The 56,791-nt window shown below is 64.2% G+C and carries 48 protein-coding genes and 2 pseudogenes (1 of these 50 running past the window's edge); 23 read left to right on the forward strand and 27 right to left on the reverse strand.

Annotated features, from left to right (window positions below; all coding sequences use genetic code 11):
* Nucleotides 1-1,419: the 5' portion of a glutamine-hydrolyzing GMP synthase gene (gene guaA, locus AC0L27_RS05780; protein WP_473318228.1), read on the reverse strand. The gene continues 180 nt to the left of window position 1, outside the view; 1,419 of the gene's 1,599 nt are visible here — the first part of the coding sequence; the start codon lies at nt 1,417-1,419; its stop codon lies beyond the left edge, outside the window.
* 147 nt (nt 1,420-1,566) lie between these two features.
* Between guaA and AC0L27_RS05785 the strand changes: the two genes are divergently transcribed.
* The 3 genes from AC0L27_RS05785 (at nt 1,567) to AC0L27_RS05795 (ending at nt 3,051) form a co-directional block, all read left to right on the forward strand.
* Nucleotides 1,567-1,938, forward strand: coding sequence for a nuclear transport factor 2 family protein (locus AC0L27_RS05785; protein WP_354204080.1), 372 nt, complete (start codon nt 1,567-1,569; stop codon nt 1,936-1,938).
* Between the two features lie 312 nt (nt 1,939-2,250).
* Nucleotides 2,251-2,583 (forward strand): DHCW motif cupin fold protein, encoded by a 333-nt coding sequence (locus tag AC0L27_RS05790; RefSeq protein WP_219683300.1) that lies wholly within the window; start codon nt 2,251-2,253, stop codon nt 2,581-2,583.
* A 258-nt stretch (nt 2,584-2,841) separates the two neighbouring features.
* A complete protein-coding gene (locus tag AC0L27_RS05795; protein ID WP_007592195.1) occupies nt 2,842-3,051 on the forward strand; it encodes a cold-shock protein in 210 nt (69 codons plus the stop codon).
* 124 nt (nt 3,052-3,175) lie between these two features.
* Here AC0L27_RS05795 and AC0L27_RS05800 read toward each other — a convergent pair whose 3' ends face one another.
* Together AC0L27_RS05800 and AC0L27_RS05805 are read right to left on the reverse strand one after the other, a co-directional pair.
* On the reverse strand, nt 3,176-4,474 hold the full coding sequence (locus tag AC0L27_RS05800) for an RsmB/NOP family class I SAM-dependent RNA methyltransferase (protein WP_354204082.1): 1,299 nt from the start codon (nt 4,472-4,474) through the stop codon (nt 3,176-3,178).
* 34 nt (nt 4,475-4,508) lie between these two features.
* Entirely contained in the window at nt 4,509-4,931 is a 423-nt protein-coding gene (locus tag AC0L27_RS05805; RefSeq protein WP_275167293.1) for an MAPEG family protein, read from the reverse strand.
* A gap of 168 nt (nt 4,932-5,099) precedes the next feature.
* On the opposite strand from AC0L27_RS05805, the gene AC0L27_RS05810 reads away from it, so the two are divergent.
* Nucleotides 5,100-5,759 (forward strand): acriflavin resistance protein, encoded by a 660-nt coding sequence (locus tag AC0L27_RS05810; protein ID WP_473318099.1) that lies wholly within the window; start codon nt 5,100-5,102, stop codon nt 5,757-5,759.
* A 70-nt stretch (nt 5,760-5,829) separates the two neighbouring features.
* The gene (locus tag AC0L27_RS05815; protein ID WP_354204087.1) at nt 5,830-6,672 is read left to right on the forward strand and encodes a metallophosphoesterase family protein; all 843 of its coding nucleotides are present in this window, start codon (nt 5,830-5,832) and stop codon (nt 6,670-6,672) included.
* A gap of 16 nt (nt 6,673-6,688) precedes the next feature.
* On the opposite strand, the gene AC0L27_RS05820 is transcribed toward AC0L27_RS05815, so the two are convergent.
* From AC0L27_RS05820 to guaB, 3 genes are all read right to left on the reverse strand, one after another.
* On the reverse strand, nt 6,689-6,979 hold the full coding sequence (locus AC0L27_RS05820; protein ID WP_354055370.1) for a hypothetical protein: 291 nt from the start codon (nt 6,977-6,979) through the stop codon (nt 6,689-6,691).
* A gap of 150 nt (nt 6,980-7,129) precedes the next feature.
* Nucleotides 7,130-8,152 carry an NADP-dependent oxidoreductase gene (locus AC0L27_RS05825; protein ID WP_354204089.1) on the reverse strand — a complete coding sequence of 341 codons (1,023 nt, stop codon included), beginning with the start codon at nt 8,150-8,152 and terminating at the stop codon, nt 7,130-7,132.
* 255 nt (nt 8,153-8,407) lie between these two features.
* Entirely contained in the window at nt 8,408-9,898 is a 1,491-nt protein-coding gene (gene guaB / locus AC0L27_RS05830) for an IMP dehydrogenase (protein ID WP_354204091.1), read from the reverse strand.
* A gap of 388 nt (nt 9,899-10,286) precedes the next feature.
* Here guaB and AC0L27_RS05835 point away from each other — a divergent pair, with 388 nt between their 5' ends.
* Nucleotides 10,287-11,777: an MFS transporter gene (locus AC0L27_RS05835; RefSeq protein ID WP_354204093.1), complete on the forward strand. Its 1,491-nt coding sequence runs from the start codon at nt 10,287-10,289 to the stop codon at nt 11,775-11,777.
* Between the two features lie 104 nt (nt 11,778-11,881).
* Here AC0L27_RS05835 and AC0L27_RS05840 read toward each other — a convergent pair whose 3' ends face one another.
* Together AC0L27_RS05840 and AC0L27_RS05845 are read right to left on the reverse strand one after the other, a co-directional pair.
* Nucleotides 11,882-12,568, reverse strand: a complete 687-nt coding sequence (locus AC0L27_RS05840) for an RlmE family RNA methyltransferase (protein ID WP_007592230.1) — start codon at nt 12,566-12,568, stop codon at nt 11,882-11,884.
* A 1-nt stretch (nt 12,569) separates the two neighbouring features.
* Nucleotides 12,570-13,637 carry a Ppx/GppA phosphatase family protein gene (locus tag AC0L27_RS05845; protein WP_354055378.1) on the reverse strand — a complete coding sequence of 356 codons (1,068 nt, stop codon included), beginning with the start codon at nt 13,635-13,637 and terminating at the stop codon, nt 12,570-12,572.
* Between the two features lie 211 nt (nt 13,638-13,848).
* Here AC0L27_RS05845 and AC0L27_RS05850 point away from each other — a divergent pair, with 211 nt between their 5' ends.
* Entirely contained in the window at nt 13,849-16,221 is a 2,373-nt protein-coding gene (locus AC0L27_RS05850) for a xanthine dehydrogenase family protein molybdopterin-binding subunit (protein ID WP_354204096.1), read from the forward strand.
* 124 nt (nt 16,222-16,345) lie between these two features.
* Here the strand turns inward: AC0L27_RS05850 and AC0L27_RS05855 are convergent, their stop codons facing one another.
* Nucleotides 16,346-17,146: a hypothetical protein gene (locus AC0L27_RS05855; RefSeq protein WP_473318103.1), complete on the reverse strand. Its 801-nt coding sequence runs from the start codon at nt 17,144-17,146 to the stop codon at nt 16,346-16,348.
* 141 nt (nt 17,147-17,287) lie between these two features.
* On the opposite strand from AC0L27_RS05855, the gene AC0L27_RS05860 reads away from it, so the two are divergent.
* The 3 genes from AC0L27_RS05860 (at nt 17,288) to AC0L27_RS05870 (ending at nt 20,742) form a co-directional block, all read left to right on the forward strand.
* Complete coding sequence (locus tag AC0L27_RS05860; protein WP_354204100.1) at nt 17,288-17,785, forward strand: YaiI/YqxD family protein; 498 nt, start codon at nt 17,288-17,290, stop codon at nt 17,783-17,785.
* Between the two features lie 8 nt (nt 17,786-17,793).
* Nucleotides 17,794-19,599, forward strand: a complete 1,806-nt coding sequence (locus tag AC0L27_RS05865; RefSeq protein WP_354204102.1) for an ABC-F family ATP-binding cassette domain-containing protein — start codon at nt 17,794-17,796, stop codon at nt 19,597-19,599.
* Nucleotides 19,600-19,662: 63 nt separating this feature from the next.
* On the forward strand, nt 19,663-20,742 hold the full coding sequence (locus AC0L27_RS05870; protein ID WP_354204104.1) for a D-TA family PLP-dependent enzyme: 1,080 nt from the start codon (nt 19,663-19,665) through the stop codon (nt 20,740-20,742).
* A 69-nt stretch (nt 20,743-20,811) separates the two neighbouring features.
* Here AC0L27_RS05870 and AC0L27_RS05875 read toward each other — a convergent pair whose 3' ends face one another.
* The 8 genes and pseudogenes from AC0L27_RS05875 to AC0L27_RS05910 form a co-directional block, all read right to left on the reverse strand.
* Complete coding sequence (locus AC0L27_RS05875) at nt 20,812-22,038, reverse strand: BaiN/RdsA family NAD(P)/FAD-dependent oxidoreductase (RefSeq protein WP_354204564.1); 1,227 nt, start codon at nt 22,036-22,038, stop codon at nt 20,812-20,814.
* The gene (locus AC0L27_RS05880) at nt 22,035-22,952 is read right to left on the reverse strand and encodes an SDR family NAD(P)-dependent oxidoreductase (protein ID WP_354204106.1); all 918 of its coding nucleotides are present in this window, start codon (nt 22,950-22,952) and stop codon (nt 22,035-22,037) included. The genes AC0L27_RS05875 and AC0L27_RS05880 overlap by 4 nt, the downstream gene beginning before the upstream one ends.
* A 291-nt stretch (nt 22,953-23,243) precedes the next feature.
* Nucleotides 23,244-23,723: a MaoC family dehydratase gene (locus AC0L27_RS05885; protein ID WP_354204108.1), complete on the reverse strand. Its 480-nt coding sequence runs from the start codon at nt 23,721-23,723 to the stop codon at nt 23,244-23,246.
* Nucleotides 23,724-25,442 (reverse strand): AMP-binding protein, encoded by a 1,719-nt coding sequence (locus AC0L27_RS05890; RefSeq protein ID WP_354204110.1) that lies wholly within the window; start codon nt 25,440-25,442, stop codon nt 23,724-23,726.
* A pseudogene (gene mmsB, locus AC0L27_RS05895) lies at nt 25,442-26,341 on the reverse strand (3-hydroxyisobutyrate dehydrogenase); the annotation flags it as partial. The pseudogene mmsB and the gene AC0L27_RS05890, both read right to left, overlap by 1 nt.
* 21 nt (nt 26,342-26,362) lie before the next feature.
* Nucleotides 26,363-27,430 (reverse strand): enoyl-CoA hydratase/isomerase family protein, encoded by a 1,068-nt coding sequence (locus AC0L27_RS05900; protein WP_354204112.1) that lies wholly within the window; start codon nt 27,428-27,430, stop codon nt 26,363-26,365.
* Complete coding sequence (locus AC0L27_RS05905; RefSeq protein WP_354204114.1) at nt 27,427-28,572, reverse strand: isobutyryl-CoA dehydrogenase; 1,146 nt, start codon at nt 28,570-28,572, stop codon at nt 27,427-27,429. Before AC0L27_RS05905 ends, AC0L27_RS05900 begins: the two co-directional genes overlap by 4 nt.
* Before the next feature lie 120 nt (nt 28,573-28,692).
* Entirely contained in the window at nt 28,693-30,189 is a 1,497-nt protein-coding gene (locus AC0L27_RS05910) for a CoA-acylating methylmalonate-semialdehyde dehydrogenase (protein WP_354204116.1), read from the reverse strand.
* A 101-nt stretch (nt 30,190-30,290) separates the two neighbouring features.
* On the opposite strand from AC0L27_RS05910, the gene AC0L27_RS05915 reads away from it, so the two are divergent.
* Nucleotides 30,291-31,205 carry a LysR family transcriptional regulator gene (locus AC0L27_RS05915; RefSeq protein ID WP_354204118.1) on the forward strand — a complete coding sequence of 305 codons (915 nt, stop codon included), beginning with the start codon at nt 30,291-30,293 and terminating at the stop codon, nt 31,203-31,205.
* Between the two features lie 130 nt (nt 31,206-31,335).
* Here AC0L27_RS05915 and AC0L27_RS05920 read toward each other — a convergent pair whose 3' ends face one another.
* Nucleotides 31,336-31,956: a TetR/AcrR family transcriptional regulator gene (locus AC0L27_RS05920; protein ID WP_354055401.1), complete on the reverse strand. Its 621-nt coding sequence runs from the start codon at nt 31,954-31,956 to the stop codon at nt 31,336-31,338.
* Nucleotides 31,957-32,015: 59 nt separating this feature from the next.
* Complete coding sequence (locus AC0L27_RS05925; RefSeq protein WP_354204120.1) at nt 32,016-32,555, reverse strand: PaaI family thioesterase; 540 nt, start codon at nt 32,553-32,555, stop codon at nt 32,016-32,018.
* A 149-nt stretch (nt 32,556-32,704) separates the two neighbouring features.
* Between AC0L27_RS05925 and AC0L27_RS05930 the strand changes: the two genes are divergently transcribed.
* The 3 genes from AC0L27_RS05930 to AC0L27_RS05940 all read left to right on the forward strand — a co-directional run bounded on the left by AC0L27_RS05930 (nt 32,705) and on the right by AC0L27_RS05940 (nt 36,216).
* Nucleotides 32,705-33,475 (forward strand): enoyl-CoA hydratase, encoded by a 771-nt coding sequence (locus AC0L27_RS05930; protein WP_354204122.1) that lies wholly within the window; start codon nt 32,705-32,707, stop codon nt 33,473-33,475.
* Nucleotides 33,476-33,616: 141 nt separating this feature from the next.
* Nucleotides 33,617-34,813, forward strand: a complete 1,197-nt coding sequence (locus AC0L27_RS05935; RefSeq protein WP_354204124.1) for an acetyl-CoA C-acyltransferase — start codon at nt 33,617-33,619, stop codon at nt 34,811-34,813.
* Between the two features lie 107 nt (nt 34,814-34,920).
* Nucleotides 34,921-36,216: an MFS transporter gene (locus AC0L27_RS05940; protein WP_354055409.1), complete on the forward strand. Its 1,296-nt coding sequence runs from the start codon at nt 34,921-34,923 to the stop codon at nt 36,214-36,216.
* 233 nt (nt 36,217-36,449) lie between these two features.
* On the opposite strand, the gene AC0L27_RS05945 is transcribed toward AC0L27_RS05940, so the two are convergent.
* The gene (locus AC0L27_RS05945; protein WP_354204126.1) at nt 36,450-37,247 is read right to left on the reverse strand and encodes an IclR family transcriptional regulator; all 798 of its coding nucleotides are present in this window, start codon (nt 37,245-37,247) and stop codon (nt 36,450-36,452) included.
* 234 nt (nt 37,248-37,481) lie between these two features.
* Between AC0L27_RS05945 and AC0L27_RS05950 the strand changes: the two genes are divergently transcribed.
* The 5 genes and pseudogenes from AC0L27_RS05950 to AC0L27_RS05970 all read left to right on the forward strand — a co-directional run bounded on the left by AC0L27_RS05950 (nt 37,482) and on the right by AC0L27_RS05970 (nt 41,924).
* Nucleotides 37,482-38,642 carry an aminotransferase class V-fold PLP-dependent enzyme gene (locus AC0L27_RS05950; RefSeq protein WP_354204128.1) on the forward strand — a complete coding sequence of 387 codons (1,161 nt, stop codon included), beginning with the start codon at nt 37,482-37,484 and terminating at the stop codon, nt 38,640-38,642.
* Nucleotides 38,643-38,671: 29 nt separating this feature from the next.
* Nucleotides 38,672-39,569 (forward strand): annotated as a pseudogene (locus tag AC0L27_RS05955) (amino acid ABC transporter substrate-binding protein).
* Nucleotides 39,570-39,632: 63 nt separating this feature from the next.
* A complete protein-coding gene (locus tag AC0L27_RS05960) occupies nt 39,633-40,427 on the forward strand; it encodes an amino acid ABC transporter permease (protein ID WP_354204132.1) in 795 nt (264 codons plus the stop codon).
* Entirely contained in the window at nt 40,424-41,116 is a 693-nt protein-coding gene (locus tag AC0L27_RS05965; protein WP_275167318.1) for an amino acid ABC transporter permease, read from the forward strand. Before AC0L27_RS05960 ends, AC0L27_RS05965 begins: the two co-directional genes overlap by 4 nt.
* 40 nt (nt 41,117-41,156) lie before the next feature.
* The gene (locus AC0L27_RS05970; RefSeq protein ID WP_354204566.1) at nt 41,157-41,924 is read left to right on the forward strand and encodes an amino acid ABC transporter ATP-binding protein; all 768 of its coding nucleotides are present in this window, start codon (nt 41,157-41,159) and stop codon (nt 41,922-41,924) included.
* A 56-nt stretch (nt 41,925-41,980) separates the two neighbouring features.
* Here the strand turns inward: AC0L27_RS05970 and AC0L27_RS05975 are convergent, their stop codons facing one another.
* The 5 genes from AC0L27_RS05975 to AC0L27_RS05995 all read right to left on the reverse strand — a co-directional run bounded on the left by AC0L27_RS05975 (nt 41,981) and on the right by AC0L27_RS05995 (nt 49,987).
* Nucleotides 41,981-43,687 (reverse strand): response regulator, encoded by a 1,707-nt coding sequence (locus tag AC0L27_RS05975; protein WP_473318107.1) that lies wholly within the window; start codon nt 43,685-43,687, stop codon nt 41,981-41,983.
* Nucleotides 43,684-45,198 (reverse strand): ATPase domain-containing protein, encoded by a 1,515-nt coding sequence (locus AC0L27_RS05980; RefSeq protein WP_354204137.1) that lies wholly within the window; start codon nt 45,196-45,198, stop codon nt 43,684-43,686. The genes AC0L27_RS05975 and AC0L27_RS05980 overlap by 4 nt, the downstream gene beginning before the upstream one ends.
* A gap of 263 nt (nt 45,199-45,461) precedes the next feature.
* Complete coding sequence (locus AC0L27_RS05985; RefSeq protein WP_354254910.1) at nt 45,462-47,159, reverse strand: GMC family oxidoreductase; 1,698 nt, start codon at nt 47,157-47,159, stop codon at nt 45,462-45,464.
* A gap of 364 nt (nt 47,160-47,523) precedes the next feature.
* Nucleotides 47,524-49,083 carry an acyl-CoA carboxylase subunit beta gene (locus AC0L27_RS05990; protein WP_473318108.1) on the reverse strand — a complete coding sequence of 520 codons (1,560 nt, stop codon included), beginning with the start codon at nt 49,081-49,083 and terminating at the stop codon, nt 47,524-47,526.
* The gene (locus AC0L27_RS05995; protein ID WP_354204141.1) at nt 49,013-49,987 is read right to left on the reverse strand and encodes an IclR family transcriptional regulator; all 975 of its coding nucleotides are present in this window, start codon (nt 49,985-49,987) and stop codon (nt 49,013-49,015) included. Before AC0L27_RS05995 ends, AC0L27_RS05990 begins: the two co-directional genes overlap by 71 nt.
* A gap of 94 nt (nt 49,988-50,081) precedes the next feature.
* Between AC0L27_RS05995 and AC0L27_RS06000 the strand changes: the two genes are divergently transcribed.
* From AC0L27_RS06000 to glsA, 4 genes are all read left to right on the forward strand, one after another.
* Nucleotides 50,082-50,303, forward strand: coding sequence for an acyl-CoA carboxylase biotin carboxyl carrier protein subunit (locus tag AC0L27_RS06000; protein ID WP_063992790.1), 222 nt, complete (start codon nt 50,082-50,084; stop codon nt 50,301-50,303).
* A 167-nt stretch (nt 50,304-50,470) separates the two neighbouring features.
* Nucleotides 50,471-51,637: a TAXI family TRAP transporter solute-binding subunit gene (locus tag AC0L27_RS06005; RefSeq protein ID WP_354204143.1), complete on the forward strand. Its 1,167-nt coding sequence runs from the start codon at nt 50,471-50,473 to the stop codon at nt 51,635-51,637.
* A 35-nt stretch (nt 51,638-51,672) separates the two neighbouring features.
* On the forward strand, nt 51,673-53,748 hold the full coding sequence (locus tag AC0L27_RS06010) for a TRAP transporter permease (protein ID WP_473318110.1): 2,076 nt from the start codon (nt 51,673-51,675) through the stop codon (nt 53,746-53,748).
* A 22-nt stretch (nt 53,749-53,770) separates the two neighbouring features.
* Nucleotides 53,771-55,618, forward strand: a complete 1,848-nt coding sequence (gene glsA, locus AC0L27_RS06015; protein ID WP_473318112.1) for a glutaminase A — start codon at nt 53,771-53,773, stop codon at nt 55,616-55,618.
* Between the two features lie 5 nt (nt 55,619-55,623).
* On the opposite strand, the gene AC0L27_RS06020 is transcribed toward glsA, so the two are convergent.
* Both AC0L27_RS06020 and AC0L27_RS06025 read right to left on the reverse strand, forming a co-directional pair.
* Nucleotides 55,624-55,926 (reverse strand): nucleoside triphosphate pyrophosphohydrolase family protein, encoded by a 303-nt coding sequence (locus tag AC0L27_RS06020; protein WP_007609049.1) that lies wholly within the window; start codon nt 55,924-55,926, stop codon nt 55,624-55,626.
* A 26-nt stretch (nt 55,927-55,952) separates the two neighbouring features.
* Complete coding sequence (locus tag AC0L27_RS06025) at nt 55,953-56,480, reverse strand: carboxymuconolactone decarboxylase family protein (RefSeq protein ID WP_354204147.1); 528 nt, start codon at nt 56,478-56,480, stop codon at nt 55,953-55,955.
* Nucleotides 56,481-56,791 lie beyond the last annotated feature (311 nt).

Consider the following 56,791-nt stretch of genomic DNA (forward strand, 5'->3'; position numbering starts at 1 on the left):
GTACGTACGGCCGTCGCCCATGACTCCGACCGTCTTGACCGGGAGCAGTACCGCAAAGGCCTGCCAGATGTCATCGTAGAGCCCGTGCTTGCGGATCTGGTCGATGTAGACGGCATCGGCCTTGCGCAGGATGTCGAGCTTCTCGCGTGTGATGTCGCCGGGACAGCGGATGGCGAGGCCGGGGCCCGGGAACGGGTGGCGGCCGACGAAGATTTCGGGCAGGCCGAGTTCGCGGCCGAGCTTGCGCACCTCGTCCTTGAACAGCTCGCGCAGGGGCTCGACCAGCTTCATGTTCATGCGCTCGGGGAGACCGCCGACATTGTGGTGTGACTTGATCGTCACCGAGGGACCGCCGGTGAAGGAGACGCTCTCGATCACATCGGGATAGAGCGTGCCTTGAGCCAGGAAGTCGGCCCCGCCGATCTTCTTGGCCTCCGCCTCGAACACCTCGATGAAGAGGCGGCCGATGGTCTTGCGCTTGGTTTCGGGGTCGGTGACGCCTTCAAGCTCGCCGAGAAACTGCTTCGAGGCATCCACGTGCACGAGCGGGATGTTGTAGTGGTGGCGGAACAGGTCGACCACGGTCTTGGCTTCGTCGAGACGCAGCATGCCGTGATCGACGAACACGCAAGTGAGCTGCTCGCCGATGGCTTCGTGAATCAAGACGGCCGCGACTGCGGAATCGACTCCGCCGGACAGGCCGCAGAGCACCCTGCCCTTGCCGACCTGGGCGCGGATCTTCGCGATCTCCTCCTCGCGGAAGGCGCGCATGGTCCAGTCGCCGGACAGGCCTGCGATTTTGCGAACGAAGTTGCGGATCAGTTTGGCACCGTCGGGGGTGTGCACCACTTCCGGGTGGAACATCAGGCCGTAATATTTGCGCGTCTCGTCCTGGATGATCGCGAACGGCGCGTTCGGCGAGGTGCCGGCGACGGAAAAACCCGGCGGCATTTTGGTGATGCGGTCGCCATGGCTCATCCAGACCTGGTTCTTGCCGCCCGGCGACCAGATGTCCTCGAACAGCTTGCTTGGCGCCTTCACCTCGACATCGGCGCGGCCGAATTCGCGGTAATGGCCGCCCTCGACAGTGCCCCCGAGCTGCTCCGCCATCGCCATCTGGCCGTAGCAGATGCCCATCACGGGCACGCCGGAATCGAAGATCGCTTGCGGCGCCCGGGGCGAGCCCGCCTCATGCACCGACTCAGGACCGCCGGAGAGAATCACCGCTTTCGGCTTCATCTCGTTGAAGGCTTGTTCGGCCTTGTTGAACGGGACGATCTCGCAATAGACGCCGTCCTCGCGCACGCGACGCGCAATGAGCTGCGTCACCTGGCTGCCGAAGTCGACGATGAGAATCTTGTCGTGCGCCGAGGCCACCGAGGGCGTCGACGCGGAGCGGTCGGTCTGTGCTGCTGTCATGGCAAGCAGATACGCGACGGGGGCTTTTCCCGCAACCGCGCGGGCCGCGCGCCCACATTCTTCTTTGGGCATGGACAAATCAATATAGGTAAGTATTATTGACCTAATTGCGCCATCCTCAAACAGCGCCAATCAGGGAGAACGCTCGTGTCACAACACAATCAGCCATCACAGCTCGCCGCGCTCGGCCGGACCTGGGTCGAGGCCTGGAACGCGCGCGATCTCGAGCGCGTGCTCACGCTCTATGACGAGGATACCGTGATGACGTCGGACCGCATCCCCATGTTGGGATTCGATGAAAGCGGCACCGTGCGCGGCAAGGATGCATTGCGCGCCTATTGGGGCAAGGCGCTCGCCTTGGTGCCGAACCTGCATTTCTCGCTGATCGAATTGTTTGTCAGCCCTGACAGCGTGGTGGTGTTCTACGAGAACGAGCGGGGAAAGCGGATCTGCGAATATCTGCGGGTGAATGCGGCCGGAAAGATCGTGCAGGGCTCGGCGAATCACCCGGTGCATTGACGCTCGCTGGGTTGGACGACGCGCCCTCACCCACCGCTGTCATTCCCCGCGAAGGCGGGAATCCAGTACGCCGCGGCTTTTCCGTATCACGGCACGGCCTCTGGAATACTGGATCGCCCGGTCGAGCCGGGCGATGACACCGAGAGTGAGGCGCGAGCGTGCCTCAAGCTCGTCATTGCGAGCGCAGCGAAGCAATCCAGGCTGCCGCTGCAGATGCATCACTGGATTGCTTCGCTGCGCTCGCAATGACGGAGACTGCTGGACGAGCGTGCGCTAACAACAGCGCTGCCGGCTCTGACACAGGATCCCCCCATGAAGCTCCCCACCTCCCCCTTCACCGTCACGGATTGGAGCAAGGTCGAGCCGACCATCCATCCCGGCGAGACCGGGCAGGCGCAGTGGCGCACGCTCAACATCGGCGATCTCCGGGTTCGGATGGTCGAGTATACGCCGGGCTATCTCGCCGACCATTGGTGCGACCGCGGCCACGTGCTCTACGTGTTGCAAGGCGAGCTCGACAGCGAGCTGCGCGACGGGCGTAAGTTCAAGCTCACGGCGGGGATGAGCTACCAGGTCTCGGATTTCGGCGACGCCGCGCACCGGTCCTCGACGGCGACCGGGGCGACGCTGTTTATCGTCGATTGAGCGCCCTGGACGGGTTAATTTGCACCGCAAAATAGCAAAATACGGGGACATCCCGAGCGGCGGGTGGTGCCTTGAAGTGGCCCCAAAATCTCGCTATATTGTGATCATCGATACTTGGCCGAACGACTGGGCCGCTTCGCTTCGTTGCTGACGGGCGCGCACGCTTCAGATGATTTCTCCAACATCGACTGATCAGGACTATGGGCGCAATAATGCGTACCGGTCCGCGTGTTAACTTCTTAAGCAAAGGAAATTCCCATGGCTATGGGCACCGTGAAGTGGTTCAACAATCAAAAGGGTTTTGGTTTCATTCAGCCAGATGACGGCGACAAGGACGTGTTCGTGCACATCAGCGCCGTCGAGCGCGCTGGCCTCTCGACCCTCAACGAAGGTCAGAAGGTCTCGTTCGACATCGTCGCCGATCGTCGCAGCGGCAAGTCCTCGGCGGACAATCTCCGCGTCGGCTAAAGCCCGCGCACCGTTCTGACCACGGACGTACCGGCAGAACGTCAACTTAGAAAACCCCGCGACCGGGTTCCGGTTCGCGGGGTTTTTGTTTGGGGTCGCCGCACCCCCAAGAGCGACTATGACGCTACGATTTCTTCAGCACCGAGACGAAGAACCCGTCCGTCCCCGTCCGCCGCGGCGTCATCATCCACCCTTCGGCGGATCGTAGCGCGGCTTGCTCAAACTCCTCCGCCTTGTCCCAGAGCACGCTCGCGGTCTGCTCGGGCGGCACCACCGCGAACTCGGGATGGCGGGCGGTGAACGCCCTCACCTGCTCGCCGTTCTCCTCTGAAAGCACCGAGCAGGTGATGTAGGCGATGCGGCCGCCGGCCTTGACCAGCGGAACCGCGCGGTCGAGCACCTCGGTCTGGTCCCGCAAGCGAATCTCCAGCGCGCCCGGGCGCATGCGCCATTTGGCATCTGGGTTGCGGCGCCAGGTTCCGGTTCCCGTGCAGGGCGCGTCGATCACGACGAGGTCGGCGGTGGCGCTGATCTCGGCCAGCGGATCGGCGTCGCCCTTGGGCGTGCGCACATCGGCATTGTGGACGCCGGCGCGCGACAGGCGTTCGTGGATGGGCGCGAGTTGCCGCTTGTCGCTGTCGGTCGCGATCAGCCGGCCCTTGCCCTGCATCATCGCGGCGAGCGCCAGCGTCTTGCCGCCGGCTCCCGCACAGAGATCGATCACCTGCTCGCCGGGTTTTGCCGCGGTCAAGGCAGCTGCAAGCTGCGACCCCTCATCCTGGACTTCAATGGCGCCCTTGATGAAATCCTCCTCGGCCTGGATGCCGGGGTTGCGCGCATCGGCCGAAAGCTCGATGCGCAGCCCGGTTGCGGACCACTGCGTCGGTTTCGCATGAAGATGAGCAAGCGCCCCCAGCACCTTGTCGCGATTGGATTTTAGCGTGTTGACGCGCAGGTCGAGCGGCGCCCGGCTCGCCATCGCGGCCGCCTCCGCGACACGCTCGTCGCCGAACGCCTTTGCCAAATACGGATCCAGCCATTCTGGATAGTCGCCGGCGATCGCGGCCGGGGCCCCTTCAAGCGACCGCGAGGCGAGCGCGGTCTGCTCGGCCTCGGTCAACGGCGCGGGAGCAAAGCGGCTGCCGTCGAACAGCGCGGCCATCGTCGCCGCATCCATGTTGCGCTCGAGGCGAAGCATGCCGATCAGCCGCGACCGCGCGGTGTCCGAATCCATCAGGTAGGCGCTCGAGGCATAGCGGCGCAGCACGTCCCAGACGAGGCCGGCAATGGCGGCGCGGTCGCCGGATCCGGCGAAGCGGTGCGCGGTGCCCCACTCCTTCAACGCCTTGGCCGCGGGCACGCGGTCCTTCTCGATGGTGTCGATCAGTTCGATGGCTGCGGACAGCCGGGCAGCGGGAGTCATTTGAATCTTTCAGATCAGGATCGGCGAGTAGCGCCTAGATCAGCAACAGCATTTTCAAAGCGAAGTAGATCCACATCGCGAGCAGGACGAGCACGCCCGCGAGCCAGATCGTGGAGCGGCGGCCGAGATTGTTGGAGGAGACGAAAATTCCGGCATGGACGAAGCGCGTCACCACGAACACCCAGGACATCAGCACGATGAACAGATCGGCATGGCGCAACGGGAGCGCCAGCGCGATCAGGGCGTAGAACAGCACCGGCAGTTCGAACTGGTTGCGGTAGCAATTGGCGAATTGTGTGGCCCCCTTCGGCCAGTTGGGCTCGCCCAGCGCAATGTCACGGCTCTTGGTCTCGCCGGACACGAGCGCGCGCCGGCGTCCCATCGCCATGGCGATCAGGAGCGCGAAGGTGAGACCGACCTGCACGAAAACCGGCAGCAAAACCATTTGAACGGACATCGGAATTTCCCGGGATTTCCCAACCGGCGGAAGCCGCAGCTAGCGTCCATTAGCGGTCACCGCTGGTCCTGACAATCAACGAGTTGAACCGGCGTTCCCGATGAGGCGACCAACTGTCGACAGTTAAAGCGATTTTGCCCCTTGGGGCGCGCAAGGCGAGAGACCGCCATGAACACCCTCTTCAGCCAGATCGGCAGCCTGACCGGTGCTTTGACCGAGTCCGCCGACGGCCAGTTCGGCATCCTGATGTCGGCACTGGCCGGCATCGCGACGGCGCTTGCGGTGGCGCTGGCGATGACGGTCTACTTCCGAATGAGCTATCGGACCTGGCGTGATGTCCTCAGGCACGGCCTCGCTGCGCTCGCCGCCCTCGCTCTGTTCGCGTTTGCCGCCTACGACATGCGCCATGCCGCGCTCGCCTATCTCGGCGTCAATCCCTCGAAACCCGCGATCGAGTTCGAGATCCGCATGCCGAGAGAGACCTTGGCGGCCGTGTCCGACACCCAGATCGAGCTGCATACCGACCGCAACCAGACGCTGGCGCTGGTCGACGGCGTGCGGGAGCTCGGTGATGGCCGCTCCGTGCTGCGTGGCGTGGTGGCGCTCAACCATCGCACCGCAGACCGCGTGCTGATCGTGAATCTGCCCGGCAAGGGCACCTTCGAATTCCGCCTCCGCCTGCCGGCCGAGCCGCATCGCTCCGAGCAGTTTGGCACCCAGTTCGGCCCTCAGTTCGGTCCCTGGCACCTCGCCGACCGCATCGCCTCGCCGCTGGCAAGCCCGGTCGCGCCGCAGGACGCCTACACGATCCGCTACCGCGTGCTTTAAACATTGTTCGATCGCGGACCGCGGACGCGCCGTCATCGTTCCGACGTCGGGCGGGGCCTATGATCGATCCATGTCCGAATTTCGCCTGACGCAGATCTCCGACACCCATCTTGGCCGGCGCTTCCCTGGCCTGATCGCCAACTTCCAGGCGCTCAGCGAGCATATCGACACCGATAGGCCCGATCTCGTCGTCAACACCGGCGACGTCTCGTTCGACGGGCCGACCAGCCGCGACGACGTCGAATTCGCCAAGGCCCTGCATGATGCCCTGCCCGTCGCCTGCCGCTACATCCCCGGCAATCACGACATCGGCGACAATCCGACCGCGGTCGGCCCTGCGCCGAAGCCGCCGGTCGCGGAAGCGCATCGCCAGCAATTCCGCAAGATCATCGGCGAGGACCATTGGTCGTTCGAGGCCGCGGGCTGGTGCTTCATCGGCCTCAACTCGCTGGTGATGAACTCAGGGCTCGCCTTCGAGGCCGAGCAGTTCGATTGGCTCGCCTCGGAAGTGTCGCGCACGAACGGCAAGCCGGTCGCGCTGTTCGTACATAAGCCGATATTTCTCAACCTGCCCGACGACCCTGAAACACCGGAGACGTCGATCCGCTACGTGCCGCAGCCGGCCCGCGCGCGGCTGATTGAGATGTTTGCACATGTCGACCTGCGCCTCATCGCCAGCGGTCACGTGCACCAGCGGCGCGACTTCACCTGGCGCCACACCCGCCACGTCTGGGCGCCGTCAGCCGGCTTCAAGATCAACGATGCGCGCCAGGAGCGGATCGCGATAAAGGAGGTCGGGCTCGTGGAGTACCGCTTCCAGCCCGACGGCTTCGAGGTTCGCCACGTCAGGGCCGCGGGCCAGGTCGATATCGATATCGAGGAGCTGCTCGCCCAGATGGGCGGTGCGCACTAGCGCTGCCCATCGCTGCTCAAGCGACGCTCTTGAGATCCTGCTGGATCGCGGCAAGCAAGGACTGCAGAGCGTCGCTGTTCACCGGCTTGGCTCCGGTATTGGCGGGCTGAACATTGGCAGGCCGCGCGGCTTTGACCGGGCGCTTGGGGAATGGCGGCGTGGGTGTGGGCATCGCGGATTGCGCGAACACGTCCTCGGTGTGAACGAACTTGCCATGAATGACGTCGTCGCGACGGCCCATGACAAACATCGTCGCCCAATAACCGGCAGCCAGCAGGATTACGCAGAAAACAACAAGCTCTAACATCATCGCACCTGAAATATGCGCAATGATTCAATGCCTTCGCCTGCCCGTCAATGAATCGACGGTCACACCTGCGGCTTTTACGGGCAGGTGTGGCCGATCGGTCACTCTTTGTTAACGATACCCGGCCCCGAGGGGGCCGAGAGCAGCGGATCAAGCCTTATCCGGCCCGACCCGCACCAGCTGCTTGCCGAAATTGGCCCCCTTCAGAAGCCCCATGAAGGCCTCGGGCGCGCTCTCCAGGCCCTCGGTGACGAACTCCTTGTACTTGACCTTGCCCTCGCGGACCCAGCCGGACATGTCGCGCAGGAAGTCGCCATGGCGTGAGGCGAAGTCGGAGACGATGAAGCCGCGGAAGGTCAGCCGCTTGGTCAGGGTCGCGCGCATCATGCTGGCGGCCCATTTCGGCGGCTTCGCTTCGGTATCGTTGTAGTGGGCGATGAGGCCGCAGACGGGTACGCGCGCAAACGCATTGAGCAGCGGGAACACCGCCTCGAACACCGCGCCACCGACATTCTCGAAATAGACGTCGATGCCTTTCGGGCAGGCGTCCTTCAGCTTCGCCGCCAGATCGGGATCGCGGTGATCGATGCAGGCATCAAAGCCGAGCTCCTTCACGACGTACTCGCATTTGTCCTTGCCGCCGGCGATGCCGACCGCGCGTGCGCCCTTGATCTTCGCGATCTGTCCCACGGCCGAACCGACCGCACCGGAGGCACCGGCGACGACGACGGTCTCGCCCGCTTGCGGCTTGCCGATATCGAGCAGCCCCGTGTAGGCGGTCATGCCGGGCATGCCGAGCACGCCGACGGCCGTCGAGATCGGCGCGAGCTTCGGGTCGATCTTGTTCAGCCCCTTGCCGTCGGAGATCGCGTGCGTCTGCCAGCCCGCGCGAGAGAGCACGATGTCGCCCTTGGCGAAGTTCGGATTGTTGGAGGCTGCGATCTCGCAGACGGTACCGGCTTCCATCACGCCGCCGACGGGTACCGGCGTCGCGTAGGACGGACCGTCGCTCATGCGCCCGCGCATATAGGGATCGAGCGAGAGCCAGATGGTGCGCAGCAGGACTTCACCTGCCGCAGGCGTCGGCACGGCGAATTCCTCGATGCGGAAATCGGACGGCTTTGGCTCGCCGACGGGACGCGCGGCGAGAACGATGCGTTTGCCTTGGGACATGATGGCTTCCTCCTGAGTTTTCTTCGTCGCGAACGGAAGCGGAGCGAGCGGAGCACGTCAATACAAAAGCGACGGAGCGTAGTTGCAGGACAGCGCGGCAAATGGAGTTTAGTACACGCCAACCACGCCCTCGCTGTCATCGCCCGACTTGATCGGGCGATCCAGTATTCCAGAGGCGGTCGTGGTCGAGCCGAGAAGCCGCGGCGTACTGGATGCCCCGGTCAAGCCGGGGCATGACAGCGGAATGTGGAGCGCCTAACCCCCGCCCGGATAGTTCGGCGCCTCGCGCGTGATGGTGACGTCGTGGACGTGGCTTTCGCGCAGGCCCGCTCCGGTGATGCGCACGAACTGCGCCTTGTTGTGCAAGTCCTTCATGTCCTTTGCACCGACATAGCCCATCGCGGCGCGCAGGCCGCCCGCGAGCTGGTGCATGACGTTGCCGACCGGGCCCTTGTAAGGCACCTGGCCTTCGATGCCTTCGGGCACGAGCTTGAGCGTGTCCTTGATGTCCTGCTGGAAGTAGCGGTCGGCCGAGCCGCGCGCCATCGCGCCGACCGAGCCCATGCCGCGATAGGCCTTATAGGAGCGGCCCTGCCACAAGAACACTTCACCGGGCGTCTCGTCGGTGCCGGCGAGCAGCGAGCCGACCATCGCGATGTCGGCACCGGCAGCGAGCGCCTTGGCAAGATCGCCGGAGAACTTGATGCCGCCGTCGGCGATGACGGGGATGTCGGACTTCTTCGCCGCCTCGACCGCATCCATGATCGCGGTGAGCTGCGGCACGCCGACGCCGGCGACGATGCGCGTGGTGCAGATCGAGCCCGGGCCGATGCCGACCTTGATGCAGTCCGCGCCTGCATCGATCAGCGCCTGCGCACCCTCCGAGGTCGCGACGTTGCCGGCAACGACCTGCACGGAATTGGACAGGCGCTTGATGCGGTTGACCGCATGGAGCACGTGACGGGAATGGCCGTGCGCGGTGTCGACCACGACGAGATCGACGCCGGCATCGATCAGCCGCTCGGTGCGCTCGAAGCCGCTATCACCGACCGTGGTGGCGGCGGCGACGCGCAGGCGGCCCTGCGCGTCCTTGCAGGCCAGCGGATGGGCGACCGCCTTCTCCATGTCCTTCACGGTGATCAGGCCGACGCAGCGATATTGCTCGTCGACCACGAGCAGCTTCTCGATGCGGTGCTGATGCAGCATCCGCCGTGCCTCGTCCTGGCTGACATTCTCGCGCACCGTGACGAGACCTTCGTGCGTCATCAGCTCGGAGATTTTTTGCTGGCGGTCGGTGGCGAAGCGGACGTCGCGGTTGGTGAGAATGCCGACCAGCTTGCCCGGCGTGGACTTGCCCGCACCGGTGACGACGGGAATGCCCGAGATGCCGTGATCGCTCATCAGCTTGAGCGCGTCGTCCAGCGTGGCGTCGGGGCTGATGGTGAGCGGGTTCACCACCATGCCCGACTCGTAGCGCTTGACCTGCCGCACCTGGGCGGCCTGCCCTTCCGGATCGAAATTGCGATGGATGACGCCGATGCCGCCGGCCTGCGCCATGGCGATTGCCATGCGGGCTTCAGTGACCGTGTCCATGGCGGAAGCCATGATCGGGATGTTGAGCGGAATGGCGCGGGTGACGCGGGAGCGGATGTCGACCTCGCCCGGCATGACGTCCGACAGGCCCGGCTTCAGCAGCACGTCGTCGAACGTGAGGGCTTCGCGAATGCCTTGTTGCACCGTGGCCATGTGCCAACTCCTTCCGCGGCCCTGCCGCAAATAACTATGGATGAGCGCCGCCCTCGGCGTACCTTGCGGCAACGCCGGAGAATCGGAGCCCATCGGTGGGGTTGACGCGGGTCGATAGCACGGGCGGGCGACGAATCAAAGCAAATCGGACCGCCGGCCAGCCATGCACAGGCTATTTTTGGGCAGGTTCGGCGGCGGCTCGTGCTGGCGGATGGCGTCCACGACCTCCGGTGCCGATAGATCATCGCCATCTCCGGCACGGGACGGGCACCCACCTGGGCTCACGCAGGATTTAGGTGCCATGCGTCGATCCGCAATGGTCGCGGCCCAGCGGCGGTGATAAGCCGCAATTCGCGCCCTTCCTTCCGATTTCCCTTACCAATCCGTCATGGTTGACAAGCAACGCATCATTCCGCTGATCGTGGCCACTGCTCTCTTCATGGAGAACATGGACTCGACGGTGATCGCCACGTCGCTGCCCGCGATCGCGGCCGACATCGGCACCAGCCCACTGACGCTCAAGCTCGCGATCACCTCCTATCTGCTGTCGCTTGCGGTGTTCATCCCGGCGAGCGGCTGGACCGCCGACCGGTTCGGCGCGCGCATGGTGTTTGCGATTGCCGTCGGCGTGTTCATGGTCGGCTCGGTCGGCTGCGCGCTCTCGACATCGGTCACCGACTTCGTGTTCGCGCGCATCCTGCAAGGCATGGGCGGGGCGATGATGACGCCGGTCGGGCGCCTCGTGCTGTTGCGGTCGGTCGACAAGAGCGCGCTGGTCAATGCCATGGCGTGGGTGACGGTCCCTGCCCTGATCGGCCCCGTGATCGGGCCGCCGCTCGGCGGCTTCATCACGACCTATGCGTCATGGCACTGGATCTTCCTGATCAACATCCCGATCGGGTTGCTCGGCATCTTCATGGCCTTGCGCTTCATCGATCCCATCAAGAGCGAGGAACGAGAGCCGTTCGACCTCTACGGCATGGTGCTCGCCGGTCTCGGGCTCGCCGGCATCGCCTTCGGGCTGTCGGTTGCCGGCCTCAATCTGCTGCCATGGAGCACGGTCGCCGCCCTGGTCGTCGGCGGATCGATCTCGATGACGCTGTATGTCCTTCACGCGCGGCGAACGGGGTCGCCGGTGCTGGACTTTACGCTGCTGAGGCTGCCGACCCTGCGCGCGGCCATTCTCGGCGGATTCATGTTCCGGCTCGGCATCGGCGCGCTGCCGTTCCTGTTGCCGCTCCTGATGCAGATCGGCTTCGGCCTCTCGCCCTTCAAGTCCGGCCTCGTCACGTTTGGCTCCTCGCTGGGCGCCATGGGCATGAAGGCGCTGGCCGCACGCATCATCCGCGCTTTCGGCTTCCGCAACCTGATGACGGTGAACGCGATCATCAGTGCGGTCTTCCTCGCCGCATGTGCGCTCTTCACCGTGACGACGCCACTGCTGATCATCATGATCATCCTGGTGGTCGGCGGCTTCTTCCGTTCGCTCGAGTTCACCGCGATCAACACGGTCGCCTATGCCGAGGTCGAGCACGCGCAGATGAGCCGCGCAACCACGCTCGTCAGCGTCAACCAGCAGCTCGCGGTATCAGCCGGCGTCGCGGTCGGCGCCGCGTCCGTGGAGACGACGATGTGGCTCAGCCACGCCAGCGAGCTCAACGCCAGTGTGTTCGCGCCGGCCTTCCTCGTGGTCGCCCTGACCTCGGCGGCATCGAGCTGGTTCTTCTGGCAGATGCCCGCCGATGCCGGCCACGAAGTCTCCGGCCGCAAGGCGGTGGAGATCGCGAGCCGCAAAGGTGCCGGCAAGGGCGCGGAGAAGGCGGCCGTGAAGGCCGCAACCGAGGATACGCAGGACGTGCGGGATCAGCGGCTGGGGTAGCCCAACTCGTCATTGCGAGCGAAGCGAAGCAATCCAGAATCCCTCCGCAGAGACAGTCTGGATTGCTTCGTCGCAAGAGCTCCTCGCAATGACGGAGTTTGTTGCTATTCCGTCGCCCCGCCCCGAAACCCCGTCGCCAGCACGTAGCGCTCCGAGGAATCCGCACGGCTTGCGGCCGGCTTGACGTGACGCACCGTGGCGAAATCGCGCTTGAGCTGGGCGAGCAGCTCGGCGTCGGCCCCGCTCTGGAACGCCTTGGCGAGGAAGGTCCCGCCCGGCTTCAGCACATCGCAGGCGAATGCGGCGGCAGTCTCGATCAGGCCGACGATGCGAAGCTGGTCGGTCTTGCGATGACCGGTGGTATTGGCAGCCATGTCGGACATCACGATGTCGGCGCCGCCGTCGAGCATCGCCTTGAGCTTGTCCGGCGCGTCATTGTCCATGAAGTCGAGCTGTGCGAACTCGACGCCGGCAATCTCGGGGATTTCGAGCAGATCGATCGCGATGACCTTGCCCTTGCCGTCGACCGAGCCGACGCGCTTGGCGGCGATCTGGCTCCAGCCGCCCGGCGCCGCGCCCAGATCGACCACTGCCATGCCGTGCTTGAGCAGCCGGTATTTGTCGTCAATCTCGAGCAGCTTGAAAGCGGCGCGCGAGCGATAGCCCAGCGCCTTCGCCTTCACCACATAGGGATCGTTGAGCTGCCGCTCCAGCCACAGCTTGGACGACAATTTGCGCTTGCCGTGGGTCTTGACCTGGACGTGCAAGCGGCCGGTGGTGTCCTTGGCCATCTCACCAGCTCCTGAGCGCGCCGTCTTCGCGCATCATCTCGACCAGCATGCCTTCACGCAGGCCCCGGTCGGCGACGCGCAGGCGTGGCAGCGGAAAGGCGCGGCGGATCGCGTCGAGGATGGCGCAGCCGGCCAGGACGAGATCGGCGCGCTCGATGCTGATGCAGCTGTTGCCGGCGCGCTCCTCGTAGCTCATGCCGAGCAGCTTGTTGATGGTCGCGGTGACATCGGTATCGTTCATCCAGACGCTGTCGATGCGTCGACGGTCGTAGCGCGCAAGGTTGAGATGGATGCCGGCGAGCGTCGTCACAGTGCCTGACGTGCCGAGCAGATGCATGTCTGCGAGATCGCCGCCATGCTGTTCGGCGAACGGCTTGATGTGGTGGGCGACCTCGCGCTCCATCGCGGCGTAGATCTCCGGTGTCACGTCGCGCCCGCCGAACTGCTCGGCAAGGGTGACCACACCGAACGGAATCGACATCCAGGCTTTGATGCGCGGCTCCGGATTTGCGGCGTCGCGCTCGATCCGCACCAGCTCGGTCGAGCCGCCGCCGATGTCGAACAGGATCGCACCGCGCCCCCTGGGATCGACCAGCGGAGAGCAGCCGAGCACGGCGAGCGCCGCCTCGGTCTCGCGGTCGATCACCTCGAGCTCGATCCCGGTCTCGGCAGCGACGCGGCTGCGAAAGCCTTCGGCGTTCGAGGCGGCGCGGCAGGCTTCGGTGGCGATCAGCCGCAGCCGCCGCGCTTTGCGCAGGTTGATCTTGTCGCGGCAGATGCCGAGCGCCACGATGGCGCGCTCGATCGCGGCCTCGCTGATGCACCCCGTTGCCGAGACGCCCTCGCCGAGCCGGATGATGCGCGAGAAGGAATCGACCACGCGAAACCCGTCGTGGGTCGGACAGGCGATCAGGAGCCTGCAATTGTTGGTGCCGAGGTCGAGCGCCGCGTAGACGCCGGTTCCCGGCGCTTGCGCGCCGACGGCCGGTTCAGTGGCGAACGCCGCCGCCATCGACCCCAGCTCACCGTGCGGCGCAAGGCCGTCGCGGAGCCGCGTGTGGTCATTCATATAAACTGTCTTTCCGCGGCCGGTTGGGCCGATCTGGAATTGCTTTTTCGCCTGAAACATTAGCAGCGCGCCAATCCTGCGCAACAACGCATCACATGGGACCATGCCCATTCGTGCGTTGTCGTGAACGGGCCGGTAGGTTATTTTTGAAGGGTCCGGTCCCCCAGTCGCCTCCCAAACCGCGCAATTGCCGGCTTTTCAGGTCAATTCCATGCAAGAACACACCAAATCCTCCACGCTCGAAAACGCTATTGCACTGCAAAAATATGGCGTCGGGCAGCCGGTCCGCCGCAAGGAGGACGATACCCTGGTGCGCGGCAAGGGCCGCTACACCGACGATTTCAACCTGCCCGGCCAGGCCCATGCCGTGATCGTCCGCTCGACCCATGCCCACGGCGTCATTCGCGGCATCAACATCGACGCCGCCAGGGCGATGCCGGGCGTGCTGGGGGTGTGGACCGGCAAAGACCTCGATGCGGCCGGCTACGGCCCCTTCACCTGCGGCCTGCCGCTGAAGAGCCGCGACGGCTCTCCCCTGCTCCAGACCAACCGCCAGCCGCTCGCAACCGACAAGGTCCGCTTCGTCGGCGATCCCGTCGCCTTCGTGGTGGCGGAGACGCTGGCCCAGGCGCGCGACGCGGCCGAGGCGGTCGAGCTCGATATCGAGCCGCTGCCGGCGGTGACCGACCCCGAGCAAGCCGCAACACCCGGCGCGCCGCAACTCTACGACCACATCCCGAACAATGTCGCGCTCGACTACCACTATGGCGACATCGAGAAGGTCAACGCCGCGTTCGCCAGCGCCGCGCACGTCACCAAGATCGACATCGAGAACACCCGCGTCGCAGTTGTCTCGATGGAGCCGCGCGTGGGGCTCGCCTCCTTCGACAAGAAGACCGAGCGTTACACACTTCAGGTGCCAACGCAGGGAGTGGCGGGTAACCGCGCCAATCTCGCCAAAAACCTGAAAGTGCCGAACGAGAACGTGCGTATTCTCACCGCGAATGTCGGCGGTTCGTTCGGCATGAAGAACATCAACTACCCCGAATACATGTGCATCCTGTACGCGGCCAAGGAATTGGCACGGCCGGTGAAATGGCTGGACGAACGCTCGACCAGCTTTCTCTCCGACAGCCACGGCCGCGCGCAGAGGATCCATGCCGAACTGGCGCTCGACCCCGAGGGCCATTTCCTCGCGGCAAAGCTCGAAGGCTACGGCAATCTCGGCGCCTACATCACCGGCGTTGCGCCCGGCCCGCTTTCGCTCAACACTGGCAAGAATTTTTCCAGCGTCTACCGTACTCCGCTGATGGCGGTGGACATCAAGGTGGTGCTGACCAACACCACGTTGATGGGCGCCTATCGCGGCGCCGGCCGGCCCGAGGCCAACTACTACATGGAACGGCTGATCGACCGCGCCGCCGACGAGATGGGCATCAACCGCCTGACCTTGCGCAAGCGCAACTTCATCAAGCAGAACCAGATGCCGTTCGCCGCGTCCTCCGGCGTCACCTATGACAGCGGCGACTTCCAGGCTGTCTTCAACAAGGCGCTCGAAATCTCCGACCACGAGAATTTTGCCAAGCGCAAGAAGGAGAGCAAGAAGGCCAGCAAGCTGCGTGGCATCGCCGTCGGCTCCTATCTGGAGGTGACCGCACCTCCCGGCGTCGAACTCGGCAAGATCGTGTTCGATCCCGATGGCTCGGTGCAGCTCATCACCGGTACGCTCGATTACGGCCAGGGCCACGCATCCGCATTCGCGCAGGTGCTCTGCCAGCAGCTCGGGGTGCCCTTCGACAGCGTCAAGCTGGTGCAGGGCGATAGCGATATCGTCCACACCGGCAATGGCACCGGCGGCTCGCGCTCGATCACTGCGACCGGCATGGCGATCGTGGGCGCCGCCAAGCTCGTGATCGAAAAGGGCAAGCGCGCCGCAGCGCACATGCTGGAGGCATCCGAAGCCGACATCGAATTCGAAGGCGGCAGTTTCACGATCGCCGGCACCGACCGCAGCATCGACATCATGGAGCTCGCCAAGCGCCTGCACGACGGCAAGGCGCCGGAGGGCGTGCCCGACAGCCTCGACGTCGATCACACCAGCGAACCGGTGCCGTCGGCCTTCCCGAACGGCTGCCATGTCGCCGAGGTCGAGATCGACCCTGAGACCGGCGTCGTGCAGATCGTGCGCTACAGCGCGGTCAATGATTTCGGCACGGTGATCAATCCGCTGCTGGTCGCGGGCCAACTCCATGGCGGCGTCGTCCAGGGCATCGGCCAGGCTCTCATGGAGCACGTTCGCTACGACGAGAGCGGCCAGCCGATCACGGGCTCGCTGATGGACTACGCTCTGCCGCGCGCCGAGGACGTTCCGAACATGACGGTCGGCGACCACCCGGTACCGGCCACGACCAATCCGCTCGGCAGCAAGGGCTGCGGCGAAGCCGGCTGCGCCGGCAGCCTGTCGACGGTCGTGAACGCGGTGATCGACGCGCTCTCCGACTATGGCATCAAGCACATCGACATGCCGCTGACGCCGGAACGTGTGTGGCGCGCGATCCAGGATGCGAAGGGGAAAGCGGCGTAAGTCACGCTCTCTCCTTCGTCATGGCCGGGCTTGACCCGGCCATCCACGCCGTGAGGCATCAAGAACGTGGCTGCCCGGGACAAGCCCGGGCATGACGGTGTTGTGGCGATGTGCCTTTTCGCGCCTACGCCGCCGCCTGCTCGCGCGGCTGGTAGATCGCGGTGTGCTGGCAGTGCGCCAGCGGTGTCGTGCCGTTGGCGACCACCAGCGCATCGAGCTCGACGAAGCGGTGGCCCTTCTTCTCGTAGTTCGCAGTGACTTTTGCCCGCGCGGCGATCTCGTCACCGGCGCGTGCGGCTGACAGCAATTGCATGCGGGTGCCGACATGGATCCACGGACCGAGGATCGTGTTGTCCACCAGCACGCGGTTCATGACGCGCTGGATCAGGCCGGGGTGGCCGAGCCCCTCGCGCGCGAAGATCGGATCGGTCTCCCTGACATCAGCGAGATAATCGGCTGTATCCTGGCCGGCCCAGCGGCGCGGCGTCGTGCCGAACCACTTGCCAGTCTCGAATGTTGCCGGGCTGACTGGTTTGCGCTCTGCAATCGCGGGGACCTCGACATAGTCGCTCAACGACACCGCAGCCGCAGTCGCCGGCAGCGACGCCGTCCCCGTCGCACAGAGCTCGGTGCGGCTGAACACCTCGATCGTGAGCAGGCCGTTGTGCTCGGTCGCATCGATATCCGCGGTCTCGCCGTCATAGACCGGCTTGATGAAACGCGCCTCGATCAGCCCGCGCGACAGGAAATCGCGGCCCCAGCGCGCCACCGGCACATGCATCATGTAGGCGAATACGTCGACGCCGGGGACCAGCCCGCCGGAGAACCCGAAGCGGCGCGCCACATTGTCGTCATGCATCTTGTTTTCGGATTGCTTGGCCGTGTTGTAGGCCTCGACGCGATAGGTTTCGAGTCGGTTCGGCATGGCTTGGCTTTCCCCAATTTCTTGTTGTTTCGGGCCGATCGTAGGCCCTGCGGAACCGGGGTCAATCCCCTCGCCTTTGCGGCCCGAATGGGGTACCACGCGGCTGCTGCGGAACCGCTTCGTAAGCCCCATCTACGGACCATGACGAACCCTCAAAACACCATCCGCATTTATGTCGACGCCGACGCCTGTCCGGTGAAGGACGAGATCTATCGCGTCGCCGGCAGGCACGGCCTGCCCGTGAGCGTGGTCGCGGGCAACTTCATCCGCGTGCCCCAGGATCCGCTGATCGAGCGGGTCGCCGCGGGTGCCGGCATGGACGCAGCCGATGACTGGATCGCGGAACGCGCCGGGCCCGGCGATATCGTCATTACCTCGGATATTCCGCTCGCGAGCCGCTGCGTGAAGGCCGGCGCCGATGTGATCGCGTCCAACGGCAAGGCGTTCACCGAGGAATCGATCGGGATGACGCTTGCGGTCCGCAACCTGATGACCGATTTGCGCTCGGCCGGCGAAGTCACCGGCGGTCCGAAATCGTATTCACCGCGCGACCGCTCGACGTTTCTGTCGACGCTCGACCAGACCATCCGCCGCATCCAGCGCCGCCGCGCCGATCAGGCCGCAACAAGACAGGACTGAGACACCGCATGGCGCCACCGCTGATTCAACTGCGCGATATCAAGCTGACCTTTGGCGGCACGCCGCTCCTGGCGAACGTCGAACTGTCGGTTTCGACCGGCGAGCGCGTCTGCCTGATCGGCCGCAACGGTTCCGGCAAATCGACGCTGCTCAAGATCGCCGCCGGACTGGTCGAACCGGATGGCGGCAGCCGTTTCGTGCAGCCCGGCGCCACCATCCGTTACCTGCCGCAGGAGCCGGATTTTTCCGGTTTCTCCACTACGCTTGCCTATGTCGAGGCCGGCCTCAATGCCGGCGACGACCATTATCAGGCGCGCTATCTGGTCGAGCAGCTCGGTCTCAGCGGCGAAGAAGATCCGGCGCATGTCTCCGGCGGCGAAGCGCGCCGCGCCGCGCTGGCGCGCGTGCTGGCGCCCTCGCCCGATATCCTGCTGCTGGACGAGCCGACCAACCATCTGGATCTTCCGACCATCGAATGGCTGGAGGGCGAACTGGAGAGCCGCCGCTGCGCGCTGGTGATCATCAGCCACGATCGGCGCTTCCTGGGCAATCTCTCGCGCAGCACCGCCTGGCTCGACCGCGGGCAGATCCGGCAGATCGACCGCGGCTTCAGTGCCTTCGAGGCCTGGCGCGACGAGGTGCTCGCGGAGGAAGAGCGCGACCAGCACAAGCTCGACCGCAAGATCGTCAACGAAGAGCACTGGTTGCGCTACGGCGTCTCGGGCCGCCGCAAGCGCAACGTCAAGCGGCTCGGCAATCTCCACGCGCTGCGCGACCAGCGCCGCACCCATCGCGGCGCGACGGGCAACGCCAATCTCGCGGCTGCCGAAGCCGACAAATCCGGCAAGCTCGTCATCGAGGCCAAGAATATCAGCCGGTCCTATGGCGAGCGAAAGATCGTCGACGGCTTCTCGATCCGCGTCCAGCGCGGCGATCGCATCGGCATCGTCGGCCCGAACGGCGCCGGCAAGACCACGCTGATCGAGATGCTGACCGGCGGCAGCGCACCGGACAGCGGCAGCATACGGCTCGGCGCCAACATCGAGATGGCGACGCTCGATCAGCATCGTGAAAGTCTCGATCCCAAGTCGACGCTGGCCGAGGCGCTCACCGGCGGCCGCGGCGATCATGTCATGGTCGGCGGCAAGCCGAAGCATGTCGTCAGCTACATGAAGGACTTCCTGTTCGCCCAGGAACAGATGCGCACGCCGCTGGAGGTGCTGTCGGGCGGTGAGCGCGGCCGGCTGATGCTGGCACGCGCGCTGGCAAAACCCTCCAACCTCCTGGTGCTGGACGAACCGACCAACGACCTCGACCTGGAGACCCTCGACGTCCTCGAGGAAATGCTCAGCGACTACGAGGGCACCGTGATTCTGATCAGCCACGATCGCGATTTTCTCGACCGCGTGGTGACATCGGTGATCGTGCCCGAGGGCAACGGACGCTGGCTCGAATATGCCGGCGGCTATACCGACATGCTGGCCCAGCGCGGCGCCGACGTGAAGCGCGCGTCAGCGAAGGCCGTCGAAGAGACGAGAGAGCAGCGGTCCGTCGCGCCGTCCGGCGTCGCGAGACGACGGCTGACCTTCAACGAGCAACACGCGCTGGAGACGCTGCCCAAGACCATTGCCAAGCTGCAGGCCGAGATCGCCAAGCAGCAGCGCTTCCTTGACGACCCCGATCTCTTCCGCAAGGATCGCAAGCGCTTCGATCAGGCCTCCGACGCCCTGACGAAGGCGCAAAAGGAATTGGCCGAGGCCGAGGACAAATGGCTGGAGCTCGAAGTGCGGCGCGAAGAGATTGAACAGGCCTAGCGCGCATTCGCAAAAGTGGGCACCGCTTTTGCAAACGGAATGCGCGCCAACTCAGAGACTTCCATGACAACGACCCTTGCCGCCAAGATCGCCCGCGAATACGGCACGCCCTGCGCCGTCATCGACATGGACAAGGTCGAGCGCAACATCGCGCGGATCCAGAAGGCTTGCGACGACGCCGGGATCGCCAACCGTCCTCATATCAAGACGCACAAGAACCCGACGATCGCCAAGATGCAGATCGCGGCCGGCGCCAAGGGCATCACCTGCCAGAAGCTCGGTGAAGCCGAGATCATGGCCAATGCCGGTGTCGACGACATTCTGATCAGCTACAATCTGCTCGGCGATGAGAAGATGGCGCGCTTAGGGGCGCTGCAGGCAAAGGCCAACATGACGGTCGCCGCAGACAATTCGACCGTCGTTGCCGGCCTGCCCAAGGCTGCCGCCGCCTCAGGCCGACCGCTGTCGGTCGTGGTCGAATGCGATACCGGCCGCAAGCGCGCCGGCGTCGAGACCCCCGCCGAGGCAATCGCGTTGGCGCAGGAGATTGCTGCATCCAAGGGGCTCGAGTTCGCCGGCTTCATGATGTATCCGACCGAGACTGGGTGGGCGGACGCGCAAAAATTCTATGACGAAGCTCTGGCCGGCGTGCGCGCGCACGGGCTCGATGCAAAAATCGTCTCGACCGGCGGCACGCCGAACCTGAAGAATATCGGCAAGCTCAAGGGCGGCACCGAGCATCGCTTCGGCACCTACATCTATAACGACCGCATGCAGGTCGCCGCCGGCTCCGCCACCTGGGACGATTGCGCGCTGCACATCTATTCGACCGTGGTCAGCCGCGCCGCGCCCGAGCGCGGCATCCTCGACGCCGGCTCGAAGACGCTGACGACGGACACCGGCGGCCTCGACGGCCACGGCCTGATCCTGGAGCACCCCGAAGCCAAGATCGCACGCTTTGCCGAGGAGCACGGCTTCCTCGACCTCTCCCGCAGCAACACCCGGCCTAACGTCGGCGACGTTGTCCGCATCGTGCCCAATCATGTCTGCGTCGTCGTCAACATGATGGACGAAGTCGTGATGGTGCGCGGCGAGGAGATCATCGGCACGCTGCCGGTGGCGGCACGGGGAAAGCTGCGGTAGGGCTCCGTGGGATGAGTAGAGCGCAGCGAAACCCATCGACCCTACCCGAATGATGGGTTTCGCTGCGCTCTACCCATACTCCAGGGCGAGCCGTCGCAACACACCCCTGCCAGCCGCAGCCCCCGTCGCAAACGAAGCCTGGAGCAAATAGCCGCCGGTCGGCGCCTCCCAGTCCAGCATCTCACCGGCTGCGAACACGCCCGGCAGCTTGCGGATCATGAAGGCGGTGTCGAGCTCGTCGAACGAAATCCCGCCGGCGCTGGAGATCGCGCGCGCGATCGGCGCCACGCCCATGAGCTTGACCGGCACGGCGTTGATGAGCTCCGCCAATTGTTCAGCCGAGATTGCCGACAACGAGTGGCCAGCACCGATGGCGGCTTCCTGCAACAGCCCGCCCGCGACCGGAGACAGCTGCGCAGCCTTGCGCAGGAAGTTGGAGAATGATTGCTTGCCGCGCGGGACGGATAGGCGCTTGACGAGTTCGCCATGATCGACATCCGGGCGCAAGGCGATTTGCAGGACCGCTTCGCCGTTCGCCACGATGGCGTCGCGCAGTTCGGCCGACAACGCATAGATCGCCCCGCCCTCGATCCCGGTGCTTGTGATCATGGCCTCACCGCGCGCGCGGTGCGGACCGAAGGACAGCGTGATGCCCTTGAGCGGCTGGCCTTCGAAGCGCGTGCGGAAGATTTCGGACCATGTGACAGTGAAGCCGCAGTTCGCCGGCCGCAGCGGCGAGATCGCAACGCCTTTGTCCGCCAGGATCGTCGTCCAGCCGCCGTCGGAGCCCAGCCGCGGCCAGCTTGCGCCACCGAGTGCCAGCACCGTGGCGTTCGCGGCGATGGCGGCGCCGCTGCCGGGTGCGCCAAAGACCAGTCGTCCGTCCCCGTCCCAGCCGATCCAGCGCTGGCGAAAGGCAAAGCGCACGCCGGCGGCATCGAGGCGTCGCAGCCAGGCGCGCAGCAAGGGCGATGCCTTGAACGCTTTCGGAAACACACGCCCGCTGGAGCCGACAAAGGTCGGCTCGCCCAGCGCCTCGCTCCAGGCGCGCAGCGCGTCAGGCGGAAAGGCGTCGATCGCCGCTGTTAGCTTCGGCGCCTCCTCACGATAGCGCGCCAAAAACTGCGGCAGCGGTTCGCTGTGGGTGAGATTGAGCCCGCCGCGGCCGGCCATCAGGAATTTGCGGCCGGCGGACGGCATCGCGTCGTAGACGGTGACGCGAGCACCGCCCTGCACGAGCACTTCGGCCGCCATCAGACCGGCAGGGCCGGCGCCGATGACGGCGACGGCTGTCAGAGTTTAACTCCGGCACGCGCCGCCGCCTGCGCCACATACTTCTGCGTCTGCTCGAAAGCCCCCTGCAGCGCCTTCGCCTTCGACATGTCGCTGATCTCGGCGAAATGCGCCGCGACCGCGTCCGGGGTCCACTCGGACTCCGGCAGGTTGATGCCTTCGCTTTCGACGATCTTGATCACCGCGAACGAGCCGGCGCCAGCGCCCATGATGGTGCGGGTCGGCGCGTCCTCGCTCAGCATGTACTCGACCGCGGGCGTGATCGCGTTCGGCTTCATCAACTGCAGCGCCTGCGGCGGCAGCAGCTCTTCCGTCATGCGGGTCGCCGCCGTCGGCGAGATGATGTTGACGCGGATGTCGGACTTGCGACCCTCTTCCGCCAGCACGTTCATCAGGCCGACCATGCCGGATTTGGCCGCTCCATAATTGGCCTGGCCGAAATTGCCGTAGAGGCCGGAGGACGACGTCGTCAGCACGATGCGGCCGTAGTTGCGATCGCGCATGCCGGCCCAGGCGGCCTTGCAGCAATAGAAGGTGCCGACGAGATGCACGTCGAGCACCTTCTGGAAATCGGCCGCTTCCATCTTGCCGAACGACTTGTCGCGCAAAATGCCGGCATTGGCACACAAGAGGTCCACGCTGCCCCACTCCTTGGTGGCGCGCTCGACCATCGCGGTGACTTGCTCGAAATTGGAGACGTCGGCGCCGTCGGCCATCGCGGTGCCGCCGGCCTTGCGGATCTCCTCGACGACGGTCTCCGCAGGCGACAGCGAGCCGCCAGTGCCGTCGCGCGCGCCGCCGAAATCGTTGACCACGACTTTGGCGCCGCGGCTGGCCAATCCCAGCGCATGCGCCTTGCCGAGACCATTGCCCGCGCCGGTGACGATGGCGACGCGCCCGTCGAACCTGATTGCCATTGTGCTTCCCTGTGCTGTCTTCCCTTCTCCCCTTGCGGGAGAAGGTGGCATAGGCGGCCAACGGCCGCCGTTCCTAGTTAAAACGCCAACGCGTAGCGTTGGCTACGGCGCCGGATGAGGGGTCTGTCTCGGCAGATGAGCGTGTGGAGAGATACCCCTCACCCGGCTTCATCTCGCTCCGCTCGATTTCGCCACCCTCTCCCGCAAGGGGAGAGGGTGCACCGAGCGCGATTTGGACAACTTTTGAGCAGCGATGGGCTGCCGGGTCAAGCCCGGCAGCGACGGCCCCAATCAGGCGAAATAGATCAACCCCAGCCAGTCCGCGACCAGCGCGGGCTTGTCCTCGCCTTCGATCTCCACGGTGACGTTGGTGCGCGACTGCAATTCATTCGGCTTGCGCAGCTTGGCTTCCGCCAGCACGAAACGGCCGCGGACGCGTTTTCCGGATCGTACCGGCGAGATGAAACGCAGCTTGTCGAAACCGTAATTGACGCCCATCGTGGTGCCCGCGATGACGGGCATCACCTCGTAGGACATGATCGACAGCAGCGACATCGTCAGGAAACCGTGCGCGATGGTGGAACCGAACGCCGTCTCCTTCTTCGCACGCTCCGGGTCGACGTGAATGAACTGGTGATCCTCGATCACGTCGGCATAGGTGTCGATGCGGGGCTGATCGACCAGGTGCCACGACGACACCCCGATCTCCTTGCCGACCATGGCTTGATAGGCCTGAAGCGTAATCGGCGGCTTCTTCCAGACTTCGTTCACTTAGGTCTCACTCCGTGTTTTCGGCAGCTCCGGAAAATCCTCTTCGCGGAATTCCCGGCCGCGCAGAGGATCGTTGCGGTCGTCGTCGCGCTCGAGACGTCTGAGCTGGACGCGGCGGATCTTTCCCGAGATCGTCTTCGGCAGCTCCGTGACGATCTCGAGGCGACGGATGCGCTTGAACGGCGCAAGGCGCGTGTGCAGATGCCTGAAGATGGAGAGCGCAGTTTCCGGCGAGCGCTCCGCGCCGGATGTCAGCAGCACAAAAGCCTTGGGAATCGCGAGCCGGATCGGATCCGGGCTCGGCACCACGGCGGCTTCTGCGACGAGCTCGTGCTCGAGCAACACGCTCTCGAGCTCGAACGGGCTGATGCGGTAGTCGGAGGATTTGAACACGTCGTCGGAGCGGCCGACGAAGGTGAGATAGCCATCGTCGTCCTCGAACACGACGTCGCCGCTGCGATAAAGCTCGCCTTCGGCGCCGGACAGCCCTCCGCTGTCGCCCTGATAGCCCTGCATCAGGCCCGCGGGGCGGTTTTCGCCGAGCACCAGAGCCACCTCGCCCTCCTTGGCCGGATGACCATCGGCGTCACTGACCTGCACGCGATAGCCCGGCAGCGGCCGGCCCATCGAGCCGACCTTGATCTTTTGACCAGGCGAGTTGCCGGCGAGCGCCGTCGTTTCGGTCTGGCCGTACCCGTCGCGGATGGTGAGGCCCCAGGCGGCCTGCACCTGGTCGATCACCTCAGGATTGAGCGGCTCGCCGGCGCCGCAGACCTCGCGCAAGGCCACCTTGAACGACGCCAAGTTCTCCTGGATGAACAGCCGCCACACCGTCGGCGGCGCGCACAGCGTAGTGACGCCGCAGCGGCCGATGGTGGCAAGCAGCCCCTTGGCGTCGAAGCGCGGCTGATTGGCCACAAAGACGGTTGCGCCCGCGTTCCACGGCGCGAAGAAGCAGCTCCATGCATGCTTGGCCCAGCCGGGCGAAGAGATATTGAGATGCACGTCGCCGGGCTTCAACCCGATCCAGTACATGGTCGAGAGATGGCCGACGGGGTAACTGCGCTGGCTGTGCCGCACCAGCTTTGGCTTTGCGGTCGTGCCCGAGGTGAAATAGAGCAGCATGGGGTCATCGGCGTTGGTCGGGCCGTCGGCTGCAAAGCTCTCCGCCGCCTCTGCCGCGTCATCATAGGAAAGCCAGCCATCGGAGGCCTCGCCCGCGACGATGCGGACGATATTGTCGGCGCCAAGACTTGCGAACTTCGCAACCTGGTCCTGCGCTGCGACCACCGCCTTTGCCTTGCCGCGATCGAGCCGATCACGCAGCTCGTCGGCGGTGAGCAGCGTCGTCGCGGGAATCACGACCACGCCAAGCTTGATCGCGGCCAGCATTGTCTCCCATAGCGGAACGACGTTGCCGAGCAGCAGCAGGAGATGATCGCCGCGCCTCAAGCCCTGCGCGCGGAGGAAATTCGCGACCTGGTTGGAGCGGCGCGACAGGGCCCCGAACGAGAGCTTGGTCTGCCGGTCCTGCGCCGCATCGACGATCCAGAGCGCAGGACGATCCTTGCTGTCCGCATTCGCCGCCAGCTCGGCGTCGAACCAGTCGAGTGCCCAGTTGAAGGGAACCGGATCCGGCCAGCGGAAGCCGTTGACGGCTGTCTCGTAGTCCGTGCGGTTGTGAAGCAGAAACGCGCGCGCTTCCTGAAATGTCGTCATCAGGCTTTCCCGGCTAGACTCCTAACGTGCTTGATAATTCCGGAAAAATCCACCCCGCCCTGGCCGGCTGCGTCGAATGACTGATAGATCTCCTGCGCATGCTTGCCGAGCGGCGTTGCCGCGCCGGCGGCCTTGGCGGCGTCCTGCGCCAGCGTCAGATCCTTCACCATCAGCGCCGAAGCAAAGCCCGGCTTGTAGTCGTTGTTGGCGGGCGAGGTCGGCACCGGCCCGGGCACCGGGCAATAGGTCGTCAGCGACCAGCACTGGCCCGACGAGGTCGAGGCGACGTCGAACAGCGCCTGATGCGAGAGCCCGAGCTTCTCAGCCAACGCGAACGCCTCGCTCACCGCGATCATGGAAATGCCGAGGATCATGTTGTTGCAGATTTTTGCCGCCTGGCCCGCGCCGGCACCGCCGCAATGCACGATCTTCTTGCCCATGTTCTCCAGCACAGGCTTTGCCGCTGCAAACGCGTTGTCCTCGCCGCCGCACATGAAAGTGAGCGTCGCACCCTTGGCGCCGCCGGTGCCGCCGGAGACCGGCGCGTCGACCGAACGAACCCCGTGCTCGGCCGCCAGCGCATGCGCCTGCCGCGCGCTCTCGACGTCGATGGTGGAGGAGTCGATGATCAACGCGCCCTTGGTCATGACAGGGACGACCTCGCCCCACACACCGAGCACATGCTTGCCGGCCGGCAGCATGGTGACGACCGCGTCGGCGCCTTTCACGGCGGCCGCAGCGCTCTCGGCGATGCCGGCACCGTCGGCCTTGGCCTGGTTGCGGGAGGCCTCGGCGAGGTCGAAAGCGACGACCTTGTGGCCGGCCTTGACCAGATTGGCGGCCATGGGCCCGCCCATGTTGCCGAGACCGATGAATGCGATCGTGGCCATCTTAATTTCCTCCGCTGAACGTTTCGTTGATTAGTTGAACTTCAATTCGTCGGCGCCGATCTCGGCGAGATAGTGCGCAAGCATGTCCGGCGTGACGTCCTCGACCCGCGACGGCGACCAGGTCGGATTGCGATCCTTGTCGATCACGGCGGCGCGCACGCCTTCGCGAAAGTCGTCGCTGCGGAAGACTTCCAGCGCAGCGCGATATTCGCGCACCAGGCATTCTTCCAGGCTCGACGCGGTGCGCGCGAGCCGCAGCAGCTTGAGCGTCACCACCATGCCGCGCGGCGATTTTTCGTTGAGCGTCTTCAATGTCGCCAGCGCGAACTCGGAACCGTCGCGCCTGAGCGCGGCGACGATGTCTTCCATGCGGTCGAAGCCGAACAATGCGTCGATCGCCGGCTCCTTTGCGGCGACCGGCCCGGCGGTCTCCCCGGTCGCAAAACCGTTGATGAGCTTGCTGACATCGGCCGCGGTGACGCCCTGGCGAACCTTGGTCAGCGCGTCGCGCAACTCGGGGCATTTGGCTGCCGTGACCACCGCGTCTGCAAACCTGGCGTGGATCGCATCGGGGCCGTTCATGGTCTGGCCGGTCAGGCCGAAATAAGTGCCGATCTCGCCCGGCGCGCGTGACAACAGCCAGGTGCCGCCGACGTCAGGGAAGAAACCGAGCCCGACCTCAGGCATCGCGAGCCTGGTGCGATCGGTCACGATTCGATGGCTCGCATGCGCCGAGAGTCCGACGCCGCCGCCCATCACGATGCCGTCCATGAAGGCGACATAGGGTTTTGGGAATTTCTTGATCCGGGCGTTGAGGATGTACTCTTCCCGCCAGAGTATCTTGCCGAGGTCGCCGTCGACCTTCGAGTTCTCCCAGAGCGCGCGGATGTCGCCGCCGGCGCACAGGCCGCGCTCGCCTGCACCTTCCAGCACGATCACGGCAACGGCTGGATCGGCCTCAAAAAGGTCGAGCGCCTTGTCGATGTCGCGAAACATCTCGAGCGTCACGGCGTTGATGGCCTTCGGACGGTTGAGCCTGACAATGCCGGCCGAGCCCTCGACCCGTGCGACGAGGTCGCCCTCCTCCGTTCCACTCATCGGGCGCCCTCGATCAATTTGCGCGCCACGATCAGCCGCATGATTTCATTGGTGCCTTCGAGAATCTGGTGCACGCGCAAATCGCGCACGATCTTCTCGATGCCGTATTCGCTGAGATAGCCGTAGCCGCCATGAAGCTGGAGCGCCTGGTTGGCAACCTCGAAGCCGGCATCGGTGCCAAAACGCTTGGCCATCGCACAGAGCATGGTGGCGTCGGGATCCTTGCGGTCCAGCGCGGCTGCTGCGCGCCACAGGAAGGTGCGCGCGGCCTCGAGCTCGATCGCCATGTCGGCGAGGCGGAACTGCAGCGCCTGGAATTCGTCCAGACGCTTGCCGAAGGCTTTGCGCTCTTTCATGTAGGCGCGCGCCTTGTCGAGCGCGGTCTGCGCGCCGCCGAGCGAGCATGCCGTAATGTTCAGGCGGCCGCCGTCGAGACCGGCCATCGCGATCTTGAAGCCGACGCCCTCCTCGTTCAAGCGATTGGCGACCGGAACGCGGACGTTTTCGAAGATCACGGCGCGGGTCGGCTGCGCGTTCCAGCCCATCTTGCGCTCGTTCGCGCCGAATGAGACGCCCGGGGTCTTGCCATGGATCACGAGGGTGGAGATGCCGCCGGGACCGTCGCCGCCAGTGCGCACCATCGCGACCAGCAGATCGGTCCCGCCGGCGCCGGAGATGAACTGCTTCTGGCCGTTGAGGACGTAATGATCGCCGTCGCGCACGGCACGGGTGCGGAGCGCCGCCGCATCCGAGCCGGCGCCGGGCTCGGTCAGGCAGTAGCTCGCGATCAGCTCCATGGTGCAGAGCTTGGGCAGCCATTTGTGGCGTTGGGTATCGCTGCCGTAGGCATCGATCATCCAGGACGCCATGTTGTGGATGGAGATGAAGGCCGAGGTGGTCGGACAACCCGTCGCCAGCGCCTCGAAGATCAGCGCGGCATCGAACCGCGTCATGGCGGAGCCGCCGACATCCTCGCGGATGTAGATGCCGCCCATGCCGAGCGTGGCGGCCTCGCGCATGACCTCGACGGGAAAATGTTTCTCCTCGTCCCAGCGCAGCGCGTGCGGCGCGATCTTCTCCGCCGCAAACGCCAACGCCATGTCGCGAACCGCGATCTGATCCTCGTTCAGAGCGAACTGCATGATGGGCTGCTCACTGTTCTCGTCATTGCGAGGAGCGAAGCGACGAAGCAAATCCAGTGTGTCCGAGGAGAAAGTCTGGATTGCTTCGCTACGCTCGCAATGACGGGCTGGGCTACAGCCTTACTTCATCAGCGGGATCGAGAACTCCGCGCCTTCCTTGACGCCGGACGGCCAGCGCGAGGTCACCGTTTTGGTTTTGGTGTAGAAGCGCACCGAATCCGGGCCGTGCTGGTTGAGATCGCCGAAACCGGATTTCTTCCAGCCGCCGAAGGTGTAATAGGCGATCGGCACCGGGATCGGCACGTTGATGCCGACCATGCCGACATTGACCTTGGCCGCGAAGTCGCGCGCAGCATCGCCGTCGCGGGTGAAGATCGCAACGCCGTTGCCGTAATCATGCTCCGACGGCAGCGCCAGCGCTTCCTTGTAATCGTGCGCGCGCACGACCGAGAGCACGGGGCCAAAAATCTCTTCCTTGTAGATCCGCATGTCCTTGGTGACGTTGTCGAACAGCGAACCGCCGAGATAGAAGCCGTTTTCGTAGCCCTGCATCTTGAAGCCGCGGCCGTCGACGGCGAGCGTCGCGCCTTCCTTGATGCCGATGTCGATATAGCCTTTGACCTTCTCGACCGCCTCGCGCGTCACCAGCGGACCGTAATCGGCGGACGGATCGATCGAGGTGCCGATCTTGAGCGACTCGACGCGCGGGACCAGCTTTTCCATTAGGCGGTCGGCAGTGGACTTGCCGACGGGAACGGCGACCGAAACCGCCATGCAGCGTTCGCCGGCCGAACCGTAGCCGGCGCCGATCAGTGCGTCGACCGCCTGGTCCATGTCGGCGTCTGGCATGATGATGGCGTGGTTCTTGGCGCCGCCAAAACACTGGCAGCGCTTGCCGGTCTGGGCTGCGCGCTCGTAGATATATTGCGCGATCGGCGTGGAGCCGACGAAGCCGACGGCCTTGATATCGGGATCGTCGAGGATGGCGTCGACCGCTTCCTTGTCACCGTTGACGACATTGAGGATGCCGGCGGGCAGGCCCGCCTCGATCATCAGCTCGGCAAGCATCATCGGCACGCCGGGATCGCGCTCCGACGGCTTCAGGATGAAGGCGTTGCCGCAGGCAATTGCGGGAGCGAATTTCCACATCGGGATCATCGCCGGGAAATTGAACGGCGTGATGCCGGCGACGACGCCGAGCGCCTGACGCATGGAATAGATGTCGATGCCGGGGCCGGCGCCTTCGGTGTATTCGCCCTTCATCAGATGCGGAATGCCGCAGGCGAATTCCGCGACTTCGAGGCCGCGCTGGATGTCGCCCTTGGCGTCCGGGACGGTCTTGCCGTGCTCGCGGGCGAGCAGTTCGGCGACCTTGTCGTAGTCGCGCTGCACCAGTTCGACGAACTTCATCATGACGCGGGCGCGGCGCTGCGGGTTGGTCGCAGCCCATTCCGGCTGCGCGGCGCGGGCGTTCTCCACGGCGGCGCGGACCTCGGCCTTGGACGCCAGCGCCACCTTGGCCTGGACGTCACCGGTCATCGGCTCGAATACGTCGGCGGTGCGGCCCGAGGTGCCCTTGACCTCCTTGCCACCAATGAAATGTCCGACTGAACGCATGGAATGGTCTCCTTGAGGCGAGCTTGAACGCTTTGACAAATCCTATCGACCTGCATTTTATAGGATTCAAGTCTGAGATAATGCACCATAGATGTGCGAAAATGCTGGATCAAGGCGCTATCGACTGGGACGACTTCCGCTTCGTGCTGGCCATCGTGCGGGGCGGCTCGGTTTCGGCTGCGGCAAAACAGCTCGGCGTCGACCATGCCACCGTGATCCGCCGTGTCGACCGGCTGGAGAAGCACCTGTCGGCCAAGCTGTTCGACCGTCGCAAGACCGGCTACCTGCTGACAGAGGCTGGCCAGCGCGTCGCAGACAGCGCGGAAGCCATGGAATCGACCATCGTCGCCAACCAGGAGCAGGTCGGCGGGTCGGTGGCGCGGTTGACCGGCACGGTGCGGATCGGCGCCCCCGACGGCTTCGGGACCGCGTTCCTAGCGCCGCGGCTCGGAGCCTTCGCCGACCGGTATCCCGATCTCGATTTGCAACTCGTGGCCACCGCGCGGCTGTTCAGCCTCTCCAAGCGCGAGGCCGATATCGCGATCAGCCTGACCATGCCGAAGGAAGGCCGCATCGTCGGCCGCAAGCTGCTCGACTACCGCCTCGGGCTCTATGCCGCGCCCGCCTATCTCGACCGCTTCCCGAAAATCACCTCGCGCGAGGTCCTGCCGCAGCATCGCTTCGTCGGCTATATCGAGGAGCTCTTGTTCACGCCCGAGCTCGACTATCTGCCGCAGGTGTCGCCCAAGATCTCCGCACGCTTGCGCAGCGCCAATCTGATCGCCCAACTCAACGCCACGCTCGCCGGCTTCGGTATCGCCGTGCTGCCGCATTTCATGGCGGCCGACTATCCGCAGCTGATTGCGGTACTGGCGGAAGAGGTGTCGATCACCCGCACCTTCTGGATGCTGATGCACGCCGACAGCAAGGACCTCGCGCGAATTCGCGCGGTGGCGGATTATATTTCCGAGATTGTAGAACGCGAGCGGGCGCTGTTTGCGGGGCGGACTTCGTAGGGTGGGTTAGCCCTGCAGATGCGCAAAGCGCATCTGCTCGGCTAACCCACCAACTTCGTCCAGCGCTCAGTGAAGCATGGTGGGTTACGCCTTCGGCTAACCCACCCTACGCATTCAACGGCACCTCCGCCTAACTCTGCTTCGCCTTCTTCGCAACCGCAGCCTTCGGCTCGCGGCGGGCGCCATCCAGCGCGCTGTCCTTGCCCGTCTTCAGCACCTCGTCCGACAGCTCGCTGGAGCCGGCGATGCGCGCCAGCAGCATGGTGCCGGCCATGGTGGCCAGCGTCGCGATCGCCTGCTTGCGCGCGGCCTTGCGCGGCAGATTCGGGATGAAGTCTGTCATCATCTCGATCATCTCGTCGAGCTTGCCGGCAAACGCCTTTCGCGTCTTCGGGCTCTCGCGGGCGATCTCGGCGCCTAGCGCGGGGATCGAGCAACCGTGACCGGGGTTGTCGCGATGCACCGTCGAGAGATAGGTCTCGACGATCTGACTGAGCTGCTTTTCCGGCGCGACCTGATCGGACTGCTTGCGCCAGTGCTCCATCGAGCGATTCATGGCGTAGTCGAACGCCTCGATCACCAGCGCCTCGCGGGAATCGAAATGGGCGTAGAAGCCGCCGTGGGTCAGGCCCGCTTCCTTCATGAGGTCGGCGACACCGATGCCGTGGGCGCCCTTTTCGCGCAGCCGCACGGATGCCTTCTTCACGATGCGGTCGTGGGTTTCCTGCTTGTGTTCCCGGGAATAGCGCATGCGGATCTCATTGGATGTCGAAGGTCATCTAATAACACGGATATCGGCCGGACGGCGCATTAATTCCCGGTAAAATTGTTGCCGATCATGGAAAAGGTCGCCGTTGCGTGCACCGCAAGTGCCCCCTTACCGTCGCGGACGAATCCCTCGGTGTAGCTGCTCTGGCGTCCCAGCTTGATCACCTTGCCTTCGGCGGAGATCAACCCGGACCGGACCGAGAGCGGACGCAGGAAGGTCATTTTCAGATCGAGCGTGACGGAGCCCTGCCCGGACTCCAGTCTGGTCGAGATCGCACACCCCATGGCGGTGTCGATCAGCGCGGCGGCTGTAGCTCCGTGCAGGAGGCCGATGGTGTTCTCGAGATCCTCGCGCGGCTCGAGTTCCATGACGATCCGGCCCGGCTCGACCACAGCCATGACGAAGCCGATCAGCTTGGCAAAAGGTGGCGGCGGCAGCCTTCCGTCGCGGATGCCCAGCATCGCATCCATGCCTGACAGGCCCATCGCCACTTTCGCAACCGGCGCCGGCACCTGCCACTCCACCACCCGCTCGCGCCGCTGCGCGGGCGAAAACAGGTCGAGTTGATCGATGCTGGTCATCGCGGCCTCTTGGTATGATTTTCATCATACTATGCTGCGGACTTCGCGCTGGCAACTCCCTCCCCGCCCGCTTGACAAGCAATGCGTTTCGGCCCGGAAGTGATCCCGACCGGCGTATTCGCACGTCCACGAAGCTCAGAGATCCCATCATGGAAATGCTCAACAACCACTGCGGCGTGACCCGCGATGCGCGCGGCGTCGTTCATGTCGCCATCTGCAACGCCGGCTCGCTGAACATTTTGGGCTCGCCCGTCACCGATGCGGTGCGCGAAGGCTTGCAGCAGCTCTCGTCCGACCGCAGCATCCGGGTTGTGGTGCTGCGCGGCCAGAGCGAGAAGAGCATGATCGGCGGCGCCGACATCAAGGAGATGGCCAGGCTCGACCAGAAGTCCGCCGAGGCCTTCATCAGCCGCCTGCGCGACCTCTGCGAGGCCGTGCGCCAATTCCCGGCCCCGATGATCGCGCGCATGCCCGGCTGGTGCCTTGGCGGCGGGCTCGAAGTCGCGGCAGCCTGCGATTTCCGGATCGCCGCCCATGATGCGCATTTCGGCATGCCGGAGGTGCGTGTCGGCATTCCCTCGGTGATCCATGCGGCGCTGCTGCCGCGCCTGATCGGGTGGGCCCGCGCGCGCTGGCTGGTGATGACCGCTGAGAACATCGACACGCCGACGGCGCTGGCGTGGGGGCTGGTCGACAAGGTCGCGCCGGAGGGCGGGCTCGATGCCGAGGTCGAGCACCTCGTGACGGCGCTGCTCGAATGCGGCCCCGAGGCGCTGCGGTCGCAGAAGGCACTGCTGCGGCAATGGGAGGAGCTGCCGCTGACGGAGTCGGTGAATTTGAGCGTCAAAGTCTTCGGCGAGTCGTTCCTGACGGACGAGCCGACGCGGCTGATGGGCGCGTTTGTGAATCGGAAGCGGTAGGCGCTCTCCGCCTCGTCCGTCCGAACGAGCAAATCTCATCTGACCCACGACAATTTCTCATGCCGGACGCGGTTGCATTTTTTGCGCCGCATCATATGATGATCGTAATCTTACACGTTCGACATCTGAGGGAGTCTCCCCATGGCCGAAGCCGCCGATCCCGTCGTCATCGTCTCCGCCGTCCGAAGCCCGCTCGGCCGCTTCATGGGCGAGTTGTCGCCGCTCTCCGCACACAAGCTCGGTTCACACGTGATCGGCGCGGCACTGGAGCGTGCCAAGCTTGCGCCGGAGAAGGTCGACGAAGTCTTCATGGGCTGCGTCCTTCCCGCCGGCCAGGGCCAGGCCCCGGCGCGCCAGGCTGCGCGTGCCGCCGGCCTGCCCGACGCCACCGGCGCCACCACCGTCAACAAAGTCTGCGGCTCCGGCATGAAGGCGACCATGCTGGCGCACGACATCATCCGCGCCGGCTCGGCCGAGATCGTCGTCTCCGGCGGCATGGAGAGCATGAGCAACGCGCCATATCTCCTCGCCAGGGCCCGTGGCGGCTATCGCGCCGGCCACGACCGCATCATCGACCACATGATGATGGATGGCCTCGAAGACGCCTACGAGACCGGCCGCTCCATGGGCGATTTCGGCGAGGCCACGGCAGAGGCCTATCAATTCACCCGCAAGGACCAGGACGCCTACGCGATGGAAACGCTCAGCCGGGCGCGCAAGGCGGTCGAGGGCGGCGCGTTCAAGGCCGAGATTGCGCCGATCACGCTGAGCGAGAAGGCCGGTCCCCGCATCGTCGCCAATGACGAGCATCCGCTGAGGGTCGATCCCGCAAAAATCCCCGGGCTGAAGCCGGCGTTCCGCGCCAACGGCACCATCACGCCGGCGGCCTCCTCCGCCAATGCCGACGGCGCCGCTGCGCTGGTGTTGACGAAGCGGTCGCTCGCCGATCGCGGCGGCCTGCCGGCTCTGGCCGAGATCAAGGGCCACGCCACCCACAGCCAGGAACCGCAATGGTTCACCACGGCGCCGATCCCGGCGATCCGCAAGCTCTTGGACAAAGTCGGCTGGAGTGCCGCCGACGTCGACCTGTTCGAGATCAACGAAGCCTTCGCCGTAGTGGCGATGGCGGCGCAGCGCGACCTCGGCATTCCCCGCGAGAAGCTCAACATCAACGGTGGCGCCTGCGCGCTCGGCCATCCCATCGGCGCCACCGGCGCACGGCTGATCGTGACGCTGCTTCATGCGCTCGAGGCGCGAAACCTCAAGCGCGGCGTGGCGGCGCTCTGCATCGGCGGCGGCGAAGCCACCGCGATCGCGGTGGAGCGCTTGACGCACTGACGTGAAAGTCCGGAAGTGAGGGAACTCTGTCATTTTTGACAGACGAGTCCCGTGCCATTCTGCAAGCTTGCGCAGGTCTCTCGCCTGCCCATTAAGATTGAGGCCCAATGATCTCGAACTGGCTCGCGGCAACGCTCGGCCGCCGCAATATCCACTACGGCTGGGTGATGGTCGGCGTGACCTTCCTCACCGCGCTGATCAGCGCCGGCACGGTCGGCGCGCCCGGCGTGTTCATCGTTCCGCTTCAGCAGGAGTTCGGCTGGAGCACGGCGGAGATCTCGTCCGCACTGTCGATCCGCTTCATCCTGTTCGGGCTGATGGCGCCGTTCGCGGCAGCGCTGCTCAACCGCTACGGCCTGCGCAACGTCACGCTGACCGCACAGCTCATCGTGGTCTCGGCGCTGGTGCTCTCGCTCGGCATGACAGAGGTCTGGCAGCTCGTCGCGCTGTGGGGCGTGGTGATCGGGATCGGCACCGGCATGACCGCGCTGGTGCTGGGCGCCACCATCGCGACGCGATGGTTCGCGGCGCGGCGCGGCCTGGTCGTCGGCATCATGACCGCGAGCGTCGCCACCGGTCAGCTCGTGTTTTTGCCGCTGCTGGCAAGCCTCACCGAACGTTTCGGCTGGCGGCTGGCGCTCGGCTTCGTCTGCATCGCGCTTGGTGTTTCGGCCCTCGCGGTCCTGCTCGCGATGCGCGACCGTCCGAGCGATCTGGGCCTGCGCCCGTTCGGCGACGAAGGCACCACACCCTTGCCCGCCCCGCCCGTCAGCCATGGCTCGATCACCGGCGTTGCGCTCGGCACGCTGCGCGACGCCTCGAAGAGCAGCGCGTTCTGGGTCCTGTTCGCGACGTTCTTCGTTTGCGGCGCATCCACCAATGGCCTCGTGCAGGTGCACCTGATTCCGATGTGCCTCGATTTCGGCATCCCGCAGGTGCAGGCCGCGGGCTTGCTGGCCGCGATGGGCATCTTCGACTTCTTCGGCACCATCATGTCGGGCTGGCTGTCGGACCGCTATGACAACCGCTACCTGCTGTTCTGGTACTACGGCCTGCGCGGGCTCTCGCTGATCTTCCTCCCGTTCAGCGATTTCTCGTTCTATGGGCTCTCGATCTTCGCGATGTTCTACGGGCTCGACTGGATCGCAACCGTGCCGCCCACGGTGCGCCTGACCGCGCAGAAATTCGGGCCCGAGCGCGCCAATCTGGTGTTCGGCTGGATCTTTGCCGGCCACCAGCTCGGCGCGGGCACCGCTGCCTTCGGCGCCGGCTTCTCGCGGACGGTCTATCAGAGCTACCTGCCCGCCTTCTTCATCGCCGGCGCGCTCTGCGTGTTCGCCGCGCTGATCGTGCTGACGCTGTCGCGACAACCGAAGCCGAAGCCGCAAGCCGCGATGGCTTAGGACCTGATCGTGGTGGTGACGCCGAAGACCGCGGCGTCACCGATCCGCGCGATACCGGCTTCTTCGGTTTCGGGATGCCGCGCGCTGGGCGGAAGACGTACTGGAAGGCGCGACCAGCGCTCAAACAAAAAGTGCGAAAACAACCCCATGCACAGTAGCCGGAGCGTGGCGGATCAATGACTTACGCTTTACCGAAAACGATTTGACTCGTCGGGCAAAACAGGAGCAGGATGTCATCGTTGGGCATCTGCGTCGTCATCCCCTTCAACCTGCAAAATGGTCTCCGACAGCAGAGCGGCAGCCTTTTGCAGTGGGCCTATGAACCGATCCAACTCGACGAAGCTGACGCGTGCCACCGGCACGGAGACGCCCAGGCAAGCGATGAGCTCTCGATCCGGGGACAGGATGGGCACGGCACACCCCACCACGCCTTTCACGTACTCTTCGTTCGTTTTGGCCCAGCCGCGCTGCCGCGTCTCTTCGAGCACCTTCATCAGCGCTGGGACATCGACAATCGTCGTTTCAGTGAATTTGGTCAGAGCGAGTGCGCGGCACAGCTTCACCCGGGTCCGCTCGGGCAATCCGCTCATGTAGATCTTTCCGGTGGACGTGCAGTGTAGCGGCGCCGCTTCTCCCGGATTGAACTGAAGGCCTTGCGGCTCCGAAACGCGAACGCTGTCCACATACGCGACGGAATTATCGCGCACGACGCCGATTTCGCATTGTTCGCCGATTTCTGCCGCGACAGCTCGAAGTACCGCGTGCCGCCGCGCTGTGCGGAAGGCCGCTCCGATCACCGTCGCGGACAGCGTGACGAGTTGATTACCGACAACGTAACGCTTGGTCCCCAACGCCTTCTGAAGCAGTCCGCGGCCTTCAAGATTTCCGACCAACCTGTGCGCCGTTGGAAGAGGCAGCGTGAGAGCCTTCGCGATCTCTGCCGCTGAGACGGCTTTGCGTTGGTCAGCAACATGCCGAACGATCGCGAGAGCGCGGTCCAAGGGTCCATCTCTCTCAACTTGCTTCGTCATTTCCCTACCGGTTGGGATTGGCAGCAAAATACACAATAATCCAACAATTATCATTTTTCGGAATAAAATCTATTGATATTCGACAATTCCGTTTGTCCCGATCCGGAAAGCTCATATTCTTGGCGCTGCGGGCGATTGACCAAAAGTTGTGCAACGCAGTCTCGCCGTTTCGAAATGTCGCTCCGTCGCTCGGCCGACTGCCAAGTCCGACGGCGCGCTCAACAGGAGATGTGCATGTCTCGTCACTACGACGTGGACGCCGTGAGGAAGGAATTCCCTGCCGTTGAACGGATGGTTTATCTGGACTCGGGATTTCAAACGCCGCTCGCGCGCCCGGTGAAAGCCGCGATCGAGCTCTTCCTCCGCGAGGGCTTCGAGACGGCTGGCCCGAAAAGCGCCTGGCTCGACCGGGTGGAGCAGACCCGCGCCAAGGTCGCTCGCTTTCTCGGCGTGACAGCAGACGAGATCGCCTTCACGAAAAACACGTCGGAAAGCATGAACATCGCGGCAAACGCACTGCCGCTCCAGGCCGGTGACAATGTTCTGATGATCCATGGCGATCATCCGAACAACGCCTACGCGTTCCTCAATCTGCAGCGGAAGGGCGTAGAAATCCGCTTCGTTCCGATGACGGATATCGTCGACGGCGACAGCTTTGCTACCTTCATTGACGACAGGACGCGTGCGATCTCGATGTCGCATGTGACCTTCCATGCCGGTCACTGCTTTGACATCGAGAGCGTCGGCACGATGTGCGCCAGGAAGAAGCTCTACTTCGTCGTCGATGTGATGCAGGCGATCGGCGTCGTACCTGTTGACGCGAAGGCGATCGGCGCCAGCTTCATCGGCTCCGGCAGCCACAAGGGATTGCTCGTTCCGCAAGGGCTCGGGCTTCTCTATTGGGACAAATCCCTTGGAGAGCTGGAACCGGCCTATATGGCGGCCGCGAGCCTCGCCGATATCCCCAGCGACCTCATCGCGCGTCCGGACAAAATGGCGCCCTCTCCGACCGCCAGGCGCTTCGAACTTGGCAACTTCAATCTGCCCGCGATCCATGCTCTGGGTGCTTCCCTCGACATGATCGAGCAGATCGGGGTGCAGAACATCCAGAACCACTGCTTCGACCTCGGCGATCACCTGATCGCTCGCCTGGACGAACTGGACGTGCGCCTGGTTGGCCCACGCGAGCGACAACACCGCGCTCCGCACATCTACGTCATCGCCCTGCCCGCAGCGGACTGGCTCGGGCATTTCGAGGAGAACGGCGTGCGCGTTTCGCCCGAACGTGACGGCATCCGCGTATCGCTCGGCATGTTCAACACCGCGACGGATATCGATCGCCTGATCGACGTCGTTCGCCGGCGAGGGCTCGGACGCCCTTCGGTTGCAGCTTGAATTTGACAAACGATGGGATGGCAAAAACCATGAAACAGCTCGTTCAGGTATTGGGACTTCTCCCGGCGCTCTTAGCTATCAACGCAAGCCCCTCCGCGGCGGCGGATAGCCCGACGCTGGACAAGATCAAATCCAGCGGTGCGATTACGATCGGCCACCGTGAGGCCTCGATACCGTTCTCGTACCTCGGGCCCGACCAGAAGCCCGTCGGTTTCTCGCTCGATCTCTGCGCGGCGATCGTCGACCGCGTCAAGGAGGAGCTGAGATTGCCCAATCTCAAGGTCAGCTTCACCCCGGTGAACTCGTCGAACCGGATACCGCTGATCCAGAGCGGGACCGTCGACATCGAATGCGGCGGCACCGCGAATGACAAGAAACGGCAGGAACAGGTCTCGTTTTCGGTCGCCACGTTCGTCAGCCAGCCGCGATGGCTGGTCAAAGCCGCCAGTGGCGTCAAGACCGCCGGCGACCTGAAAGGCAAGACGATCGTCGTCACCCAAGGCTCCAACGCGGTCGGCTTCGCGCAGGGCGTCAACGCCAAGGAACAGCTCGGCCTTAACATCGTCCAAGCCAAGGACCATGCGGAATCCTTCCTCATGTTGAACACCGGCCGTGCGGCCGCCTTCATGGAGGACGATATTCTCCTCGCCGGGCTCAAGGCTGCGGCGCCGAATCCGGACGCACTCCTGTTCCTTCCCGAGGGTTACGCGAAGATCTACTACGGGGCTGATGTTCACGAAGGGCGATGCCGGCTTCAAGGCACTCGTCGACGACGTTCTCTCCAAGCAAATGGCATCAGGCCAATTCGAGAAGACCTACGCAAAATGGTTCACCAAGCCGATCCCGCCGAAGGGTGAGAATCTCGCATTTCCGCTCACCGACGAGTTGATGGGCCGGATCGCGCATCCCAGCGATGCTGTCGACTGACTGTCGGAGCCGATCGTCTCGCCAGGTCATCCTCGTCCGCACCTGCAACTTTGAGGACTCGCGATGTTCGGAGTGCTTTTTGAACAGACGGCGGACGGCCAGCGCTATATCGACTGGCTGCTGTCGGGCCTCGGCTGGACACTCGCTCTCGCCTTCTTCGGCTGGTGGATCGCCTTCGGCATCGGGGTGATCGTCGGCGTGGGCCGCACGGTGCAAAATCGCGTCTTCGCGATACCGGCCCGGCTCTATGTCGAGATATTCCGGAACATCCCTGTCCTTGTGCAGATGTTCCTCTGGTATTTTGTTTTCCCAGAGGTGGTGCCAAGCGCAATCGGAGATGCAATCAAGCAGATCCCGCCACCATGGGCATCGTTCTTCCCGGCACTTCTTTGCCTCGGGCTCTACACGGCTTCCCGCATAGCTGAGCAGGTCCGGGCCGGCATCGAGGCGCTCCCAAAGGGACAGCTCGAAGCCGCCAACGCCCTCGGCCTCAGCGGTTACCTCGCCTATCGACACGTCATCGTGCCGCAGGCCTTGCGCCTCATCGTGCCGAGCCTCACGAGCGAGGTGATGGGCATCTACAAGAACACCTCCGTCGCACTCACGATCGGCTTGATGGAGCTGACCGCCCAGGCACGCCAGATCAGTGAAGCGACGTTCCAGACATTCACTGCCTTTGGCGCGGCGACCATCGTCTATCTCTGTCTGGCACTGATTGCCTATCAAGCCATGGCGCTGATCGACAGAGCCGTCCGGATTCCGGGTAGCGCGCCCGCCACGCTACCGGCTGACCAGGATCTCGCCGGCGGCGAAGTGCGGCAAGGCGCCTTGCCCCACGTCATGGAGGCCGCGAAATGAACGCCCTCGATTTCTCGATCGTCGCGCAGTCATGGCCCTATCTCTGGTCGGGCCTGCTGTTCTCACTGTCGCTCACGGCCGCCGCGTTCGCCATCGGCATGATTCTCGGAACCTGCCTTGCGCTGGCGCAGCACTTCGAGATTCCCGTGGTTGCCCAGATCATCCGCGGCTACGTTGCGATCATCCGGTCGATCCCGCTGATCCTCGTTCTGTTCTGGTTTTTCTTCCTGGTGCCGATCGTGCTCGGGCACCTTAGCGGCAACGGCCGCCCCATCCCGATCGGCGCCACCTATACCGCCTTCATCACTTTCGGCTTGTTCGAGGCGGCCTACTATTCCGAGATCATCCGCGTTGGACTGCGTGCCGTGAACAAGGGCCAGTTTGAGGCCTGCCAAGCCCTCGCGCTGTCCACCTACGACACCTACCGCCACATTGTCCTCCCGCAGGTCCTGCGGGTGGCAAGCCCGATCATCCTGAGCCAGACGATCATCCTGTTTCAGGACACGTCTCTCGTCTATGTCCTGTCGTTGACGGATCTTCTCGGTGCCGCCTCCAAGCTCGCGCAGCTCAACGGCCGCCTCGTCGAAATGTACCTCGTCATAGCAGTAGCCTATCTCGTCATCAGCTCTGCGACGTCCCAGTGCGTCGCCATCCTTCGCAAGCGATATGCTGTTGCCGCTGCCCGCTGACCATCGGGGTACCGAACGGGCTCGCAATGGGGAGACGAACATGCCTCGATCGACTGTCAGCAATGCCACACGATCCGCCGAGATCGTCGTCGTCGAGAACGTAGTGAAGCGGTTCGGCCCGTTCACCGCGCTGAACGACGTTACCCTCAAGGTCGACAAGGGCGAGAAGATCGTGCTCTGCGGACCATCAGGCTCCGGCAAGTCCACCCTCATCCGGTGCATCAACCATATCGAGAAGCACGATGCAGGCAGGATCATCGTCGATGGTGTCGAGCTGACCAATCGCATCGCCGACATCAACAGCGTACGTTGTGAAGTCGGGATGGTATTTCAGAGCTTCAATCTTTTTCCGCACCTCACCGTCGCGGAAAACTGCATGCTGGCTCCGATCAGGGTTCGCGGGATTTCGCAGTCCGAGGCGCGCGATCGCGCACTCGGCCTACTGCGGAAGGTCCGCATTCAGGATCAGGCCGACAAGTATCCCGCGCAATTGTCGGGCGGTCAGCAGCAACGTGTCGCCATCGCGCGAGCGCTGTGCATGCAGCCCAAGATCATGCTGTTCGACGAACCGACATCGGCTCTCGACCCCGAGATGGTCAAGGAGGTACTGGAAACCATGGTCGAGCTGGCGAAAGAGGGAATGACGATGGTGTGCGTGACGCACGAGATGGGGTTCGCCCGGGAGGTCGCCGATCGGGTGGTCTTCATGGATCGTGGCAGCATCATCGAAGAGGCCGAGCCGGAAACGTTCTTCAAAGCCCCTCGCACGGAACGGGCGAAGGCTTTTCTAAACCAGATCATTCACTAGCTGAATCGGCAGCGCCCGATCGAACGCAGCTTATCGAGGCGGTGCCACAGCCCCGTTCACGACGCCCCGGAGCGCTTGGTTTCCGCGCCGATCCGAAAGTCCGATTTTGCAGCGCTGAGCGCTGCGGCGAGCTCGTCGATGTGGTAGGGTTTCGACAGTATCCGGATCCCGGCCATTTCGGCCTCGTAAACCGCGGCTTCGGCGTATCCGCTCGTCAGCAGGACCGGGATGTCGCTTCGCCTTCTCCTGATCTCGGACGCGAGTTCGACACCGTTCATGCCGCCCGGCATCATGATGTCGGAAAACACCAGATCGACGGAGCGGCCGTCGGCTAGGGCCCCGAGAGCCGCCGCAGCGCTGGCCGCGCGCGTGACCTGGTAACCGAGCTGCGCAAGCATCTCGCTGACCAGCGCGGCGACCTCGTCGTCGTCTTCGACGAGGAGAACCCGGCCATGATTGGCCTTCTTGGGACGCGCCCTGTTCAGGTCGATGAGATGCCGTTCACCCGAAGGAATATTCCTGGATCGCGGCAAATAGAGCTCGATGCTGGTGCCCTCGTCGACGATCGATTTTATTCGAACCATCCCGCGTGATTGCGTCGCAAATCCGTGGACCTGCGCAAGCCCCAGGCCCGAGCCTTTCCCGACATCCTTGGTCGTGAAAAACGGTTCGAAGACCCGCGCCAGGATCTCGGGGCTCATTCCAACACCTCTATCGATCACGGACAGACGAACGTAATCGCCCGCGATCTCGTCCTCGGCCAGGCCGGCCAGGTTCTCGCCACGGACAACGATCGTGCCGCCGTTCGGCATCGCATCGCGGGCATTGACCGCCAGGTTGAGAATGACCAGTTCCAGCTCTCCCGGATCGACCTCCACCGGCCAAAGCCCCTCCGGAAAATCGAACTCGACGTGAACGTCGCCTCTCAGGCTCCGATCGAGCAATTCGCGCATGCCGCCGATTTGCGCTGGGATGTCGACGGCCTCGGGCCGGAGCTTCTGCCGCCGTGAAAAAGCCAGAAGCTGCCTGGTCAGGCCGGCACCACGCTGCGCCGCCTGAACCATTCCTTCCAACAGACGACGCCGCCGATCAGGATCCGTCTGCCGATCGAGCATGTCCAATCCACCCGAGATGACCATCAGCAGATTATTGAAGTCGTGAGCTACTCCGCCGGTCAATTGCCCGATGGCTTCGATCTTCTGGGCCTGACGAAGTGTCTCCTCGACGCGAGCACGCTCTTCCATTTCGGCCCGCAGATGCTTGTTGGCCTCCTCGAGCGCGCGCGTGCGCTCGACCACGAGCTTCTCGAGCTCCTGGGCCGTCCGCTCGCGCGCCTGCAGCAAGGTCCGAATTTCATATTGCCGCCGGCGGGCCCGCATTGCGGATTGAATTGCGCTCGTCAGCGTGATCGGCTGAACCGGTCGCTCGAGCAGCGAAACGTTGCGGAGTGTCTCGACGATGCTGCGGCGCCAGGCAACCACCGCCGGCTGCTCGCGGTGGCTGGTGAGAATGACAAAGGGCAGGTCGGACCAGGGCGGCTGCCGCTCGATCCAATGTGCCAGCGGCTGGGTATCCTTTCCGAACAAGCCCTCCTCGGCGAGAAGGACCGCGCCCACGCCCGCCGACATCTCGCTGACCAGTTCAGGCAGACCACGACAATTGATTGCCAGAAGATTCGAATTACGGAAAAGCTCGACCGATGCCGGTCCATCGCGGCCGATCGGAGCAAACACCAGGACGCAATGATCGCGGTCGGCGCTCATTCCGACAGCCCTTCCGGCATCTCCGTGCCCGAGTAACGCGGATTCCCGGAAAAGATGCCGCTGAATCCGGTCAGCGGAGGACCGACCGTGATGCCGGCACTGCCAAGACGAAACTCGCGGATGGAATTTTCATGATTGCCGCTGCGCTTCTTCACGACCGAGAGGGCACGCCGCACCGTTCCGCCGACTTCGAAATAGCGCAGCATCAGCACGGCATCGCTCAAATAGCTGATATCGAGAGCCGTTTCCATCGGACCGACCAGCCCGTGCTGAGCGAGGATCAGGACGGTCAGCACGCCTTTCTGTCCGAGATAGCTCAGGAGCTCATGCATCTGAAGGATGAGAAATCGCTCGTCCGGCATTGCGTTGAGGTAGCCGTTCAGACTGTCGATGATAACAATTCGCGCGTTATCCTTTTCCACGCTCTGGCGCACATTGGCGGCGAATTCGCCGGGGGACATCTCGGCGGGATCGATCTGTTTAAATCGGATGAGTCCCGATTGCAGATGGCTTTCGAGGGGCAGGCCCAGCGTTCGAGCCCGGGCCTCCACCGTACCGCGACCTTCATCGAAGGCAAAGAACACCGTATGCTCACCGCGATCTGCCGCCGCGATCGCGTAGGTCAGCGCGAGAGAAGACTTGCCGACACCGGCGGCGCCCAAAAGCAGCGCACTGGTGCCGCGCTCGAGCCCTCCTCCCAGGAGCTGGTCGAGTTGCGTATTGCCGCTGGGCGTCAACTCACCGATGAACGAGGTGTGATGTTCCGCCGCCACCAGACGGGGGAATATCCGCACCCCTCCCGCTTCGATCGTGAAATCGTGGAAGCCGCCGCGAAATCGAATGCCGCGCATCTTGATCACGCGAAGCCGCCGGCGCTCCGCTCCATAATCAATGGCGAGCTGTTCGAGCATCACGACACCATGCGCGATCGAATGGAGTTGCAGATCGTCCTGGGACGACGAGAGATCGTCGAGGAGGATGACCGTGCAATTGCGGTTGGTGAAAAAGTGCTTCAGGGCCAGAACCTGGCGCCGGTATCGCAGCGGGTTCTGCGCAAGGAGGCGCAGCTCGGACAGGCTGTCCAGCACCACGCGCGCGGGATTGATCCGTTCGACCTCCTTGAATATCAGGCCGGTGGTTTCACTCAGCTCCATTTCGGCGGGGTGGAAGACGGTGAGCTCGCGCTCCGGATCGAGCGTCGTCTCCGGCGGCACCAGTTCGAAGATGTCGACGCCTTGCAGCGACCAGCCATGCCGCTGTGCCACCAGCGTCAGCTCACGCTTGGTTTCCGACAGGGAGATATAGAGCACGCGTTCACCGCAGCGGGCGCCCTCGAGAAGGAATTGAAGCGCCATCGTGGTCTTGCCCGAGCCGGGCCGACCCTCGTAGAGGTACATGCGATTGGGATCGAGCCCGCCGTACAGGATATCGTCGAGGCCGTCACTGCCGGTCGAAATCCTGGGCAACTCTCCGGGGTCGCTGGTTTGCGCCCGGCTTGATGAATTGGTCATTGAACCCCCGTGAAGCTCCATCGCCGACAGTGCGCTCCGGCCGGCCCGAGATGGGACGCGCGGTCAGCGGCCCGGTCCCAGCCGTAAGGCGAAATCTGGCAAAGAACGCCTAAGCCGGGTTCCAAGTTCCGCCCCCGGACGCATGTCCGCCAGACCGCCTGCCGCGGAACCGTTCCGGGCGCCCGCTTTAGCTTTTGCGGTCTGACTGGCGGTCCTAGACGGTCATCGACAAGGCAGTTCGCCAGCCCAAAAGCCGCACGGGCTCACTGCATCATCGCGGCCGCGATCTTCTCCGCCGACATCAGGACCGGAAAATTGGTGTTGGCGCAGGGCACCACCGGGAAGATCGAGGCATCGACGACGCGCAGGCCCTGCACGCCCTTGACGCGCCCCTCTGGATCGACCACCGCCATCGGATCGTCGGCCCGGCCCATGCGGCACGAGCACGAGGCGTGCCACACGCCGATGGTGGCCTTGCGCACGAAGGCTTCCAGCGCCTCGTCATCGTTGATGACGTCGTCGAAGGTGAAGCCCTCGACCACGAAATTGTCGATCATGTAGTGGCGCAGCACTGCCGGCCCGTCCATCAGGGCCGCGGCGATCCTGGTCAGAATCCGATTCTTGGTGTTGACCACGCCGATCTTGCGCACGCGGTCGGTATAGGAGGCCGGGAACGGCTTGTCCGTCACGGCCCTGACGACGTCACTCATCTGCACGGCCGCCATCTTGCGGAAACCGCTCATCAGGCGATCGAGGTCGCGCCGGTCGGACAACAGGTTGAACTCGACGATCGGCTCGGCTGCCGGATCACGCGAGGCAAGCTTGACCTGTCCGGTCTCGGAATAGGTCTTGTTGACGAATGTCAGCAGCGATCCGATCTGCTCGCCGACGGCGTGCCAGGCCGATTTGCTGAGCAGGACGACGAACATATCGCCTTTCGGTACGCCCTCGAGCCCGGACGAGTAACGCAGGCCAAGCTGCATGTGGCGCCTGGTGTGCTCGTTCATCCGCGCGCCGCGGCGGACAAAGGACGACAGCGAGATCGAGGGATGATCCATCAGGCGCTGGCCGACGCCCTGCAGTCCCATCAGCACGGGAATGCCCATATCCTTGAGGTGACCGACCGGCCCGATGCCGGCGCGCAACAGATGCGCCGGCGAATGGATCGCGCCGCTGGAGAGGATGATCTCGCGGGCGCGGAATTCCTGCTCCCGCCCCTCGACCACAGCCTTCACGCCGACGCACCGGGTGCCTTCGAACAGCAATTCCCTGACTTGCGTGTTGGTGGAGATCGTCAGGTTGGCGCGCTTGCGCGTGTCGCGATCAAGATAGCCCATGGCAGCCGAGACGCGTTGCTCGGCCTGGTTCGAGTGGGTCACCGGAAAGAACCCGTCGACGAACTCGCCATTCTGGTCGGCTACGAACTGATGTCCGGCCTGCTGGAAGGCTTGCGCGAACGCCTGCGAATGCCGGGTCCAGTGCTCCCTGGGGATTCGGCGGACCGGGATGCGGCCGTCTTTGCCGTGGTAGGGCCCGTCGAAATCGAGGTCGCGCTCGACCTTCCTGAAGAAGGGCAGCACATCGTTCCAGCTCCACCCCGCAGCGCCGCGTGCGTCCCATTCGTCGTAGTCGGTCGGCGCGCCGCGGTTGGCCATCTGGCCATTGATCGAGGAGCCGCCGCCAAGCACGCGTGCCTGCTCGTATTTGCGTAACGGCGGACGTCCTTCGTTCGGATTGTTGTGGCTGACGATCTGGGTCGTGACCTTGAGCTCGGTCCAGTGGAAGCGCGGATCGAAATAGGCCGTCCCCGGATAGCTGTCCCTGATCTCGGCCGGCTCGTCTCCGGGTGGTGTGTCCTGTCCGGCCTCGCAGAGCAGGACCTTGTTGGCGCTCCTGGCGGAGAGCCGGTGGGCCAGCACGGACCCCGCCGAGCCGCCGCCCACGATAATGAAGTCATACACGATTAGCGCTTCCTCTTGTTCTTGCCCGGGAAGCGTAGCGCGTTATTGTTTTGAGGTCACGTCATCGCTGCCGCGACAAAGCGCGAGCACAGCCCTCGATTGCTTTGCCTATGGCCTGGTCGCGATGCTCGCGGGCTTTACCGCTTGCTCGTTAAACTCGCCCGCAATCGCTCGGCGAACCAAACGGCAAAAATCGCAGCGAACGACAGACCGAAATAGATGGCTGTCCAAAGCAGCGCGTTTCCCGCGTTTGTCATGGCGTTCCTCCCCTTGTTATCGGCGAGAGGCTTGCAGACAATGGGGCGCGAGGCTTTGCGCTAGATCAAATTTTGCCCGATTGTATCGGGCTGAGGGCAGGCTGACCCTAGGGCCTAATCGAGAAATTCCCGGGCGGCCCTGACTTTCGCAGCGGCTCCGCCAGCCGCGCGAACTCGCACAGCAGCGACCGCGTCTTCCGGGGATCGATGATCTCCTCCACCCAGAACTTTTCAGCGGAGCGGAACGGCGAGCGCAGCTTGTTGAGGCGGTCCTCGATCTCTTTCAGTTTCTCCGCCTTGTCCTCGGCCGCGTCGATGTCCGCGCGATAGGCGGCTTCGATGCCGCCTTCGAGCGGGAGCGAGCCCCAATAGGCCGACGGCCAGGCGTAGCGGATCGAGAAGCGGTCGGCCGGCTGATGCACCACGCCGGCGACGCCGAAGGCATTGCGCAGAATCACCGTGCACCAGGGCACCGTGGTCTGGTTGACGGCGGCCATGGCGCGAACGCCCTGGCGGATGGTACCCGCCTTCTCCGCATCAAGGCCGATCATGAAGCCGGGGCAGTCCATCAGATAGACGATCGGCAAATGGAAGGTCTCAGCGAAGTCGACCCAGCGCACCACCTTCTGGCAGGCATCCGCGGTCCAGGAGCCGCCATAGTGAAAGCTGTCGCTGGCAAGCACCATCACCGCCCTGCCCTCGAGCCGCGCGAGGCCGACAATGATCGGCTTGCCGAAATTCTTGGCGACCTCGAAGAACGAACCCTTGTCCACGACCTGTTCGACGATCGGCCGTATCTTGTAGACCTGCTTGCGGTTGCGTGGCACCGCGCTCATCAGCGCCTCTTCGGTGCGCTCCGGATTGTCGGTGCACGGCAAGGTCGGCGGCAGCCCGTCAACCGACGACGGCAGATAGGACAGGAATCGCCGCGCGCAGGCAAAGGCCTCCTCCTCGGTTTCGACGGCATGATCGACCGCGCCGGCGCGGGTCTGGATATCGGCGCCTCCGAGCTCTTCCTTCGAGAGGTCCTGCCCCAGCGCCTTCACCACCGGCGGGCCTGCGACGAACATCGCGGATTTCCGGGTCATGATGGAATAGTGGCTCGCGGCAAGACGCGCGGCACCGAGCCCTGCGACCGAGCCGAGGCCGAGCGCGACCACGGGTACGCGCGACAAATTCTCCGTGGTGAAGCGATACCAGCGTGTGCCGCCGATGCCGCCCGGAAGGTTCGCCGCGCCCTTGGTCTCGATGGTCTTGACCGAGCCGCCGCCGCCGGAGCCTTCGATGATGCGGACGATGGGCAGGCGGAGATCATGCGCCATCTCCTCCGCCATCAGCGGTTTTGCGGAGATGGACGCGTCCGCCGAGCCGCCGCGCACGGTGAAATCGTCGCCGACCACGACGACGGTGCGGCCCTCGACGCGCGCGCGGCCGAACACGCAGTTCGCCGGCGTCAATTTCTGCAACTCGCCGCTGGAATCGTATTCGCCGACGCCGGAGACGGCGCCGATTTCGTGAAAGCTGCCCTTGTCGGTCAGTCTGTCGATACGTTCCCGAACAGTCAGTCGGCCCTGGTCATGCTGACGCTTGACCTTGTCAACGCCGCCCATCTCCCGCGCGAAGGCTTCGCGCCGGGCGAGCTCGTCGAGTTCCGGCTTCCAGTTCATTCACTCCCTCCGAATTGATCGGCTTGTTATTGTTGTGCACGGCCATGGCGACCGGTTTGCGCGAGATGCGATTGTTGAAGACGTCGCCTTCCGCGCCGTCCATCAGGCTGCCGAGCGAGCGGCCGAGCGCGACCATCAACGGGGCGACTTCGGTATGCAGACGCTGCTCGTCATACATCGACGACAGAAGACCGATCGTGATGACGACGAAGGTCTGGTATTGCGGCGACCAGATCGGCACCGCTAGCCCGTTGATATGCGGGCTCCACAGGCCGCAGGCCACGACATAGCCGCGCTCATGCAGCGACTGCCGGTTGGCCTCGATGCGGGGCCGCAGGATCTTTGCAGCCTCGGGAGCTTCCCGCTCCATGTCCGCGATGAAGGCATCGCCGACCTCGGGCGCCAATGCCGCGGTGTAGGCTGCGCCCGCAGCGGTCGAGGCCATCGAGATGCGGCTGCCGGTGCCCTCGTGCAAGCCGAGCGCCGAGGCCGAGCGCGCGAACTGGAGATAGACCAGATGGAAACGATCCGGGACCACGAAGCCGACGGTGCCCGGCAGTTGCTCGGCGACTTCCTGGAGCCGCTGGCGGATCATGCTGCGCAGCTGCGCGCCCTTCATCATCGAGGCGCTCATCGCCACCGCGCTCGGCCCGATGCGATATTTCTGATCGCGCGGCAGATAGACCAGCTGCCCCATTCGGGTCAGCGTGTGCGTGAGCCGCGATACCGTCGAGCGCGGCAGGCCGCAGCGATTTGAAATCTCGAGATTGCCGAGCCTGCTATCGTGGCCCTCGAAGCATCGCAACACGTCGAACGCGCGCGACACCACCTGGATGACATCACCCTCACCGGCTTCGCCAGCGAGCGCACCTTGCCTACTCAACCGCTCCGAACGTCGTCCCATGATCCCTACCGCTTGTTCCGCTGTGCGGAATTAAATTCCGCTTGCAGAAGAAACTACCTCAGGCATTTTGCGACCACAACAAAAAGGCGATGGCATGCCAGAAATTAAGATCGTCACCGAGATCGCCGGACGCGTCTGCGCAACTCCCGTGCAAGTTGGAGGAACCGTTGCGGATGGCGATGAGATTGTGGTGGTCGAAGCGATGAAGATGGAGATCCCTGTGCTTTCTCCTGTGAGCGGCGAGATCACATCGCTTCTTGTGAAGCTCGACGACGTCGTTGCCGAAGGACAGGCGATCGCGATCGTCGCGAACTGACTGCATTATCCCGTCGTTTCCGCGACAATCTGTCAGCCTCATTGCTGGGTTCGCGGTACGGCGTTGCCATCGCTTGATGGCGATGACATGATCCGTTTCAAACAAAACCTGTTTCAAACAAAGAAAGAAAATCGTCGCGGCAAACGCGAGGATCATTGGAGGGAAACATGCTTCGTGGGCTGATCATGCTCGCGCCTGCCTTGGTGGCGGGCATTTCTTTTGCGTCTACACGCTATGCGTCCGCCGAAGACATCAAGCTGCCGGCGACATTGACGTTCACCGCCTATGACACCGGCACCGCCGGCTTCAACATCGCGGTCGGCGTCGGCAAGATGATGAAGGACAAATACTCGAGCGACGTGCGCGTGCTCCCCGCGGGCAACGACGTCGCGCGTCTCGCGCCGCTGCGCGCCAAGCGTGCGGTCTCCGCGGCGATGGGATCGGGCACCTATTTCGCACAGGAAGGCGTGTTCGAATTCGGCTCCAGGGAATGGGGCCCGCAACCGCTCCAGATCCTGCTCTCATCCGTCGACTGCAATTGCGGCACGCTCGGCGTGGCTGCGGATACAGGCGTGAAGGAGCTCAAGGACCTCAAGGGAAAGCGTGTCGGATTCGTCGTCGGCTCGCCAGCACTGAACCAGAACTCGCTCGCGGTGCTCGCCTTCGCCGGCCTGACGCAGAAGGACGTCAAGGTCGTCGAGTTCGCAAGCTACGGCGCGATGTGGAAGGGCCTGATCAACAACGACACCGACGCCGCGTTCGGGACCACCATCACCGGCCCCGCCAAGGAAGCCGAGACCTCGCCGCGCGGCCTGATTTGGCCGCCGCTGCCCGCCAAGGACAAGGAAGGCTGGGCGCGGATGCAGAAGGTCGGCTCGTTCTTTTTCCCGCAGACCGCGACCTGCGGCGCCGGCATCTCGCCGGACAAGCCGATCGAGCTCGGCAACTATCCCTATCCGATCTTCGTCGCCTACGCCTCGCAAGCCCTCGACCAGGTCTATGCGATCACCAAGGCGATGATCGTGAACTACGATTCCTACAAGGATTCCGCGCCCGGCGCGGGCGGGCTTGCGGCCGATCGCCAGACCAAAAACTGGGTGGTACCGGTGCACCCCGGCGCGGTGAAGGCGCTGAAGGAAGCCGGGCAATGGAGCGACGCGCAGGAGGCGCACAACAACAAGCTGATCAAGCGGCAAGAGGTGCTTGGCGCCGCGTGGACCGATTACGGAAAATCCAATCCGCCCGCGGATGACAAGGCGTTCCTCGACGGCTGGATGAAGGCGCGTGCCGCGGCGCTTGCGAAGGCCGACATGCCGAACGGGTTCGAGGATTAGTTCTCAGCGTTAATTGCCCACGCGCGGGGTCGATCATGTCGTCTGCTTCAGTCTCCACCGCCCCGCAGGACGAGGCCAAGCGGATCGTGTTCGACGATCCGCATGGCGCGGCCGGCAACATGCAGGAGGCGGAGGTCACGCGCGTGCGAAGCTTGCGCGGGGCCTGGCGCTGGACGCTCGTCGTCGCGACCGCAGCGACCATCCTGCTCTGCATCAACCAGCAATTCTCGCTGCGCTTCTTCGTCGGCTACACCCAGCTCAACACGGAGTGCTTTTATCTCCTGATCGCCCTGATGCTGCCGTTCACGTTCCTGATCTTCCCGGGGACCCCGCGCGCGCCGCTTGATCGCATTCCCTGGTATGACCTCCTCTGCTTTGTCGTGACTTTTGCCGCGGCGCTCGTGTTGATGTCGAACGTCCGCAAGGCCGCGGAGGCCGGCTGGGAATTCGGCGGCGCGCCGAACAGCGTGACCGCCGCGGGTCTCGTGATGTGGGTGATGCTGATGGAGGCGCTGCGCCGGACCGGCGGCTGGAGCCTGCTTCTGAGCGTGCTTCCCTTCACCGTTTATCCCCTGTTCGCAGAATCCAGCTGGTTAGGTCCGTTCCGCGGCACGCAATCGACTCTGGAGCAGGCGACCGCCTATCACGTGCTGTCGGGCGAGAGCCTGCTCGGCATTCCCATCCAGGCGTTTGCCGACACCGTAATCGGCTTCCTGGTATTCGGCACCGCGTTGATGATGACCGGTGCCGGAAAGTTCTTCATCAATCTCGCCTTCGCACTGTGCGGCACCTTCCGCGGCGGCGCGGCGAAGGTCTGCATCTTCGCCAGCGGGCTGCTCGGCATGATGTCGGGCTCGATCATCTCCAACGTGCTCACCGCCGGCACCATGACCATTCCGGTGATGAAGAAGAGCGGCTTTCGCGCGTCCTATGCCGGCGCGATCGAGGCCTGTGCCTCGACCGGCGCGGTGCTGGCGCCGCCGGTGATGGGCGCGACCGCCTTCGTGATCGCGCAATTCCTCAATGTCAGCTACGCCGATGTCGCGATCGCGGCGATCATTCCGGCGGTGCTCTATTACATCGGCCTGTTCATGCAGGTCGATTCCTACGCCGCGCGACACGGGCTGAAGGGCATTCCGCGCGCGGAGCTGCCGCGGGTCATGGATACAATCAAGGACGGCTGGTACTACGTCTTCGTGATCGCGCTGCTGATCGTGATGCTGCTCTACTTCAAGCGCGAGAGCCATGCGCCATTCTACGCCACCGCCCTGCTTCTGGTCCTCAACCAGCTGTTCTCGAAGGACACGCGCTGGACTGTCGCGACCATCGGCAAATTCCTCGAGGTCAACGGGCGCACCTTCGTCGAGCTCGTCGGCATCCTCGCCGGCTGCGGCCTGCTGATCGGCGCCTTCTCGATGACCGGCGTGGTGTCGAGCCTCGCCAACGACCTGCTGCGCATCGCCGGCGACAATCCGTTCCTGCTGCTCGGCATGTGCGCCCTCACCAGCCTGATCCTTGGGCTCGGGCTGACCACGACGGCCTGCTACATCTTCCTCGCCATCCTGGTCGCGCCGGCGCTGGAGAAACTCGGGCTGAACAGGATGGCCGTGCACATGTTCATCTTCTACTGGGGCATGCTGTCATCGATCACCCCGCCGGTCGCGATCGCCTCGTTCGCGGCCGCAGGCATTGCCGGCTCGCCGGCGATGAAGACGGGCTGGGAATCGATGTGGGTTGGCAGCATCATCTATTTCATCCCGTTCTTCTTCGTGCTCAATCCGGCGCTGGTGCTGCAGGGACCGAGCCCCTATCTCGCCGGTCTCGGGCTGATGGCGCTTGCGGCGTTCGGCACGCTGTTCATCTGCGGCGGCATCCAGGGCTACCAGCCCTTCGTCGGCGATCTCCGCGGCGCCGGCGCGCTGGAATGGCCGATCCGCGTGCTGCTGGTGATCGGCGGGTTCGTGGTGGCCACCCCCGGCGGCGGCATCATGCCGCTCTCGCAGATGCAGGTGACGCTGCTCGGCCTCGCCATCCTCGTCCCCACGGTTTTGCTTGCCCTGCTGCTGGTCCGGCGGCAGACCATGGTGCCGGACGGGTTGCGCGTGCCCTGATTGCGTTGCACAAAGAGAGGCGATGAAACCGCTTTCGCCTCTCGCCACCGCCTGGACCCGTTCGAAGCCGCCTTTGCTGCGGTTTCTGGACAATTGCCTCAACGAATTCTCGGCGGAGAGCTCGGGCGCGGTCGCCGACTACATTCCCGAACTCGGCAAGGCCGATCCTGCCTGTTTCGGCATCAGCCTCGCGACCCTGGACGGTCATGTCTACGAGGTCGGCGACTCCAGGGTGCTCTTCACCATCCAGTCGATGTCAAAGCCGTTCGTGTTCGCACTCGCTCTGGACCTGCTCGGCGCAAGCAGGGTCGAGAGCGCGATCGGCGTCGAACCTTCAGGCGATCCCTTCAACTCGATCCGGCTCAATTCGGAGAACCATCCATTCAACCCGATGGTCAATGCCGGCGCGATCGCCTGCACCGGGCTGATCCACGACAGCAAGGTTCCGGATGCCTTCGAGCAAATTCGCCTCGCGCTCAGTCGTTTTGCCGGCCGCGATCTCGCCGTCGACGAGGCCGTCTACGCTTCCGAAAGCCAGACCGGCGACCGCAACCGTGCCATCGGCTATCTCCTCAAGACCAATGCGGTGATCTCGGACAATGTCGCTGCCGTGCTCGACGTCTATTTCCGGCAATGCGCGGTGCTGGTCACCGCGCGCGACATCGCGGTAATGGCAGCAACGCTCGCCAACCGCGGCCTCAACCCGGTCACGGGCGAGCAGGTGCTGAGCGCTTACGCGATCTCGCGCACGCTGTCGGTGATGACGTCGTCGGGCATGTACGACTATGCCGGCGAATGGATCTACCGAATCGGCATCCCCGCCAAGAGCGGCGTCGGCGGCGGAATTCTCGCCGCCCTCCCTGCCCGCCTCGGACTCGGCAGCTACTCGCCACGGCTCGACAAGCACGGCAACAGCGTACGCGGCATCAAGGTGTGCGAGGCGCTGTCCTCGCATTACGATTTGCATATGCTCAACCGCAGCGACGATGCGCGCAACGCCGTCATCGCCGATTATGACATCGGCAAGAGCCCGTCGCGGCGCGTGCGCCGCCCGCAGGAGCGCGATATTCTCGCAGCCCACGAGCAGGACGTACGGATCATCGAGCTGGTCGGCACGCTGTCGCTGTCGGCGGTCGACTATGTCTCGCGCCGGCTTGCGGGCCGGCCGCGACCGCAATTCGTGATCTTCGATCTCCACCGCGTCACCTCCACCACGCGCGCCGGGGCGCGACTGGTGGCCGAAGCATTCGAGGAGCTGGCGGCGCTGAATGTGACCGTCGTCCTGTCAGGCGTCAGGCGCGCCTCCAAGGAATGGGACAGCCTGCGGGAATGGACCGCGGAGCTCAAGAACGTCCGCGATTTCTACCTGCTCGACACCGCAATCGAATGGGCCGAAGACCAGATCGTCTACCGCTACGGCGGCTCGATCGACTTCCATGAGACCACCGAGCTCGCCGAACAGCCGCTGCTGGCCGGTATGAGCGAGGAAGAGCTGACCGACCTCGCCTCGATCTGCACGATCCGGACCTATCAAGCCGGGACAAAGATCCTCACCACCGGCGGTCCCGCCGATGCCCTGTTCTTCCTGCGCAGCGGCGCGGTGCATGTCACCCTGCCCGACGGAGTGCGGCTCGCAACACTCACAGCCGGCATGGCCTTCGGCGAAATGGCCCTGATCGAGACCACTCGCTCCGCCGACGTCTTCGCGGATATGGCTGCGACGGCGTTCGAGGCGCCACTGAAAGCGTTCGAGCGCTTCCGCAAGCAGCACCCGCACGCCAGCGAACGCATCATGCGCAATCTTGCGCAGCTTCTCGCCGACCGCTTGATCGTCGCCAACGCCAGGGTGGATATCTTGACCTCGACCTGAGCGGCCTAGCGGCTCGCCGCCTCGCTGATCCGCCGCTTGATCTTGGCGGCGCTGGTCTTGAGCAGCTCGGATGGCTGCTGGCCGGTAGCCACGCACAGGCAGGCCCAGTAGTAAATGACATCGCCCAGTTCATCGACGAGGCCGGCCTGGTCGAGCCAGTCATCGCGGAGCAGCTTCTTGATGTGCTCGGCCACCTCGCCGGATTCCCCGGCGAGTCCGAGGCCCAGATAGGCCAGCCGTTCGTTGGACGGACGCTCATCGACTTTCGCAATCGTTGCAGCCCAGGCGGCATATTCATCGATCGTCATGAGCATCCCTCACAGCAATGCCTCGATCAGCCTACCACTTCGGTGACCGGCTGAAGGTCGATCTCAAAGGTCTCCAGGAATTTCGACGTCATGATGTAGAAGCCGACAGAGAGCTGCAGCTCGACGAGCGCGGCCGGCGTCAGTTTCGATGAGATCGCCTTGAAGGTCGCATCGGCCGGCTTGTTCAGCTTGACGATCTCGTCGGTGAAGGCGAGTGCGGCGCGTTGCGTCTCGTCGAAACAGCTCGCGGCCTGCCAGTTCTCGAGCGCCTCGTTCTGCTCGTCGGTGACGCCAACATTCTTGCCGATGCGCTTGTGCGCGACGATCTCATACGGCGCCTCGCACAGGATGCCGGTGCGGGTGATCGCGAGCTCGCGCACGATCGGATCGAGCTCGCCCTTGTGCCGGATGGCGCCGCCGAGCCGGCAATACTGCTCGAAATAGCTCGGCGAATGCGACATCATCCGGAAGATATTGGCATTACGGTTCTTGTCGAGGATTTCGCGGGTGCGGTCGGATGCCTTGGACGGGTCGCTGTAGTTGATGCGGGCCATGATTTTCCTGAAGTTTTCCCTAAGCCTTTGATGTTTTTTGTCGTTAGCGGCGATAGTTCCGCGAAACTGTATTCTTGCGCGTCCGCAGGAGCAACAACATCGAGTCAAAATGCCGCCGCATTGCTGAACGACCTTGGGACAGTCGATATTCGCCGCGTGGGGACTTGATCGCGGTGGATACTCGCAAGGGGTGTTCCGAGTAAAAACAATTGGCCGTCGGGCGCTAACCGCGCATCGATGAGTCACGCCCAAGTCTAGGGAGAAAATGGCATGAAGGAAGCCACCAAGGGGGCGGCCTCGGAAGCGTTCGC

The organism is Bradyrhizobium sp. Ken51, from assembly GCF_055807435.1.

Coding starts and splice junctions, on each gene's coding strand:
- AC0L27_RS05790 (WP_219683300.1), top strand. CDS start 2,251: ATGAAGCTCCCCACCTCCCCCTTCACCGTCACGGATTGGAGCAAGGTC.
- AC0L27_RS05795 (WP_007592195.1), top strand. CDS start 2,842: ATGGCTATGGGCACCGTGAAGTGGTTCAACAATCAAAAGGGTTTTGGT.
- AC0L27_RS05800 (WP_354204082.1), bottom strand. CDS start 4,474: ATGACTCCCGCTGCCCGGCTGTCCGCAGCCATCGAACTGATCGACACC.
- AC0L27_RS05805 (WP_275167293.1), bottom strand. CDS start 4,931: ATGTCCGTTCAAATGGTTTTGCTGCCGGTTTTCGTGCAGGTCGGTCTC.
- AC0L27_RS05810 (WP_473318099.1), top strand. CDS start 5,100: ATGAACACCCTCTTCAGCCAGATCGGCAGCCTGACCGGTGCTTTGACC.
- AC0L27_RS05815 (WP_354204087.1), top strand. CDS start 5,830: ATGTCCGAATTTCGCCTGACGCAGATCTCCGACACCCATCTTGGCCGG.
- AC0L27_RS05820 (WP_354055370.1), bottom strand. CDS start 6,979: ATGTTAGAGCTTGTTGTTTTCTGCGTAATCCTGCTGGCTGCCGGTTAT.
- AC0L27_RS05825 (WP_354204089.1), bottom strand. CDS start 8,152: ATGTCCCAAGGCAAACGCATCGTTCTCGCCGCGCGTCCCGTCGGCGAG.
- guaB (WP_354204091.1), bottom strand. CDS start 9,898: ATGGCCACGGTGCAACAAGGCATTCGCGAAGCCCTCACGTTCGACGAC.
- AC0L27_RS05835 (WP_354204093.1), top strand. CDS start 10,287: ATGGTTGACAAGCAACGCATCATTCCGCTGATCGTGGCCACTGCTCTC.
- AC0L27_RS05840 (WP_007592230.1), bottom strand. CDS start 12,568: ATGGCCAAGGACACCACCGGCCGCTTGCACGTCCAGGTCAAGACCCAC.
- AC0L27_RS05845 (WP_354055378.1), bottom strand. CDS start 13,637: ATGAATGACCACACGCGGCTCCGCGACGGCCTTGCGCCGCACGGTGAG.
- AC0L27_RS05850 (WP_354204096.1), top strand. CDS start 13,849: ATGCAAGAACACACCAAATCCTCCACGCTCGAAAACGCTATTGCACTG.
- AC0L27_RS05855 (WP_473318103.1), bottom strand. CDS start 17,146: ATGCCGAACCGACTCGAAACCTATCGCGTCGAGGCCTACAACACGGCC.
- AC0L27_RS05860 (WP_354204100.1), top strand. CDS start 17,288: ATGACGAACCCTCAAAACACCATCCGCATTTATGTCGACGCCGACGCC.
- AC0L27_RS05865 (WP_354204102.1), top strand. CDS start 17,794: ATGGCGCCACCGCTGATTCAACTGCGCGATATCAAGCTGACCTTTGGC.
- AC0L27_RS05870 (WP_354204104.1), top strand. CDS start 19,663: ATGACAACGACCCTTGCCGCCAAGATCGCCCGCGAATACGGCACGCCC.
- AC0L27_RS05880 (WP_354204106.1), bottom strand. CDS start 22,952: ATGGCAATCAGGTTCGACGGGCGCGTCGCCATCGTCACCGGCGCGGGC.
- AC0L27_RS05890 (WP_354204110.1), bottom strand. CDS start 25,442: ATGACGACATTTCAGGAAGCGCGCGCGTTTCTGCTTCACAACCGCACG.
- AC0L27_RS05900 (WP_354204112.1), bottom strand. CDS start 27,430: ATGAGTGGAACGGAGGAGGGCGACCTCGTCGCACGGGTCGAGGGCTCG.
- AC0L27_RS05905 (WP_354204114.1), bottom strand. CDS start 28,572: ATGCAGTTCGCTCTGAACGAGGATCAGATCGCGGTTCGCGACATGGCG.
- AC0L27_RS05910 (WP_354204116.1), bottom strand. CDS start 30,189: ATGCGTTCAGTCGGACATTTCATTGGTGGCAAGGAGGTCAAGGGCACC.
- AC0L27_RS05915 (WP_354204118.1), top strand. CDS start 30,291: ATGCTGGATCAAGGCGCTATCGACTGGGACGACTTCCGCTTCGTGCTG.
- AC0L27_RS05920 (WP_354055401.1), bottom strand. CDS start 31,956: ATGCGCTATTCCCGGGAACACAAGCAGGAAACCCACGACCGCATCGTG.
- AC0L27_RS05925 (WP_354204120.1), bottom strand. CDS start 32,555: ATGACCAGCATCGATCAACTCGACCTGTTTTCGCCCGCGCAGCGGCGC.
- AC0L27_RS05930 (WP_354204122.1), top strand. CDS start 32,705: ATGGAAATGCTCAACAACCACTGCGGCGTGACCCGCGATGCGCGCGGC.
- AC0L27_RS05935 (WP_354204124.1), top strand. CDS start 33,617: ATGGCCGAAGCCGCCGATCCCGTCGTCATCGTCTCCGCCGTCCGAAGC.
- AC0L27_RS05940 (WP_354055409.1), top strand. CDS start 34,921: ATGATCTCGAACTGGCTCGCGGCAACGCTCGGCCGCCGCAATATCCAC.
- AC0L27_RS05945 (WP_354204126.1), bottom strand. CDS start 37,247: ATGACGAAGCAAGTTGAGAGAGATGGACCCTTGGACCGCGCTCTCGCG.
- AC0L27_RS05950 (WP_354204128.1), top strand. CDS start 37,482: ATGTCTCGTCACTACGACGTGGACGCCGTGAGGAAGGAATTCCCTGCC.
- AC0L27_RS05960 (WP_354204132.1), top strand. CDS start 39,633: ATGTTCGGAGTGCTTTTTGAACAGACGGCGGACGGCCAGCGCTATATC.
- AC0L27_RS05965 (WP_275167318.1), top strand. CDS start 40,424: ATGAACGCCCTCGATTTCTCGATCGTCGCGCAGTCATGGCCCTATCTC.
- AC0L27_RS05970 (WP_354204566.1), top strand. CDS start 41,157: ATGCCTCGATCGACTGTCAGCAATGCCACACGATCCGCCGAGATCGTC.
- AC0L27_RS05975 (WP_473318107.1), bottom strand. CDS start 43,687: ATGAGCGCCGACCGCGATCATTGCGTCCTGGTGTTTGCTCCGATCGGC.
- AC0L27_RS05980 (WP_354204137.1), bottom strand. CDS start 45,198: ATGACCAATTCATCAAGCCGGGCGCAAACCAGCGACCCCGGAGAGTTG.
- AC0L27_RS05990 (WP_473318108.1), bottom strand. CDS start 49,083: ATGAACTGGAAGCCGGAACTCGACGAGCTCGCCCGGCGCGAAGCCTTC.
- AC0L27_RS05995 (WP_354204141.1), bottom strand. CDS start 49,987: ATGGGACGACGTTCGGAGCGGTTGAGTAGGCAAGGTGCGCTCGCTGGC.
- AC0L27_RS06000 (WP_063992790.1), top strand. CDS start 50,082: ATGCCAGAAATTAAGATCGTCACCGAGATCGCCGGACGCGTCTGCGCA.
- AC0L27_RS06005 (WP_354204143.1), top strand. CDS start 50,471: ATGCTTCGTGGGCTGATCATGCTCGCGCCTGCCTTGGTGGCGGGCATT.
- AC0L27_RS06010 (WP_473318110.1), top strand. CDS start 51,673: ATGTCGTCTGCTTCAGTCTCCACCGCCCCGCAGGACGAGGCCAAGCGG.
- glsA (WP_473318112.1), top strand. CDS start 53,771: ATGAAACCGCTTTCGCCTCTCGCCACCGCCTGGACCCGTTCGAAGCCG.
- AC0L27_RS06020 (WP_007609049.1), bottom strand. CDS start 55,926: ATGACGATCGATGAATATGCCGCCTGGGCTGCAACGATTGCGAAAGTC.
- AC0L27_RS06025 (WP_354204147.1), bottom strand. CDS start 56,480: ATGGCCCGCATCAACTACAGCGACCCGTCCAAGGCATCCGACCGCACC.